The organism is Parafilimonas sp., assembly GCF_051953455.1.
Lineage (GTDB): Bacteria > Bacteroidota > Bacteroidia > Chitinophagales > Chitinophagaceae > Parafilimonas.
In genome coordinates this window covers 1-57,671 of record NZ_JBQCIT010000022.1, presented here as the reverse complement: position 1 = coordinate 57,671, position 57,671 = coordinate 1, and the positions used below count along the sequence as shown (strand labels likewise).

Genomic DNA, 57,671 nt, shown 5'->3' with positions numbered 1-57,671 from the left:
AGGACTTCTGCATAGCAGTATTAAGCAAAACACAAACAAGTGAAAGAAAAGATAGGATTTATCGGGCTGGGAATTATGGGCAAGCCGATGGCCAAAAACCTGGTGCATGCAGGTTATACATTGTATGTTTTTAGTTCAGGTGCTGCATCCATGCAGGAGCTTGAAAAAAAAGGTGCGATAGGTGCATCATCACCCAAAGAAATTGCTGAACTGTCGGATATTATTATCACCATGCTGCCCGATTCACCGCAGGTAAAAGAAGTGGCTTTTGGCAACGGTGGTTTGATGGAAGGCTTAAGCAGAGACAAGCTTTTTATAGATATGTCAACCATTGATGCAGCCACCGAAATAGAAATACATGAAAGGTTTGCAGCCGTTGGTGTCGAAACAATGGATGCACCTGTTTCAGGTGGTGATGTTGGTGCTAAAAGCGGCAGTCTTTCCATCATGGCCGGCGGCAGCGAAACTGCCTTTAAGCGTGCGTTGCCTTTGTTTCAGATATTAGGTAAGAAGATTAATCATATTGGTTCAACAGGCGCCGGACAGATTGCAAAATCATGCAACCAGATTGCTACGGCATTGGCTACGCAGGGCGTTATTGAAGCATTTTCGCTTGCAGCCAGCGCAGGCATTGATCTTGCCAAATTAAAAGAAGTTTTATCAGGCGGTTTTGCAGACAGCAGAACGCTTGCTGTTTCCGGCGAAAGAATGATTAAACGGGATTTTTCTCCTGGCTTCAAATTAAAATTATATACCAAAGACCTGCGTATTGCCAAACAGGCTGCTGCTGAAAGATCGGTTAATCTGCCCGGCACACAACTGCTGCACAATGAAATGCAGCAGCTTGTATCTGAAGGAAAAGGTGAGCTTGATTTCAGTGCATTGATACATCTTTTTGAAAACAATTAAAAGTTTAAAACATATATGAGCAAACTCCCGAAAGTATTTATTTCAGAACCGATAAACTCCAAAGGCATAGAAATATTAGAAGGGAAAGTGGATATGGTGCTGGCACCTGATACAACAAAAGAAACGGCGATGGCTTTGATTGCAGATGCGGACGCCGCTATTTTAAGGGCCACAACAATTTTTGATAAAGATGTAATTGCGAAGGGCGCTAATTTAAAAATTATTGCGAGAACGGGTGTAGGGATGGATAATGTTGATATGAAGTTTGCAGGCGAGCATGGCATATATGTATGCAACACACCGGGCACTAATGATACAACGGTTGCAGAACATGCGGTGGCTATGATACTGGCGCTTTCAAAGCAGGTTATATTCATGGATAAGGCAGTGCGCAAACAAAGATGGCATGAACGCTTTTCACTCAACCAGATTGATATAAAAGGAAAGAAGATAGGTATAATAGGTTATGGCAAAACCGGCCGGGCTACTGCAAAATTTTGTAAGTGCCTGGGTATGATCGTTACTGCCTACGATCCATTTATTGCACATGAAGGTTTGGATGTAAATTTTTCGGATGATCTTGAGACCATATTTAAGGATTCTGATTTTGTAAGCGTTCATTGCCCGGCAACCCCACTCACACATAAATTTATCAGCGATCCATATTTGAATATGATGAAACCAAAAGCTTATCTCATCAATACTTCAAGAGGCGACCTCGTTGATGAGCAGGCACTGGTAGATGCTTTGTCTGAAAATAAAATTGCCGGCGCTGCATTGGATGTGTTTAAAGAAGAGCCAATGAATGCAGGTAATCCACTACTTAAATTCTCTAACGTTGTTTTATCACCACATGTTGCAGGTTCTACAAAAGAATCTAATGAACGGATTGCCATTGCTGCAGCACAGGCGGTTATTGATGCTTTGAATGGCAGGCAACCTCCCAATATCTGTAACCTCCAATACTTTCCCGCAACAGAAAATATGTTGAATGAAAAAAATATTCACCGTTGATAGTTATAATGTACCTGTAAGGTATGAACCTGATGTTTGTGTAATAGGTGCAGGCCCGGCAGGTGTTGCTGCTGCTATTGCTGCGGCACGGCTAAAGTTGTCTGTTCTGCTGATTGAAAAATATGGTTTTTGCGGCGGTGCTACTGTTGCCGGCCTCAGCGGTACTATTTGTGGTTTGTTCAGCAGTGGCAATAAGCCTGAACAGATTGTGTTTGGCTTTGCTGATGAATTTTATTCCATGCTGCAAAACAAACATGCTGTTGTTAAGCCTGTAAAATTTGGGAAGACATTACTGGTACCGCATGACAGTTTAAAATGGAAAGAAACAGCGGATGAATTGTTAACCACACACAACTGCAGCATACTTTATCATACTAATTTTTTAAAAGCTTATACAGATGATAGTAGCCGCATCAGTTACCTGTTAGTAAAAGGCTATGAAGGCCAGTATGCCGTTAAGCCTAAAATGGTTATTGATGCATCCGGCGATGCGGAAGTTGTTCATAGCATTAGCCTTAAAACAACATTCGGCAATAACGGTCAGGTGCAAACGCCAACCATGATATTTAAAATGGCTAACGTTGATATGGATGCGTTCCTTCAACTTGATCCTCATGATTTGAATGCTGAAATTGAAACAGCGCATTTAACCGGCCGGTATCATTTGCCCAGGCATCATGTGTATATATTCCCTTTGCCAAATTCCGGCGAGGTGCTTTGCAATATGACAAGGATAACGTATCCTGATGGGTCTGTGCCCACGGGTATCGATTCAACTGATCTCACTTTTGCTGAAACAGAAGGCCGTAAACAGGCGCGTGAATACGCAAAGTTTCTTATGGAAAATATTGATGCTTTTAGTGATGCTTATATGTCTGATACAGGCGCACAGGTAGGCATCAGGCAAACGCGTTCCATCGCAGGGGTGGCAAGGCTTATGAATGATGATGTAATACATGCCGTAAAAAATAAAAATGCCATAGCTCATTCTGCCTGGCCGATAGAATTGCATGGAGCCGGTGGTCTAAAAATACATTACCCCGAAGATGATTTTTATGATATACCGTTTGAAACATTAATCCCCAAAAATGCTGTGAACATATTGGTGGCGGGCCGGTGCCTGTCAGCAGAACATGAAGCGCTGGCATCGGCACGTGTTACCGCACAATGCTTTGGAATGGGCTACGCCGCTGGTGCGGCGGGTGGGTTGATATTAAAAGAAAATATTACAGCAACAGCGCTTAACGGTGTAATGGTAAAGGAATGGATGAAGGAAAATAATTTAAAAAATGCCGATGAAACACCCATATAAAATGTTTTTCACATACAGGGAATGTATGTAAGGGGGTTCTGTTAGGACATTGAAAAAACAAACTTGCACGAATGAAAAATAATCTCAGGAGCAATTTTGAAGAAGGCAGCACAAGATGGGCTGTGAGAAGGGCTCAGTGGATCGCTATGGGCATAGATGAAGCAGATTTTCATAAGCCTAAGATAGCCATTATCAATTCATCATCAGGCCTGTCAGTTTGTTACCAGCACCTGGATGAGCTTTCAAAGCTGGCGCAACAGGCTGTTCGTGCAGCCGGTGGTTTGGCCTTTGAAGTAAACACCATTGCGCCTTCAGATTTCGTAACATCTGCGGGCAAAAAGGCACGTTATCTTATGCCAACGCGGGACCTTATGGTAAACGATATTGAAGTAATGATTGAAGGCGCAGTATTGGATGGGATGATACTGTTATCATCATGCGACAAAACAACACCGGCACATCTTATGGCGGCAGCACGATTGAATATTCCTTCAATCGTTGTGCCCTGCGGTTACCAGCTTGGCGGTGCCTGTAACGGCAGAAATGTTGATATTGAAGAAGTGTATAAAGGCGTCGGTACTTTGCTTACCGGAAAGATGACGCTGGATGATATGAAAGACTGGACGCGCTGCGCCATCAAAGGCCCCGGTGTTTGTGCAGGCCTTGCCACGGCTAATTCCATGCATTGTATGGCGGAAGCATTGGGTATGGCTTTATCTCAAACAACGCCGGTAAGGGCTGGCAGTGAGCGTCTAAAAGAGATTGTAAAAAGGGCGGGCTTTAAAATACTCGAGCTTATAGAAAAGAATGTTCGTCCAAGGGATATATTAATTAAAGAAGCTTTTGAGAACGCTGTGCGGGTTGCTGTCTCCATTGGTTGTTCTGTCAATACAGTGCGGCATCTTACTGCAATTTCTGTTGAAGCCGCCCTTGATATTGATATGATAAAAATGTTTGAGGACGAATCTGCAAAGTTTTCACAGATCACGCAGATAAGGCCCAATGGTCCGGATCGTATTGAGGATTTTGATAAAGCAGGTGGTACCAATGCGGTTTTGCATCAGCTTAAAACATTACTCAACATAGAAGTATTAACGGTCGAAAATAAAACGCTGGCTGTTGTGCTGGAGCGGACTATTGAAATGGATGAAACCATCATTCATACAATAAACAATCCTTTTCGAAAAGAACCGGGTCTCGCCATTATCAGAGGCAGTGTAGCTCCATCGGGCGCAATTGTTAAACTTTCAGGTATTGATGGGTCGAACCGTATTTTTAGCGGCCCTGCAAAAGTGTATGAAGATGAAGACCTGGCGATGCAGGAGCTTGCAAAAGGGAACATCGTTGATGGAGATATTGTTGTCTTGAGGATGATGGGGCCGGTTGGCGGGCCGGGCACTGTATTCGCCTGCAGTTTTATGGCTGCCTTAAGCGGGGCGGGCCTTGCAGATACTGTGGCTGTTGTTACGGATGGTGAGCTTTCAGGTTTAAACAAAGGAATTACAATAGGGCAGGTAATGCCGGAAGCTGCCTGCGGCGGCCCGCTTGCCATTATTGAAAATGGTGATACAATTTTAATTGATCTTGATAAAAGAAAAATTGATCTCTTAATTGAAGATGAAGAGTTCGAAAAACGCATGAATAATTGGAAACCAAAAGAAAGAAAGCTTGAAAATAACTGGTTGAAATTTTATGCAGATAATGTTATGCCGATTGAAAGAGGAGCGGTGTTTGGAAGAAGAGACTAAGGTTAAGAAGATTGAATTGCTTTTTGGAGCGGTGCTACTCACAACTTACTTTATAGCTTTGAATGAAGCATTATAAACGATCATGAATAAACCGGAAAGAGTAATTGTTTTTTTTATTGACGGGCTTCACTGGAAAGCGCCTGCAAGACTGAATATGCCTGTTTTTAACAGCCTGATAAAAGAAGGCACTTATATTGAACAGTCGCACATGATCATGCCGCATCATCCAACGGTTGGTGAATATGGCCGCATACACAGTTCATCATTTCCCAATCCTGTTTTGCAGGAAGGAACATTGTTTATTAAACAGGGGAATAAAATGCTGCAGGATGCATTTCCTCAAACAACTGCATTTGTAGTAAATACAAAAGCCTACATATCTGTGAGCAACGGCTTTACCATCAATATCCATAATCCTGGTATGACGGATGAACAGGTGGTAAAGCAAAGCATTGAACTGCTGCATGAATATGACGTGCGTTATTGCAGGATACATTTACAAACACCGGGTAATGAAGGCCGCTTCTTATCTTATACAACACCGGATAAATCTTATTACAGAAATATTTGGGGTGAAGGTTCGCCCTATGTTGATGCTGTTGAAAACGCAGACAGGTTATTAGGCGTATTGATCGATGATTTAAAACAAACCGGTAAGTGGGAATCTACCTTACTGATCGTTACTTCCGATCATGGACAGAGCGAGAAGGGCTGGCACCCGATGATTGATAAAGACAGTGTGATAACGCCGATGTTATTTACCGGCCCGTCCATCGCTAAAAACAGGCAATTATCCTATTTTGAACACACGGATCTTACGCCAACAATTACCGGCTTAATGGAACTGGAACAACCTAATAAAGATGGAGGTGCCGGCATGTTTGTAAAAGAAGTAATGCAAACAGCTGAGGCTTCTTCTTTCCGGCATCCAGCTTATATTAAAACGATTAATCAGCAGTTGAATGATTTTAATGCTTTGCGTGCAAGAATTATGATTGCCGGTGAAACTGATTCTTATTATTCCAGCCTTATCAGTTATCTCGAAAACGAATTGCTTACACCGGAACCTTTTTATCACCAGGACAGGTTTTTGGAATGGTATAAGGCCGGCAATACAACGCATCTTATCGAAGCGAATAATAAAATATTAAAGCAAATGCGCGATGAACTTTCGAAAGCTAAAAAATAATTAGCGGTATTAGTGGTTGCTTATTTAAAATATGCCAATGATTAAAAAGAATTCCGAAGCGATGGTTATTTCAATGGATAAAAAAAACAGCAACGTCCGCTGGATGGTTGTTGTATTGTTGTTCTTTGCAACAACCATCAACTATATCGACAGGCAGGTTATAGGCTTGCTCAAACCCGTGCTGGAAAAGGAATTCAACTGGACAGAAACGGATTACAGCCGTATTGTAATGGCCTTTTCTTTTACTTATGCGATAGGTTTATTGCTTTTTGGCCGGTTGATTGATAATATCGGAACAAAATTGGGATATACTATCTCCATCATTTTATGGAGTATTGCTGCCATGCTGCATGCTTTTGTAAAAAGCACCGGCGGTTTTATAATGGTAAGAAGTTTTTTGGGGATAGGGGAATCGGGGAATTTTCCTGCAGCCATAAAAGCCATTGCTGAATGGTTCCCCAAAAAAGAAAGGGCACTGGCAACAGGGCTTTTTAATTCAGGCGCCAGTATTGGCGCTGTCGTTGCACCTATAGTTGTTCCTTTAATTTTAAGCGCTTACGGATGGAAAGAGGCTTTTGTTATAACCGGCGCACTTGGTTTTATATGGCTGATATGCTGGCTGTTTTTTTATGAGGTGCCCGAAAAGAAAAAACATCTTTCACAAACAGAATACAATTATATCAACAGTGATGTTGATGAAGGGGAAGAAACGGAAAAAATAAGCTGGTTGAAATTGCTTGGCTTCCGGCAAACATGGGCGTTTATCACAGGTAAGTTTCTTACCGATCCTATCTGGTGGTTCTTTTTATTCTGGCTGCCATCTTATTTTTCATCAACCTTTTCTTTAGATTTATCAAAGCCCAGCCTCCAGCTGGGTGCGGTTTATCTTGCCACAACCATTGGCAGTGTGGGCGGTGGGTATTTATCGTCTTATTTAATAAAAAGCGGCTGGCCTGTTTTTCGGGCAAGAAAAGCCACATTGCTTATAGCTGCAGTTTGCGTATTGCCCATTATGTATGCAAAATATGCGGACAATATATGGACGGTTGTTGTTTTAATCAGTCTTGCCGCTGCAGCACACAATGCATGGAGCGCCAACATTTTTACAATTGCATCCGATATGTTTCCTAAAAAAGCATTAAGTTCTGTTATTGGAATAGGAGGGATGGCAGGTTCTTTAGGCGGTATTCTTTTTCCGGTTCTTGTAGGTTATCTTTTGGATTCCTATAAATCAAAGGGCGATATTGTTGCTGGTTATAATATGCTCTTCATCATATGCGGCTTAGCCTATCTGCTAGCATGGGTTATTATTCATTTTCTAACACCAAAGATGAAGGCTGTTAAAACAAATAACTCCTGATTTATAAAACAGGAGTTATCTGATAAATACAATTAAAGCCTAACTATTTAATGCTGCAATCATTGCTTTTACTTCAACTTCATCAGCTATATAAACATTGCCATAGTCGCTTACTTCTTTGTTAATATAAGTGACAGGATTCGGTGCGGCTTTCCTGGCAGATGAATGAAATTCTTTTGCACCACTTGCATCTCTCAGCTTTGCTATGTTGGATGATTTTACACCGGCGCCAGGCATAATAATAATTCTGTTACCGGCTTTATCAACCAGTTGTTTTAAAAGATCAGCAGCATCCGGCGCAGCGGTTTTTAATCCCGATGTAAGTATGCGTTCACAGCCGCAATTGATAATATCTTCCAGGGCGTTAAAAGGTTCCGGCGCGCAATCAAACACACGGTTACAGGTTACGCCCATTGGGCCAGCCCATTCAACAATGCGCTTCAGTCTTTCTGTATCCACTTCAGCATTGATCTTTGATATGCCAACAGAAATGCCATCACAACCTAATTGTTTGCACATGTTAATATCATCTTTCAAAATATCAAACTCCTCATCACTATAAAAATAATTGCCTGAACGTGGCCTTAAGATGGGATATAATTTGATCGAAATTTTTTCTCTTACCTGTTTTATGGTGCCATAGCTGGGCGTAGTGCCGCCCTCAATCGGGTTATCGCATAATTCAACCCGTACCGCGCCGCATTTTTCTGCAATTAAACAGGACTCAATATGAAAAGCGCAAACTTCCAATACTGCTTTATTACTCATAGATTTTATTTATAAAAACTTTTTGAAGGAAATATTTTATTGATTGTTTTACCGGTTACGGCATAAACAAAACCGGGTTGCAAACTATAGCCGCCATATTCACCTCTCTTGTTCAACGCAACAAAACCTACCTGTATATCTTTTGATTTTTCAGGATTTCTCTTTACAATTCTTTCAACGGCTTCCCTGCACGCATCTTCGGGACTTTTACCCTGCCGCATCAATTCAACCACTAAATGTGAACCAACAATGCGAATTACTTCTTCACCCACACCGGTTGATGTGGCAGCGCCAACTTCATTATCAACATACAAACCAGCGCCAATGATGGGAGAATCGCCAACACGGCCATGAATTTTATAAGCAAGCCCGCTTGTTGTGCAGGCGCCGCTTAAATTACCGTTTGCATCCATCGCCATCATGCCAATAGTATCATGGTTGGATGGCCCGCCCGGCATAGGGTCTTTGTTTTTATCATACAACCTGTTCTCCACATTTATCTCAGGATGATAGTTGGATGTCTTCAGCCATTCTTTCCATGCTTTTTCACTTTCAGGCGTTAAAAGGTTTTCTTTTTTAAAACCATTGGCTAATGCAAATTGTAATGCGCCATCACCGGCTAAAACAATATGCGGTGTTTTTTCCATTACCAATCTTGCTACAGAAATAGCATGAACAATATGTTCAAGGCACATTACAGAACCGCAGTTATAATTTTCATCCATGATGCAGGCATCGAGCGTAACATACCCGTCACGATCGGGCAATCCACCTAATCCAATAGTTTGATTGGTAGGATCGGCTTCAGGAATTTTTACACCGGCTTCCACAGCATCCAAAGCCCTGCCGCCTTTGCTTAATATTTCCCATGCACCGGCATTTGCCTTTTGCCCGAAACCCCATGTAGATACAACAACCGGGTTATCTTTTATGGCATATATTTTTTTATCCCGGGCGATAATATTGGTACCACTTAAAGCAGCAGCAGAGCCCAATGCAGCAGTTTGTAAAAATTTTCTTCTTGAAGCCATTGTTATTGATTTATTAATGAATAATGATGATTTTTTAATGCGGCGCCACAAAAGCTGTATCCATTTCTTCCAGCGTTTTGCCTTTGGTTTCTTTTACAACCGTTAAACTGAATAGGAGATTGATTAAACTAAAAATTGCGAATGCCCAGAATGTAAATGCAGGCCCTGCTTTTTCCAGCAGCCAAGGAAAGAACTGACCAACGAGCCATACGGCGATCCATAAAGCCATGGTGCAGACCGTAACAGCTTTTACACGTACATGTGTTGGGAAAATTTCGTTGATGATGATCCATGTTACCGGGCCGATAGAAAATGCAAAGCAGATGATATAGAGCATCATTAGTACCAATAAGAGATAGCCCTGCGTATGATTGGTGTAAAAAAGAATACCGCATAATATTAATGAAATGATGATACCTGTTAAACCTGTTTTCAATAAAAACTTTCTGCCGTATTTATCAGCATAAGCAATAGCAATAATGGTTGATAAAAAGTTCACGGTGCCAATGATAACCTGGAACATTAATGCGTTGCTGCTATCTAAACCTGCTGACTGAAAGATGTTGGGGCCATAATAAATGATGGCATTAATACCGGAGAACTGTTGTAATACCGCCAGTACAATCCCTATAATCAATGGAATCCGGACAGATGGATGCAACAGTGAAACTGACGTTGTTTTTGCCCTTGATTTTGCATGTAGAATATCGTTGAATTCCTTATCTGCCGCAGCTTTGGGCCTTACAGTATATAAAATCTTTTGAGCTTCCTGCTGCCGGTTTATTTCAACCAGCCAACGCGGGCTTTCAGGCACTTTTACCAGCATCAATAAAAACAGTAAAGACGGAATGCACATCACCACAAACATGCCGCGCCAGGGCTGCTGCAGTAACTCACTTGTACCATTATCTGATATTGATAAAATATAGGCGTTTGAAAGATACGCCAGCAAAATGCCTAAGGTAATGGCAAGCTGGTAATACGCAACCATTCTGCCTCTTTTATCCGCCGGCGCAAACTCTGAAATGTACATGGGCGATATAACGGAGGCCATCCCCACGCCAATGCCGCCAATCATTCTTGCTATAACCAGTAAGGTGAACGATGAAGCAAAACCACAACCAAAACCTGACAATAAAAACATAATAGCTGCTACAATGATGGTCTTTTTTCTACCAATCTTGTCACTTATAATACCCGTTGCAAACACACCAATGATAGAACCGAGCAGGCCACTGCTTACCATCCAGCCTTCGGCGACCGTATCTAAAGAAAATTGTGTTTTTACAAAACTGATAGCACCTGAAATAACGGCTGTATCAAAGCCAAACAGTAAACCACCCAGTGCTACTGCAAAGCATATATAATTTATTCTTTTATTAAAATTCATAAAGCAATCGTTATTGTTTATTCTCCCTTTTCGGAACGTCTATAATCGTCTTCATACCGTTGAATATCGGCCTGCTGCCAGTTGCCAAATGCTACTTCCAGCACACGTACAGGCTTATCGCCTTTGCATGACAAGCGATGCTTTTCGTTGGCCGGGATCCAGATTTCATCACCCCTATCATATTCTTTTATTTCATCACCCACCTGCACGGTTGCACCATCATCAATCACGATCCAAAGTTCTGCGCGCCCTGTATGTGATTGAAGGCTTAAACGCTGTCCCGGCAATACGCTCATTAAACTCACAGTGCAATCCTGGTTGAATGCATATTGTTTAAACGTGCCCCATGGTCTTGATACAAAAGCAACATCCGGCTTTGCATCAGGAATTGGTTTGGTTACAAATTCACTCATATAATTGGATTTTTCTTTTATTGTTTGAATTATGTTGTACGTCATTTCGACGATAGGAGAAATCTCCCGAGTACTATACCCTTTGATTTTAAGGAGATGTCTCGTTACCTCGACATGACGTTCAAAGAACTTTATTGAATCAATCAGGTTTATCTTACAATAAGCAAAACTTTAGGCTTTAAATCTCACAAATGCTTTTAATGTGGCGCATTCTTTCCCTTCGCTTTCACCATAAGGACGAATTGTGTACGCTCTTACTGATGCAGGAATAATGAACGTTTCTGCATAGTGCACAATAAAAGGATCAAATGCATTAACCGGGCTTTCAACAATAACCTCACGTCCTTCAATCAAATTCAAAACATTTACACTGTTGTTTGTTGAATGATGAACCTTTTTGGTAAACCAATGCCTTCTTGTTTCTATAAACTCAGTTTCATGCAAGCCGGTATATTCTTCATGCCAGCCGTCACCACGATTTATTTCTTTGATTGTATTAACTAAATTCTGTTTTGTCCATTCTGTTGTGCGAGTCCAGTCAATAACTTTTTCACCGTGCTTTATGTTGATGGGGCGAGGCTTTCCATCTAAACCCAATCTTCCCCAATCCCATAATTTGAATGTGAAAATGTAAGGTGTTGCACTTATTTCAAGCACCATACTTCCCCGGCCGGAACAATGAACTGTACCCGATGGAATTAAAACATGGTCATGTTTTTTTATAGGAATTTTATTCACGAATTTATCTGCATCAAAAGGTTGTTTGCCTTTCTGCGCCTCCGTTAATTCCGCGATCATTTCTGTTGGTTCGATACCATCTTTCAAACCAAGGTAAACATGGGCACCTTCATCTGCATCAAGCATATAATAACTTTCATCCTGCGTATAAAACATGCCGAATTTTTCGCGGATATATTCATTTGTTGGATGCACCTGCAGGCTTAGGTTACCGCCTTCAATGGTATCTAAAAAATCAAAACGGATTGGAAATTCTGCACCGAATCTTGCCTCAACAACATCGCCCAGCAAAGGTTTTGCCTGTGCAAAAACCACGTTGATGGACGGCGTTTCAAAAACAATATCGCCGAATTGCAGCAGCAGGCTGTTTTCTTCCGGTACGCCATCAAAACACCAGGCAAAGTTTTTTTCATTCTTATCCAGGTCACAATATTTTTTCATCCATTGCCCGCCCCATGGCCCGGGATCAAAAAAAGGAACAACGCGGAATGGCTGATGTGCTGTTTGTTCAAGCGCTTTATTCAATGCTTTGCCTTCAACAATTTTGGGGTTGTTTTTTTTAACGGTATCAACTACCAGGTCCCATTTGTGCATTAAGGTTCGCTTGTGCCGGTTTGCCACACGCCAGTCAACAAAATAAGCCTGTTTATATTGTAGGGATGCTTTAAGCTGTTTATTGTTAACGCCAAGATTGCTCACCTCATTTCTTCTTTGACGAAGCTGTCCTTCCCAGCGTGTCATATCGAAGTAAACCAACAGGTCGTATTGTTGTGCAAGCAGGGTTGCACCAATACCATAAATAATTACGGTGTCTTGTTTCTTTTCTAATTCTTTTTTAAAAAGCTCAATCTTATCCGCATCAAAAAAATCGTTTATTGCAAGACGGGTGATATAACCAAACACGGCATCATCCGTTACATCCGGATAAACCATTTTGCTAATTGTATCTTCCGGCAGCATATAATTTTTGGTGAGAATAAATTCACCTTTGATGCAGGATTGCAGGTTAGTTAAAACTTCTTCATCGAGTATTTCAGTATAACATTCTATTGCAATAATTTTTTTTGCATTAGATACAGATTGAATGCACTCATTAATAATGCTGCATGTTTGTTCCCAGCCTTCACCGCATAAAACATTTTGCTGCTTTACCTGAACAATGGGAAACTTATCATAGTTCGGAATATATCCTTCCATTGAAACTAAATATTTTGATAAATAATAAAATTTTTATATCCTGTTTTGTAAACAATATACCGCACCGTAAATACCAGCATCGCTTAACAATTGAGATGGTTCTATTTCAACCTTTCCCCATGGTGTCCAGGCATGCTGGTGAACCAGCTCTTTGATGCGTGGTATTAGTTCTTCATGCCGGTGCATAACGCCGCCGCCAATAACCACCACTTCAGGGTCGTAGGCATGGATGAGATTTACGATGGCTGCAGCCCAAAGCTGAATACAATCATTTTTGAATTCAATGGCCAGCGCATCCTGCTTATCCGCTTCATTAAACATGGCTTCAAAATCTATAACATCAACTGTTGATAACGAGCTTTTGCTGAATGCCTCATGTTCCCGTATCCTTTCCTTTAAGCTCCATGTGGCTGCATAAGCTTCCACGCAGCCTTTGTTGCCGCAGGTGCATTGCCTGCCATTATACACAACCGAAATATGGCCGCCAAGGCAGCCGGCTTCAAAATGTTTGCCACGCATTAGTTGCCCGTTCATAATAACAGAAGTGCCAATGCCGGTGCCTATTGTCATTACCACGAGGTCATCGGTATCGCTGCCGGCGCCATATTTCCATTCTCCCACGGCAGCCAAACGGGCATCGTTATCCATAAAAAAATCAACGTTCCAGTTTGCATGCACCCATTCATCTAACTTTATATGTAAAGCATCATCGTATTTGGCATTGGTACTTAATATTTGATTTGACTGCGGGTTTACGAGACCGGGGAATCCGAGACCTATGCCCTTGAGTATATTTATATCAACATTGTTTGAGTTAAGTAAATTATTGATATGATCTTTTATGATGGGCAGGCTTGTGGCTAAACCTTTTGCCGATTGGGCGGGGATAATCTTTTTATCAAGTAACCTATTATTACCTTCATCATTGCTTATTAATCCAAGTTTAATTCTTGTTCCGCCTAAATCGATACCAATAAAAAAATTGTTCATCGCAATCGTTTAAATTATTTCCCGGCTAATACAGGTTTTCCGTTTTCGCATATCAGGATTTTTGAAAAGCCTTCTTCACTTATTGTTGCATAATCATGGCCCGCATCAGCAGGCCAGAATGCACTGAAAGAAAGTATAGAATTCCCTGTATTTGCTGTGCGGTGCGCTGTGTTGCCTTTTATATAATGAATACTTCCCGGGTACATTTTTTCGGCCCATGTGTTTCTGTTTTCATCCATCAGCAGCAGCATACCTTCTCCATGAAGTGTGCAATAAAATTCACTGCGGTTTCTTATCTTGTGAAAATGGCCCTTTGTCATGAAATATTCATTGCCCACCATACCGGGATGTATGTAAGTGATACCATAAAATAATCCGCCTTCCGTGTCCGGCGTCACCGGGAAATAAGATTCAACTTCATATACCACCGTTTCAGGATTCATCTTCTTCAAGGCAGCTTTATCAAAAAAAATATCTTTTAAGTCTTTTAACCTTCGGTCTATGCGATCAATATTTTTCCCTTTTAATTTTCCGTTTATGAATGTTATTTCCGGTTCAAGAATAGAACTCATACTGTTGTAATTATTTAAAATGATTGCCTGTCTATCATGATAAATGGATTTTCGATAACATGGTGATCCCCGTTTATTACCATTTCGGCCATTGAACGGCCCATGGCTTTAAAGTCGGTGGTGATGGTCGTAATGCCATTGCCAATTACACTTTTTAAATTTGTTTCATTGTAAGAAATGATCCCAATGTCTTTACCTGGCTGCCAGCCTTTTAATTTGGCAAATTTTACAATCTGTACAAGATCGTTATCTTCGATAACAATAAAAGCATCCAGCTTTTTAATATCGTCTTCATTAATCTTATTAATAATAGCCGTATTAACAGTTTTTGTTTTGCCGAATTTGTTGAAACCGGTTATAATATCTTTTGTGCGAACAGATTCAGGAAAAACAAGGAATAATCTTTTATATTTCGCAATGAGATTTTTATTCGACAGGAGAATAGAGTAAATATCTTTTTCAAAGTTTTGATATACGCCGGGATACTGCTTCTTATATTCTTTAAAGCCGACATCCAAAAGAAAAGTATTGCGTTGATCAAGCTTTGAAAGTATAGAAGATGTTGCGTCGTGCACTTCAGGCATTATAATAAACGTATTATAATAGCCACCTTGTTCGCGGATAAGCGATTCAAACATCTTGATACTGTGATGATGAAAATAAATATCGAGTGTGCAGTCCTTTGGCAAAGCATTCAGTAACACATTAAACAAAGTTTCTTTATAGGGCGTAAAAGTGCTGAATAACAGAAAAATGCGCTTGATTTGTTTGGTGTCTGTGCTTTTAACAAAATAACCTTTTCCAGGAATAGAATCGATAATGCCGGATGCGCGCAGATCATTATAGGCACTAAAAACAGAACCCCTTGCCAACGAAAAAACTTCCGATATTTTATTTACAGAAGGGAGGATATCATCCTTTACCAGCACACCATTATCAATGTTCCTGTAAATGGATTGCACGATTTGTTTATAAACAGGCGTGGCAAGTGAGGAGTCAATTTGAATCAGTTCAGTTATCGTTTTTTTCATGTGTTAAACAATGAAGCAGGCAAATATAAACAAACAGGTATATACTGGTACATAATTTTTTACTTTGTGTGTTAAGTTAAAACATCACAATAAATGTCGTTCAATTAATCTTTTTTAGAAACCCGTGACCAATTACCCGAATGCCCGGCCCAGCTATTGGCACCAATGTTAGCGGTTCGTTGTTGTTCCTGACGTCGGTTCATAGTAGAGTACGGCTGCACCTGAGTTCAGGGATTTTGTCTTAGCAAGTTTGAAAACAGTCCTATTCTTTATTTGGTTAAACAACGGCAGCCCTTTTCCTTCAATGATAGGATGAATACAAAGTTGAAATTCATCAATAAGTTTACTGTTTAAAAGCTGAATAATTAAGCTCCGGCTCCCAACTAAAATGTCTTTTCCCGGTTGTTGTTTGAGTTTTAAAATTTCTTCGTTAAGCGGTCTGTTCGCCAGATTTGCACTGTCCCATCCTGTGTCCTTCAGGGTGTTGGAGAAAACAAGTTTTTGAATTCTGTCTATTGAAATGGCAAAGTCATCCATTGATTTTTCACCAGAAGGATTCTTCAATAATGCTTGCCAAAATTGCATGAGCTGATAGGTTGTCCGGCCATATAAAATAACGCCTGCATTATTTATAAGTTTAGAATAATGTTGATGCAGTTCCTCATCAACAACTCCGACCGTATGGTCGCAAACCCCGTCAAGTGTCATGTTTATTGCTGCAATTACTTTTCTCATATGTGTCTGGATTTTTCAAAATATCTTTCGCTGCCTGGCCACCACAATGCTCTGATCCATTTGTTGTCTGCCGATAACAGGCCAAATTGAAATAAGAAAATTGAAGATAAAGTAAATGCTTATAGCGTTATGCCGCGTTGAATATATTTGTTAATTAGAATTTTATCGGATCTGGATTTTTTGACTTTTATTACTTGATTTTTGGTGGCACAATTATGATAGGCATCTTTCTGAAATTTCTTATACACTTGATTTTACCAATCCTTCGCATTTTATAAAGTATTTTAAAAAATCGGTTGGAACTACGCCTCAATCATTCCAAAAACAAAATGCCTGATACCATAAACGGAACTTATGGAACGACCTTTGAGGTTATTTATCCATAAACGAACAATATGGAAATCCATAATTCAACCGGACGCAGAACATTTGTAAAACAAAGCTTGATAGCAACACTATCAGGTATTGCCGGTGTCGGTTTATTAAACGGTTGTCAAGATAAAGAAGGTGAAGAAAAAGAAGTATCGCCGCCGGAAGATCTGATGCAGGAGCATGGCGTGCTGAAACGTATATTATTGATTTATGATAATTGCAGAATGCATTTAATGAATAAAGAAAATTTTCCCGTTGATGCGATCACAAAATCAGCAAATATCATCAGGGCATTTGTAGAGGATTATCATGAAAAGCAGGAGGAAGATTATTTATTCCCGCGATTCAAAAAGGCAAACCAGCTGACTGATCTGGTAGATGTGTTATACCAGCAACACCAGGCAGGCCGAAGCGTTACAGATGAAATAATACAGGTAACCAGCCATACAAACAGGACAGCACAGGAAAACCAAAGATTGATTGAACTGCTGCTTACTTTCAACACCATGTATGCACCGCATGAGGCAAGAGAAGATACCGTGCTTTTTCCTGCATTTAGAAAGCTGGTATCCAAACATGAGTATGACAGCTTAGGTGAAGAATTTGAGAACAATGAACACAAAAAATTTGGTGAGGATGGTTTTGAAACAATGGTAAATCGTGTGGCAGCTATTGAAAAGAGTTTAGGAATTTATGACTTATCTCAATTTACTCCGAAAATATAATTACATCATAATTTTTAACTTATAAAACTTTTATTATGCAAAACGAAAATACAAGCAATCCTGCGCAGCACACTGCCCATGTAAAGAAAGAACTCAGGTCATTAATCAATCATCTAAGAAGTGATATTGAAAAATTAAAAGATCCGTCAGCTAAAGCATTATTCGAAACATCTGCAGAAGTATTAACAGGTTTGGAAAAAGCTTTTACGGATTACGAGGAAAAGAAAGAAATCGCCTGGAGAAATTAAATCGGTATTAAATGAACGGGCTATTGTTTTGATTGGTAAATTGCCTTTTGCATTTAAATTATTTATAGTAAGCAATCATTTATGAAGTGTTTTATTGCTTGTATTTGTTTTTTATTCAGTTTAATTTTTTCTTATTCACAGCCATCCTCAACACTCGTAAAATTAATTGAGCAATCAAACAAAAACTATGCAGCTAATAAAGCAACTGCATTTCGCACACTGGCTGCCCAAAGCCAAACAAACGTAATTAAAAACCAGTTTAAACCGCAGTTGCAGGCAGCATACCAAATTAATTATGCTACTTACAATAATATCACAGGCATGGTGTTTCCTTCTTTTGTTACACCCATTAGCGGCCCTCCGGCAATGGCAAATTCATACAATGGAGTTTTTGGAAGTGCTGCTGCATTGATTGCAAAATGGGATGTTGTAACATTCGGTTATGAAAAATCTTTATTGCAACAGGCAAATACGCAAATCAATGCTGCCAAAGCAAAAGAACAATTACGCAAATCAATGCTGCCAAAGCAAAAGAACAATTACAGTTATTCAGGCAAAATGTTCAATTAATCAATACTTATCTTGACTGGCTGCTTGCCAATAAACTGGTAACAGTTTACCAGAATAATTTAAATCGTGTTGCGACAGCCTTACAATTGTCACAAACACTTACGCAAAAGGGATTAAGGCCCGGCACAGACAGTGCATCATGGAATGCAGAATATGCTAAAGCAAATATTTTATTACAGCAACAGCAAAAGTCAACCGGCACGTTGTTTATTCAATTGCAGGAATTAATTGGTATTGATACAAACTTTGCTGCTATTGATACCGTGCTGCTTAATAAACAGCCCGTATTTTTTCAAATGAATGACACATTATTGCACCCTGAATTACAGGCGTTGCAAACAGAAATTGATAATCAAAAGAACAATGAAACTGTACTGCACCAATTAAAAAAACCCACGCTTTCTTTATCCGGAACAGGTTATGCAAGAGGCTCCGGTATTGATGAAAGCAATGATGTAAAAACGTCACAAGGCTTGTATTTTCAACGCTATAATTATGGTGTGGCTGCACAACTTTCTGTTCCATTATTTGAGGGCATATATATCAAACCAAAAATTCAGCAGCAACAACAGTTATTAGATGCGGCAACCGAAGATTATGCAGCTATGCAATGGCATTTAAAAAAACAAAATGAAGAAGCAGATACGGTTTTGCATAATGCTGTCAGTGTTGCATCGCTTGTTCAATCGCAGCAACAATCTTCCAGTTTTTTATTTAATGCCGTTATGGCAAGATATAAAGCAGGTTTGATTAGTTACGCGGATGTTGTGCTGGCGCAGCAGCAACTGATACAGGCAGATGCCGATACGGAAAATGCAAAGTGGGAAGTATGGAAATCTTTTTTGTATAAAGCAAGTGTGACGGGAGATTTAAAATTATTTCTGCAACAATTCAATGATTAAAATAATTCATCATCAGTAAATAATAATATTGCTTAAGTTAATGAAGTTAATTAACATCATATATGCTTCTTTGCGCAAACCTGTTTCGGTGATAGTTGCCTTAATTGCCATTATTGTGTTCGCTGTATTATCCATCACCAAAATGCCCGTTGATATTTTTCCAAAAATGGGTACGCCAACCATTTACGTGGCGCAAACATATGGCGGTTTAAGCCCCGAACAAATGGAAGGCTTTGTCAGCTCTTATTATGAATATCACTTTTTGTATGTAACCGGCATTAAATCGGTGGAGAGCAAAAATATTCAGGGGATTGCTTTATTGAAATTGATTTTTTATGAGGGCACCGATATGAGCCAGGCGATGAGCGAAGTGATTGCTATGGTGAACCGGGCCCGTGCCTTTATGCCACCCGGAACTGTTGCGCCATTCGTTACACGATTTGATGCAGGCAGCGTGCCCGTTGGTCAATTGGTATTTAGCAGCAGCACACGTTCATTAAGTGAGATACAGGATTTGGCATTATTTAAGGTACGGCCTATGTTTTCAACGCTGCCGGGGGTTTCTGCGCCGCCACCTTTTGGTGGCAACCAGCGTACTGTAGTAATTCATGCTGATCCCAATAAATTACGCAGCTATAATATTTCTCCTGATGATTTGGTTACAGCTATCGCAAAAGGCAACACCATCACACCTGCAGGCAATTTGCGTGTTGGCGACCAAACACTCATTACACCGCAAAACACCGTTGTTCAAAATATTAAAGAACTGGAAGCCATTCCCATTTATGCACAAAACGGTGCAACGGTATATGTGAAAGATATCGCTACCGTTGATAATGGCGCTGATATTACCAGCAGCTATGCATTGATTAATGGCAAGCGAAGCGTATATATTCCTGTAACCAAAAGAGCCGATGCAGCAACGTGGGATGTAGTAAAAAAGGTGAAAGCTGCTTTGCCCGATATGCAGGCTGCTATACCATCGGATATTAAAGTAAGTTATGAATTTGACCAGAGCGGTTATGTAATTAATTCGCTGAAAAGTTTAGCAATAGAAGGTTTACTGGGAGCAATATTAACAGGCTTGATGGTATTGCTTTTTTTGAGGGATACAAGAAGTGCATTGATTGTGGTGATGACGATTCCGCTGGCATTATTATCTGCGGTTATCTGTTTGAACTTGTTTGGGCAAACCATTAATATTATGACACTTGGTGGTTTGGCTTTAGCAATAGGAATACTGGTGGATGAAGCAACTGTTACTATAGAAAATATTCACCGGCACTTGGAAACCGGTCAGCCAAAATCAACCGCAATTTTAGAAGCCTGTAAAGAAATTGCCGTTCCGAAGTTTTTAATACTCCTTTGCATTCTTGCCGTGTTTGTCCCTGCGTTTTTTATGTCGGGCATCCCCAAAGCTATGTTTCTTCCACTTACGCTGGCTGTGGGTTTTGCAATGATTGCATCTTTTCTTTTGTCGCAAACTTTTGTTCCGGTTATCAGCAGCTGGATATTGAAAGATAATTACATTAAACCCGCATCTGAGCAATGGAAGCGCTTTCAGCATCGCTTTACAAAACGCACAGAAAAAAATATATACAACCGGCGTTGGTTAGTGCCATTGTATATCATCGCTTCTCTCGCCATTGCAATTGTTATATATCAATTTATCGGCAAAGAAATTTTTCCTAAAGTTGATGCAGGGCAGTTCCAGGTGCGCTTGCGCTTGCCCGCGGGCACAAGATTAGAGCGCACAGAAGAAGCAACTAAAAATGTGTTAAGTATGATCGACACATTGGCTGATAAAAAAAATATTGCCATCACATCAGCCTTTATTGGCGTGCAGGGAAGCAGCTATCCTGTTAATGTAATTCACTTATGGACAAGCGGGCCGAACGAAGCAGTAATTAAAGTACGCTTTACAAATAACGCTTCTATTCATCTTGAAGATTTCAAAGAAAGGTTGCGTAAAAAACTAAGTGATGAAATGCCCCAGGCGAAGTTTTTGTTTGAACCTGCAGATCTGGTTGACCAGGTTATGAGCCAGGGTTCATCAACGCCAATCGAAGTAGTAGTACAGGGGAAAAATTTACAACAGGGAAAGCAATATGCGGATAAGCTGGTAACAAAACTGCAATCCATTTCTTATATGCGTGATGTGCAGATAAGCGCTCCTGTAAACTATCCCGGATTGGAAATAGATTATGACCGCATCCGGACCGGCCAATTAGGTTTAACGATTGACCAGGTGAGTAAATCAACGGTTGCTGCCACGGCAAGCAGCCGTTTTACACAACCTAATTATTGGTTAGATAAATCTGCAGGAAATGCATACCAGGTGCAGGTTGAAATTCCGCAATATGAGATGACTCAGCCGGAAGATGTTGAAAATATTCCGATTGATACAAAACAAAACAAGCCAATTTATTTGCATGATATTGCTTCTTTAAAAAATGTGAACACGGTCGGCGAGTATGACCGGATTAACCAACAGCGTTATGTTGCAGTAACAGCAAATCTTTATAACAAAGACATTGGCGCAGCTATAAAAGATGTTGATAAAGCAATTAAAAGCTTAGACAGTTTACCAACAGGAATAAAAATTTATCAGCGTGGTGAAGCAGATGTTTTTAAGGCAACCTTCAGCGAATTACAGAATGGAATTTTAATGGCGGTGGTTGTTATACTATTATTGTTGGCAGCAAATTTCCAGTCGTTTCCATTATCGTTCACCGTTGTTTCAACGGTGCCTGCAGTAATTGCAGGTTCATTTTTATTGTTATTCATCACCGGCAGAACGTTAAACATACAATCGTTCATGGGTTGTATAATGGCAATTGGTGTGTCAGTGGCCAATGCCATTTTATTTGTCACAAATGCTGAAAGCTACAGGAAGCAATCAAAACATGGTGCTGCTGTTCACGGCATCAGTAACAGGCTACGCCCAATTTTAATGACGAGTTGTGCAATGATTGCAGGTATGATACCAATGGCATTAGGCTTTGGTGAAGGTGGTGACCAAACATCACCGCTTGGTATTGCAGTAATTGGCGGGTTATTTTTTTCCACCATTGGCAGCCTGTTTGTTTTACCGGCAGTTTATCAGTCAGTAATTGGTAGAAAAAGTTTTAAAAGTGTTTCTTTATTATCAGAAAATGATCAATAGTATTTCATGAGAATATCTTTTTTGCAAATAGTTGTTTTTTATATGGCGGCAACTATATGGTCAGGCTGCGGAAATGATGCAGCTACTTCATCTGCAACAAGCGATGAAGTAAAAACGTATGATACTATAACAGCCCGTTTGCAAACCATAATAGATACTTTACAATTGAACGGAGAATTAATTTCACTTGAAAAAGCAAGTATAATTTCAAAAGTTAATGGCTATGTAAAAAGGATATCGGCGGATATTGGTCAAAAAGTAGCTAAGGGTGAAACGCTTGCCATAATTGATGCACCGGAAATGAATTATCAAATTGCAGAAGCGGAAAGCAAAGCAAAAACTGCATTATCAAAATCTGAAGCATCTAAATCTAATTACGAAAGATTGGTTGCCGCCTCAGCAACGCCCGGTGCTGTTGCTGCCAACGAATTAGATGGAGCTAAAAGCCAGATGGATGCGGATATGCAATCATACAATGCTGCAATCGACGCAAAAAACAGTATAGGCGCTATCGGCGGTTACCTTATAATCAAAGCCCCATTCAGCGGTATTGTAACGAAAAGGATGGTAAGCAACGGTGATTATGTAAATAATTCAGGCAGCAATCTTTTATTTGAAGTGGAAGATGTAAAAACTCTGCGCCTGCAGGTTCCGGTGCCCGAAGCCTTCACTGCTTCAGTGCTTGCAAACAATAGGGCAAGCTTTGCCGTATCATCTTATCCCGGCTTATCATTTAATGCAAAACTGGTGCGAAAATCAGGTGCACTTGCCAGCAACACCCGCAGTGAAATATGGGAGTTCGAGGTGGATAATGCCGATAAAAAATTAAAGTCGGGTATGTTCGCAGAAATGCAATTACCATTACAAAGACCACAACAAGGTATCTTATTGCCTAATAGTGCTTTTGTTACAACGCAGGAAAGGCAATTTGTAATTCGTGTAATTAACGGTAAAGCTGAATGGATTGATGTAAAAAAAGGGTTTGCGTTAACAAATAAAACTGAAGTATTGGGTTCAATTAAAGCCGGCGATGTATTTATAAAAAATGCTAATGAAGAAATAAAAGATGGAAGCGGCGTAAAAATAAAATGAGGTAATAGGATAATACCTCATTTATAGTACTATTTTATAAAGAACCTCTTGTTATACGCTGTTTCAGTTTTCTATATTCTTCAACAATTTCCTGTAAAGCTGGTCGCCTGAATATGTTAATGCCACGCCTTGGATTTTATTGCCTGACCGCGTAAGGCTTATCCAGTTAAACGATGCCATGTTTTCATACAAAAATATTTTTTATAAGACATTCACAAGAAAGGAATTCAGCGAAGAGTAATTAAAAATAATAAGAATATAAACGTTACTGCCTGGTATATGGATGCAGGTAAAATATACTCCAATAAATTCATAGGTTGGATTTATCTAAACAGCCGGCTTATTAACTTCACCGGTAATATTACGGCAGTGTTGCGGTATGAGAAGAATTAATTTATCTATGAAGACGAGCGCTTGCCGGGTTCTCATACCTGTTGATCAAATTAAACAGGGCTTCGCCGTTTGAACAAAATCCGGGGTATAATTTTGTTTGTATTTAAAAATGATAAACCGTTTCAGAAATACATCATACATGACATACAAAAACTATCTCGTTGTTTTTTTATTTACTATAGTTAATGCCAAGAATGTATGGGCAAAAGATACATTGCAGGTTTGCTCGCCATCCGGTAAAATTTGTGTGAAGGTTTGGATGGATAAAAGACTTTCTTACAGCGTATCGAATAATAACCTGCTGATAGTTGCGCCTTCATTTATTGATATGATGTTGCAGGATGGAAAAGCATTGTCGCTGAACAATTCAATAAGATTGTCATCCGTAAAAAAAATAACTGGTACCATTACTTCACCTGTGCCTGAAAAAAGAAAAGTTATACCAGATGTTTATAATGAACTTTCGATAGAATTTAAACAGCCCTTCAAGCTGCAATTCCGGGCATATGATGACGGCATTGCATACAGGATAACAACCAGGTTTAAAGATTCCATTATTATAAAAGATGAAGTAGCTGATTTTAATTTCCCTGGTAATCCTTCCGGTTATTTCCAGGAAATTCCTTTTAATGATAGCACCGATATGTTTCAGACTTCTTTTGAAAATGTATATAGTTTCAAAAAGCTGTCTGAATTTCCTGCAAACTCTATTGCGTATTCACCAATATTAATCATACCAAAATCAAATCCAAAAATTGCCATTACAGAATCTGACCTGGAGGATTATCCCGGTATGTTTGTTGCCGGCACTGGCACTGCTTCTTTGAAAGCGGTGTTTGCACATTATCCATTGCAGGAAAAAATTAATTGGGCTTTATATTCTCAAAGTGTTGTTGCCAAACGTGCAGATTATATAGCGAGGACAAAAGGCACAAGGGCTTTTCCATGGCGTATATTAATGATTGCTGAAGAAGATAAAGCTTTACCAGCTAACGATATGGTGTACAGGCTGGCTTCACCATCCCGTGTTGCTGATGTTTCCTGGATAAAGCCAGGCAATATTACAGATGAATGGATCATTGATCTCAACTTATACAACATTCCATTTAAAGCCGGGCGCAACACAGCTTCTTACAAATATTATATTGATTTTGCAAAGCGGTTTGGCTTTGACCGTATTATGATGGATGCAGGCTGGAGCGATAACAATGATTTGTTGAAAGTGGTGCCGGAAATCAACATGGATACACTGGTTGCTTATGCAAAAAAACAAGGTGTAAAAATCGCTGTGTGGACGCAGGCGCTTACATTAAACAGGCAGCTTGATAGTGCACTTGATCAATTTAATAAATGGGGTATTGATTTTATTATGACGGATTTTATAGACCGCGATGACCAGGTTGCAGTTGGCTTTCATCAGCGCGTTGCAGCAGCATGTGCAAAACATAAAATCATGATTATGTTTCATGGCACCTATCCGCCAAAAGGGTTTAACCGCACTTATCCCAATGCTGTTACACGAGAGGCGGTTCTTGGTTCAGAATATAATATATGGAGCGATAAGCCTTCGCCAGATCATGATTTGCTTTTGCCTTTTACACGCATGTTAGCGGGGTCAATGGATTATGAACCGGGTATGTTGATTAACATGACAAAAGAAAATTTCAGGAATATAAATGGCTATATAATGAGCCAGGGCACACGCTGCCACCAGCTTGCAATGTTAGCTGTGTATGATAATCCTATGCAGTTTTTTGCCGGTAATCCATCGCAGGGTTTTACCGAACCTGCTTACATGAAACTATGGGGAAGCATACCAACAACCTGGGATCAAACAATAATCCTTGATGCTAAAATTGGAGAATACATTATTACTGCACGGGAAAAAAACGGCGACTGGTATATAGGTGGCATGACCAATTGGTCAGGAAGAGACTTGCCGGCTAGCTTTGATTTTCTGGGTGAAGCAAATAAATATAAAGCAACAATTTGTAAAGATGGGATGAATGCAGAACGCTATGCATCAGATTATACAATAGATAGTTTAACTGTTACAAAAAAGAATAACATACAAATGCATTTGGCGCCGGGCGGAGGCTTCCTTATAAAACTCGAGAAGCAATAACTCTGTCAGGCAAGTTGATTGAAGATAACTTTAGAAGATAATCGTTGATCCTCCTTTTATAAAAAAAGAATGGTTCACTTAACAACCCGCTCTTCATATTTTTAATGCAAGTCCAAAATTTAAAGAAATAGATTTGGCTAAGATGCAGGTAGCATTTGGTTCGAAGGGAAGCTCGTTGTGAGACCTTTGCTATAAACCCGGTTACAGATGTCTTCCTCAATAATTGCTCAACAAAGTTTAATGATCATACCATGCTGTTGTTCGTCTTTTATTCCTTAATTCACATGTCAACACATTCTTCCATAACACTTCTTTTGATGGAAGGTTTATGCCTGTTTTAATTTCTCTTTATATAAATGCCTGAACTTTTCCAGTTTGGGACAATAACAACCTGGCAATATCCTCCAGCCGCTTTAAATCTGCTTTTAGTAAATAAAATTCCTGCTTCGGTTTTTAAGCATATACAGGCATCAAGCTAAAAATGTCAACTGCTTGTCATTACCAGTATTCGCCTATATACATTCATTTTCTAACTGCTATTCATTAGCTGATAGCATATTAAAAATTCATTATGAGATTACTATATACAACACTCTTTACGTTATTGTATGCAGGGCTTTTTGGGCAGAGCCGTGTAATCACCGGCACCGTTGCAGACCAGAATGCAGCGCCTGTATCCAATGCTACCGTTATGGCAAAAGGCACTAAAATAGGAGTTGCCACCGGTGTTAACGGCGCTTTTTCAATTACGGTTCCTGCGAGTGTTACCAGCCTTGAAGTATCATCAGTAAACTATACTACGCAAAGTATAGACATAAGCACAAGCAGTAATGTTACTGTTGTATTGCAACCTGCTTCCGGCAATCTTTCTGAAGTGGTAGTGGTTGCTTATGGCACACAGCGAAAGTTAGATGCCACCGGGGCTGTATCTACCATTAAAGGAAGCGATATAGCTGAAAAGCCTTTTACGTCAATTGACAAAGCGTTGCAGGGACTGGCGCCGGGCGTGCAGTCAACATCAGCTTCGGGCGCCCCGGGTTCTGCTACCAATATACGCATTCGCGGTATTGGCAGCATCAATGCCAGTGCAGCGCCGTTATGGGTAATTGATGGAGTGGTTGCAACCATCGGAGATCTTACTTCCCAAACCACAACGGCCAATGCTTTAAGTGGCTTAAACCCCGATGATATTGAAAGTATAAGCGTTTTAAAAGATGCATCCGCCACATCTATTTATGGTTCCAGGGCAGCTAACGGGGTAATAATTGTTACCACAAAAAAAGGAAAAGCAGGCCAAACACGGTTTAATATATCTGCAGAAGCAGGCGCTAATTCTCCAGCTTATTTTAACGATAAAAATAAAAGCCTCAACAGCGTGCAAAGCCAAACATTGTTGCGGGAATCACTTATTAATGCAGGCTATGCTTCCAATAATGAAGAAGCGGATGACCTTATTGTAAATGCGCTGGGCATCCCGGAGGATTACACCAAAACCAATACAGACTGGTATGATGTGGTAACGCAATCGGGCAAGCAGTCTCAATACAATTTCAGCCTTACCGGTGGCAATGAAAAAACACAGTTTTATACTTCTGCCGGTTTATTTAACCAGGAAGGAACAATCATAGCGTCCAGCTTTAAAAGATATAACGGCAGCTTTTCCCTTACGCATAAACCTAATGACAAGCTCACTTTTACAACAGGTTTAAACGGAAGCTACAGCAAGCAGATAACACCTACTAACAGCGGCGCTTTCAGCAACCCGGTAATATCTTCTTATTTCCTGCTTCCATGGTACACGCCATATAATACAGATGGTTCTTTGCGTTATGGCGATAACGATCCTGACGGTCAGTTCAGGCCAAGCAGCGGCCCGTATAACCCCGTGGCTATTGCCAGGCTTGATGATAATTCAGCTAAGCAAATTAATTTCAGGGGATATGTTTCAGGAGAATATTACATTCTGCCGGAGCTGCGGTTTACCAGCCGGTACAGTGCAGAATTCTTAACCATACAGGAAGATGCTTATCAGAATCCTTTTTATGGCGATGGTTATTCGGTGGGCGGTGCCGGTTATGCATCCAACCGCCGCGTGTTTGACTGGACATGGAGTAACCTTTTAAACTTTAAGCACAGTCTGAATGCTGATGGAGATTTTTATTTTGAAGTAATGGGGGGTTATGAATCGCAGTATTACAATAATTATCTTATGCAGGCAAACGGCCAGGTGTTTCCTTATAACCTGAAGTTGAGATACCTGGCGTCCGCGGCCACGCCCACAGTAGCCACATCGTTGCCTAACGAAAATTCTACCGTTTCTTACCTCTCAAATGCAACTGTAAATTATAAAGACAGGTATGTTCTAACAGGAAGCTTCAGGAGGGATGGTTCTTCAGTATTTGGGGTGAATAACAGGTGGGGTAATTTTTATTCTGTAGGTGGTAGCTGGAATGTGAGTGAGGAACAATTTATGCAGCAGGTAAATTTTATAAACCTGCTTAAAGTACGCGCCTCTTATGGCCAGAACGGCAATGCGCTGGGCTTTGGTGATTACCAGGCACTGGCAACGTATGGCCTTGGATATAACTATGGCGGCCAGCCGGGCAGTGCACCCAACAATGTGGGCGACAGCAACCTTACCTGGGAGAAGAATAAAATTTTTGATGTGGGCCTTGATGTATCATTCTTTAAAGGCAGGTTATACGGCAGCTTTGATTATTATAGCCGCACCACTTCTGACCTGCTGAGTGAAGTACCGCTTTCAGGAACATCAGGGTTTACCAAGCAATTACTAAATATAGGCAGTGTTCAGAATAAAGGCTATGAAATTGCCTTAGGCGGTAAACCTGTAGTATTAAAAGATTTTACATGGGATGTTCAGTTCAATCTTGCACATAATGTAAATAAGGTGCTTGAGTTATATAACGGCTCGCCTATCGGCAACGGTTTATTCAACATAACAGAGGGGCATGATATACAGGAATTTTACCTGCCCCTCTGGGCAGGCGTTGACCCGGAAAACGGTGACCCATTGTGGTACACCTCAGACGGCAAAACAACCACCAGCGATGTAAACCAGGCGCCTTATACGTTAACGGGCAAATCGGCATCGCCAAAATATTTTGGCTCGCTTACCAACACATTTACCTATAAGGGCATTTCGCTTTCTGCGCAATTCTATTACAGCTTTGGCAATTACATTTATGATATATGGGATTCATACGCCATGAGCGAAGGCGCTTATCTCGGTGGCTTAAACCAGTTTACCAACCAGCTTAACAGGTGGCAAAAGCCCGGCGACGTTACCAATATTCCTAAAATCATATTTGGCGGTAATCTTAGTTCGAATAATTCCTCTTCACGCTATCTGTATAATGGCAATTATGTAAGGCTGCGGGATATACAGCTATCCTATGCATTCCCCAAAACGGTCGTTCAGCGCTGGCATTTAAATAATCTCTCGCTGTATGTGCGCGGCACTAACCTGGTAACGTTTGTAAAAGATGATCTTTTGCCAATTGATCCTGAAACGGGTATTCAAAGCACCAACGACTTTGATGTTTTTATTCCGAAAACCATTGTTGGGGGAATCAGGATAGGGCTTTAAATAGGAAAAGAAAAGTACATGCAATAATTAAGAATGTACATAAGTAAAAATAAACACATGAAAAATATAATAAAAAGATCGGTACAGTTGCTAAGCGGTATTATTTTGTTTGCATCCTGTTCCAAGAACTTTATTGAAAAGCAACCGTTTGACAGTCTTCCTGATGAGGAAGCCATCGTGGATGAATCATCAATGGAAAATGCCGTAAGCGGAATGTATGCCAATTTGCGAGCTGTGGGCGCTTATGGGCGCGATATGCCTGTAATTGGCGATGTGCAATCGGATAATGCTTTTATAGAAGCAAGTAATTCCGGCAGGTACATTGCAAATTACCAGTTCAACTTTACTTCAGCCAATGATGAATACACAGATATCTGGAATAAATCTTATACCACAATTCTTCGCGCCAACAGGATAATAGATGCAGATATTTCAGGTGGTGATGTGCCTTTGTTAAAAGCCCAGGCTTATGCGGTAAGAGGATTGATGTATTTTAAGCTGGTGAACATATATGCCAGGCCTTATACAGATAACCCTGATGGCGCAGGCGTGCCTGTTATATTGCATTATGATCCATACACGCAGCCGGAACGTAATACGGTTAAAGAAGTATATGCGCAAATAATAAGCGACCTTGAACAGGGTTTTGCCACAGCTGACGGTTACTCCAATTCTATAACGTTAAGCAAATATGCCATTGAAGGGTTGCTGGCAAGGGCTTATTTGTATATGGGCGATAAGGCAAAGGCAAAAGCCGCCGCGGTTGATGTAATTAACAACAGTGAATTTTCCCTCGTTGGAGCTGATAGTTATAATGATTTTTGGAAAGATGCGGGCGTTCATACAGATGGTGTGGAAACCATGTTTGAAGTGGATGTTGATCTCATCAACAATAATGGTTCCGATGATTTTAGCGGAATATATGCAGATAACTACCAGGATATTTACTGCACACAGGAGTTATATAATTTGTATAGCCCTACCGATGTGCGGGCATCTGTATTAATTCCCGATTATACAAAAGCCGGCGTACCCGCGGTTATTGTATATAAATTTCCCAATGCGATAAGCACGAAAGACAGGGATAATATTAAAGTGATACGCCTTTCAGAAGTGTATCTTATTGCGGCCGAAGCATCGTTGCCGGGCAATGAAACCGATGCCCGCAATTATTTGAATGCAGTGGCTGTAACAAGAGACCCCGATTTTACCGGTTACACATCATCGGGCAATGAATTGCTGGAAGATATTATTACGGAAAGAAGAAAGGAGCTTGCTTTTGAAGGCGACCGCTTTTATGATCTTAACCGCTTGAAACGTGCCATTACAAGAGAAGCTGATCCGGCATCAATACCCGGCCCGTTGCAAATTAATTATGATAATTATCACAGGGTGGCGCCAATTCCTTTATCAGAACTGCAGGCCAATCCGAATATTGATCAAAACCCGGGGTATCAATAGGTAGAATTATACGTATTTATAAATGAACTTATTAATGAATGTCAGCCTTATGATGTTGACTACTTCAACCGCCCGGCAGCAATTGCTGCCGGGTTTATTATTTTATTTCAGGAAGGAAAATGTTACAGATCAATGGTTTTCCTGGCCGGGAGCTGTTGTAACGCCGGTATGTTTTTTTACAGGAAATATCCGGTAAAAGAGCACACCTATTGCGTAAGAGATAATATAGATAACGCCTGCATCTTTAAAATGCGGCAGCATTGAACTGGCGGTCCATTCAAAAGAAAAAGGGCCGAGGTCAAAATAGAATACGCAAAAAACTATATAGCCTGCTATAAGGGTAATAATGTGGCTTTGTGTTCCGTAAAGCAGGAATAAAACGAGTACTACTACGCCAAAATATATAAGCAATGTATCAAATGTTGTCATTATGTTTGGTTTGCCTGCGGGCAAATTTAAAAGATATTTGACAACCTGTCATTTTTCATTATCTGGTATTTTCTTTGTTTTGCAGGCTTGAATTTAAAACCGAAGCTGCGTTTTGTACAACCGTACAAGGGAGTGACACAACGAAGTTGAATAGCATTCCGCAGCTGATAACATAAAAATAATTATGCAAAAAGGACAAATAAGAGTTCACACGGAGAACATCTTCCCGATCATTAAAAAATTTCTCTACAGCGATCATGACATTTTTTTACGCGAACTGATAAGCAACGCAGTTGATGCTACGCAGAAAGTGAAAACGCTTGCTTCTATTGGCGAATTTAAAGGTGAGCTTGGCGACCTGCGCATTGATATTGTGATTAACAAAGAAGATAAAACGTTAAGCATTATCGATCGCGGCGTTGGTATGACAGAAGCTGAAGTTGATAAATATATTAACCAGGTGGCTTTTAGCAGCGCTGAAGATTTTTTACAGAAATATAAAGACGCGAATATCATTGGCCATTTTGGTTTGGGCTTTTACAGCGCTTTTATGGTGAGTGATAAGGTTGAAATATTCACCAAAAGCTTTAAAGACGAACCCGCCGTTTACTGGAGTTGCGATGGCAGCCCGGAATATGAATTATACCAGGTGGAAAAAGAGGAGAGGGGCACCCGCATTGTGCTGCATGTAAATGAAGAAAGCAAAGAGTTTTTGGAAGCTGACCGCATTAAAGGGATTCTTGAAAAATTCTGCCGCTTTTTACCGGTGCCTGTTTATTTTGAAGACAAGCAGGTTAATAATACAAACCCTATCTGGACGAAGAAACCATCTGAATTAACCACGCAGGATTACCAGAATTTTTATAAAGAATTGTATCCTTTTGGCGAAACGCCTTTGTTCTGGATTCACTTGAATGTGGATTACCCGTTTAACCTTACCGGCGTTTTATATTTTCCAAAAATTAAACAGAGCTACGAGATTCAGAAAGATAAGATTCAATTATACAGCAACCAGGTTTTTGTAACCGATGAAGTGAAAGATATTGTACCCGAATTTTTAATGTTGCTGCATGGTGTTATTGACAGTCCTGATATTCCGCTGAATGTAAGCCGCAGCTATTTGCAGGGCGATCCGAATGTGAAGAAGATAAATACATACATTACCAAGAAAGTTGCTGATAAGTTAGAAGAGATATTTAATAAGGAACGCAGTGAGTTTGAGGAAAAATGGGAAAGCCTTGGCTTGTTTGTAAAGTATGGAATGATGACAGATGATAAGTTTCTTGAAAAGGCAAACAAGTTCTTTATTATGGAAGATACATCAGCCAAAAAATTCTATACGCTGGATGAATACAGGACGGCAACAGAAGCATCCCAGAAAAATAAAGACGGCAAGCTGGTGATTCTTTATACAACTGATCCTGTTCAGCAGGATAGTTATATAAAGGCTGCTGCCAATAAAGGTTATAAAGTAGTGAAGATGGAAACGCTTGTTGATGCGGCGTTCATCAATACGATGGAAATGAAATGGGAGAATGTAACTTTTAAGCGTGTGGATGCTGATATAGTTGATAATTTGATTGATGCACAGGAAACCAATGAAAGTATTTTAAATAAAGATGAAGAAGCAAAACTGAAAGAATGGTTTGGTTTGCAAATTGGTGAAACGCATATTACGGTTGATGTAAAAGGTTTAAGTACCGATGCGCCGCCGGTTGTTGCCACACGTCCTGAGTTTATGCGCCGTATGAAAGATATGGCGGGCGTTGGCGGCGGCATGGCTTCTTTTTACGCTCAAATGCCTGATGAAGTAACTTTAACGGTTAATGGTAACCATCCTATTTACCAGCAGTTATTAAAAGAAGATAATTCAGATAAATTAAATAAGCAGGTGCGTAATCTTGCAGACCTGGCTTTGCTTTCCCAGGGTTTATTGAAAGGCGAAGAACTTACCGGTTTTATTAACCGCAGTGTTGAACTGATGGAAGGCAAAACAAAGAGTAATATTATACTGGAAGCATAGAATTTGGACGTATTAGATGTCTTCATGAAAGCCCTGAAAGATTTACATTTCGGGGCTTTTGAATTTGTAAATTGTTCTGTATAATAGCAATAATAAAAATTAAAAAAAGCCCTGCGGGTTTTAAACCGCAGGGCTTTTTTAATACGTTTAACGATGAATACCGGAAAATACTTTAAAATCTTCTCCTGTTAAAATCACCTCTGTCCCTGTCATTATCCCTGTCGCGGCTACCCCTGTAATTATCCCGGCCGCCACCGCCACCACTTCTGAAATTATCGCGGCCGCTGCTTCTGTAATTATCCCTGCCGCCACCGCCTTCAGCGCTTCTTTCTTCGGCTTTCTTTATAGAGAGCTTTTTACCTTTAATGCCGGCGCCGTCAAGCGCTTCAATAGTTTGCAATGCTTCAAGGCTATCGGGCATTTCTACAAAGCCAAAGCTCTTTCGCCGGCCGGTGTTGCGGTCCATAACAAATCTTGCCGACGTTACAGTGCCGTACAATTCAAACATTTCTTTTAAATCGGTATCATCAAAATCATTGGGGAATCCCGTAACGAAGAGCTTCATGTAAATAATTGTTTCGGCAAATGTAATCTTTAGCTTTTCAAAACAGGCATTTATACCATAATTTAATCGTTTAAATTACATGATAGGAGAAATTTAACAATAAACGTGTTTTCCTGCCTGGAATAGGGTTTCACCAGTTCACAAAATTCACAGGTTTATTCCTGATCCCGCGCTACATTTCAACCTGTCAACTATTCAACCAGGCCACCTCTCTTTACCTGTCATATTTTCAACCGGGTGTTTTTCTTTTCCAGCATAGCTGTTATAAAAATTACAATAAATGCAACGGCAAATGAGCGCAGTAAACCGCCCATACCTTCGGAAAGAAATGCGGGGTAATTTATATGGAACAAGACCATAAAAGAATATAAAAAATAGGGGATAAGGTAACAGGTTAACGTGCTGGTGCCTGCCGGTTTTATTATATCAAACCAATTTCCTTTTTTCTCTATATCGATTAAATAGATCAATAAGCTGAAAACAAGAATACTGATACCGGTGCAAATGCCAACCCATGATGGCGTGCCGTGTATTTTTGAAATGCCGCCAAATGGCCTTAATATAAAGCCAAGTGCTATCATACCAACACCTGCTAAAAACATTATTGTAAAAAATTTCGTTGTGCTGATGCTATTGCCTTGCCTGTAAATAACAGAAACAATAATGCCGCTCATGATAAATGATACTTCAGAACCACCGTTTAAAAACCAGCAATATCTTAATATACCTGAAACAGGGTTTAGCAGCGCTGTTTGACTAAGCGTTGTATAAATAAGAAAGAAAATAAATGCGGCAAGCAACAATTTTAACCTGCCATTGCTGAAAAGATAAATTAATGCACAGGTTAAATAGGCCCATCCTATTAATCCTAAAATGCCCCACCAATGCGGTTGCATCCATACTATGCCGTGTGGTGATTCACCTTTATATAAAACCGCCATTACTATTAAAATTATAATACCGGCCGACTGTAAAATATACTGTTTGATTTTGCTGGTGGTTTTATAATCAAGCCATATAAGAAAAAAGGCAAGCGTTATTAATATTTCCCAAACAGCTTTTGGTAATAAGGTAACTTCCTCATTATAACTTTCAAGGTTTACATGAAAGAAACCCATAATGATGAGGGCAAGGGAGCGAAGGATAATATGCCCTGCAATAGATAGTTTGCTTTCGCCGGATTGCATTCTTTTATGTAAGGCAAAAGGAACAGAAAGCCCCACGATAAAAAGAAAGGATGGAAAAATGGTATCGGCAAAACCTAAGCCATCGGCAGTAGCGCTAACATGCTTTATCCATTCGGGAATATTGCTTACGCCATCTACATCGTTTACGAAGATCATGAGAAACATGGTAATGGCCCTGAATACATCTATTGATTGCAGGCGGCGTGGCAGTTGTTGCATAACCTGTAACTGGTTTGATACAATGCAATAAAGCAAAGTTTCGGCTTCAATAAAAATTTACTTCTTTAAACAGCAGTCAATAATGTTATGAAAAATTATTTTTCAAATATTATATCCTGATTAATATTCAATTTTTGCTTTAACCATTGTGGTATCTGTAGCTAATGTAGGCACAATATAACCGCCGCTGTCAAGCTGTGTTTTGGGAAATGCCTGCTGCAAACGCGGCCAATCCTGCTTTGCAATTAATGTTTTATAAAGATAGATTGATTGTAATTTGGGCAGGGCCTTTAATTCACTTACACCTTGTGCCGAAACCTTTGTATGTACAAGATTTAAATAGCGGAGATTAGTAAGCGCCGTTAAACTTTTTAAGCCGTTATCAGAAATATGTGTACCATCTAAAAATAATTTGATAAGGTTATTGCATTGTGCAATTATTTTTAAACCTTCATCATTCATATTTGTGCCACTCAGTTTTAAAGAAACCAATTGTTTGCTGAGTTTTGCTATTAACTGTAAATCATTATTATCAATAATTGTATCGTTGATAAAACTTACTGTAACATAATTACTGTTTAATGCAACCGGCAATACGAAGATTTTTTTTGCTTTCAGTTGTGTAACCACGCTTGCATCGGCTGGCTCAACCGGTGACGTGGGAAGATCGGATGTTACTTTTATTTCAGGACTGACATTTTGTAAAGCAATCAACAATGGTTTTATTTTATCATCCTGCGGAAGCTGGCTTACTTTTTTATCAAATGATGCGCCGTTTGAAATCCACCAGTGTATTAATGCAAGTTGTTCTTTTGTTGGCTGTGGCTTTTCTTTGGGCGGCATGTGGTCATCATCGTAGTCCGGCAGCAGCATTCTTTTAATAAGTTCGCTTGCATCAGCATTACCGGCTTCAATCACAATTCCATCTTTACCACCTTTCATTAACCGCAAACTATCATCCATTCTTAGTTTGCCTTTTTGCTTGTTAGGTCCGTGGCAGGAGTAGCATTTTGTTTGAAAGATAGGCTGTATAACATCTGCATACACCTGTGCCTCCTGCACATTGGCAATAGGTTTTATAATCGTGGATTCAGCCGTATCATTATTAAAAATTTTTTTAAAAGGCCTGGACAAATAATCAGAGCCATGCGTAAGCGATCCACCCAGGTGCCCGGTTAATGCTATTAAAATTAAAAGCATAACAGACAACAGCGTTTTATTTATCTTAAACCGGTTATTTTTTTCTTTCGCATATAAAACAAAAGCCACGAGTGTAGTAGCAATGCCCATCCACATGTGCCAGCTCGCAATATCTTTATCATAATCATCCGTTATAGAAAGCAAATACCCGGTAATACAGGAAAACAAACCCATGATGGCACCGGTTAATAATATTACAGGAACAGCATGTTGGAATACTTCATATTTCTTTTTCCGGGAAAACCATTGCAGTAATAAAGCAACGAGTAAAATGCCAATGGGCAAATGAACAAGCAGTGGATGAAAGTGGCCAAGGAATTCGATCATAAAAAAGCTACAAGCTGTTAGCTGCAAGCTACACGCTTTCAGGTATTGAGTTTATTTATAAATCCTATCAGCATTTTTTGTTCTTCAACAATATCAGATAAGATTTTGTTTGAAGAATTATTATTACCAGGCCCCGCAGCTTGTGAAATTAATAATTGGGTTTCTAATTCATATGTTGAACCAAGTGAAATCTCAAGAAACCGGTTATAATCTTTTTCGCTGCTTCGGCTGCTTCCTTCTGCAATATTTGAAGGGATTGAAACTGCTGCTCTTGTTATTTGTGAACCAATCCCAAATTTTTGTTCATTTGGAAAAGTAGCTGTTAGTTTAAAAGAATTTACGGCAATATCAAATCCTTTTTGCCATATTCTTAATTGTTTAAAATTTTTCATACTAATTGTGGTTTAGTTTCTTTCTTGTAGCGTGCAGCTAACAGCTTGTAGCTTATCATTCATAGCTCACAGCTATTTCCCATATCTCTCCCTCAACACCTTCATCATGTAAACATTAATCGCCCATTGATCGGCTAAAGGTTGCTGTGTATATGGAATGGTGGGCAAATAATTCGGCGGGCCAAATTCTGTGAGAATGGTAAGTGTATCACCCTGTTGCTTTTTCATCTCAACAATTTTATCCCACCATGCAAAATGTGCTTTAACGGCATCACTCCACTCCGGTGCACGCGGATCATTTACCTGCGGCCCTTCCTGGTGGCCAATGCGCGCATGCACATGATCCACCCTTGGCAAAACAAGGTCAACTGTTTCCTGCTGGTCTTCAAGTAAAGTTTCGTGCACATTGCACCAGTGCGATATATCCAGTGTAAAACGTAAATCAGGAATATTTTCAAGATAATGCCTCGCAACCGGCGCTGCATACATCAATCTCGAACGATGTGTTTCATGGCAGATTTTTATTCCGGTTGACTGATGCAGCGCGGTTGTATGATCAATAAAAGCTTTGCCCTGTTCAAAGGAAAAATAATCCCTGCCCGAATGGCAATTTATATACAATGGTTTTTGAATGGTATTATTAATGGCAGCATCAATCATGCTGGTGAAACTTTGCAGATGCTGTTTAAAATCTTTCTCATGGCCTGCCGTTAAAAAACCAACTTCCAGCTTATGCTTTTTTAAAGCTGCAAATAGTTCATCCTGGTCTTTTTTTTCAGTTGGCCACCATATTTCAATGCCATCATATCCTTCTTTTTTTACTTTGGTGCAATACTCATCTATCGTTCCGTTAAAGCCCCAGTTGGTGGCTAAGATTTTTAATTGAAAATTTTTATTCATGTTATTTATTGAAAGCGGTGTTGCAAAAGTTTTCAGCGATGAAAGCATGAGTGCTGTCGTTGCAGATATAGTGGTTTGAATGAAATTTCTTCTTTTCAATTTGTTGTTTATATGGTTGTATCAGATAAATTATTAAGCAATTATTTCCTGGATTACCTTCCCTTTTGTATCCGTTAGCCTGAAAGGCCTTCCCTGGAAGTCGTATGTAAATTGTTCGTGGTCAAAACCAAGCTGGTTGAGAATGGTCGCCTGTACATCAAACGTGTCAACCTTACCGCTAACAGCACTGTAACCAATTTCATCCGTTTCACCATAACTGCCGCCTTTTTTAATGCCGGCGCCGGCCATCCATATGGTAAATGCTTCAGTATGATGGTCCCTTCCCTTAAACGGGTTTTGTTTCCCTTCGCGGTTTTCCATCATAGGCGTTCTGCCAAATTCACCGCCCCACACCACCAATGTTTCTTCCAGTAAACCGCGTTGTTTTAAATCGAGTATCAATGCGGTGATGCTTTTATCCACCTGCCTGCATTTATTGATGAAGCCTACATCTATGGCGAGGTTGGCATCAGTGCCATGACTGTCCCATCCCCAATCGAATAACTGCACAAAACGAACGCCCTTTTCAACCAGCTTTCTTGCCAGTAACACATTGTTGGCAAAACAAGCCTCCCCCGGGTTTGTGCCATACATATCATGAATGTATTGCGGCTCATCATTTATATTCATTACTTCCGGCACAGATATCTGCATCTTATAGGCCATCTCGTATTGTGAAATGCGGGAGAGGATTTCAGGGTCTTTATATTGTTTATATTCTTCAGTGTTCACCTGGTTAATGGCATCAATGCTTGCCTTGCGTAAATCGCGGCTCATGCCATCGGGATCATTTAAAAACAATACCGGCGCCCCTTCGCTGCGGCACTGCACCCCCTGGTAAACACTTGGCAGAAAGCCGCTGCCCCATACGCTTTTACCGGCATCGGGATTTCTGCCGCCGCTTGTTAATACAACAAATCCAGGCAGGTTTTCATTTTCTGTACCCAGGCCGTAAGTAACCCAACTGCCAATGCTTGGCCTGCCCAAACGCGGAGACCCTGTGTGTACCAGCAACTGTGCAGGTGCGTGGTTGAATTGATCTGTAGATACGGCTTTTAAAAAACTTACTTCATCCACGATAGATGCAAGATGCGGCATGTTTTCACTTACCCAGGCGCCGCTCTGGCCATGCTGTGCAAATTTTGCCTGCGGGCCTAACATCTTCGGTACGCCGCGTATGAATGCAAATCTTTTTCCTTCCAATAAAGATTGCGGGCAAAGCTGCCCATCCATTTTCATTAACTCGGGTTTATAATCAAACAGCTCAAGCTGAGATGGTGCGCCGGCCATATGCAGGTAAATAACACTTTTTGCCTTGCCGGGGAATGGTGGAAGTTTCGGCGCCAGCGGGTGTGCCGGATCAAATGCAATTTGTGATGATGCAGTATTCTTCCCGCATCCAAACAATGCAGCCAATGCAAGACCACCCAGCCCCATAGCGCTTTCTTTAATAAAGTGGCGGCGCGTATGCATTTGCAGTACCGATTTCTCTGCTTCACGCAAGAGGCGCTGGTTATGTAGTTCTTTTTGAGTCATGTTGTAAGCTTTTAGCTGCAGGCTACAAGCTGCAAGCCGGCAAATCAATTATTATCCTCATCAGGTTTAAAGCCAATTCTTATTCTCTTTTCTGCAGGGGGTTTTAATAATTGTTTTAATGCTTCAAATATGTTTGCGATATCCTGTTTGTTGGTTGTTACATCTTTTTCAAGTCTTTCTAACTTTAGTAAAATATCCTTATTCGTTAAGAGCATTTCCCGCATTTTGGTAAAAATGCGGATGATTTGAATATTTACCTGTATAGCAACAGTGCTGTTTAAAATACTTGAAAGCATGGCCACACCTTGTTCGGTGAATGCAAAGGGCTGGTATCTTGTACCTCCTCTGTTTGAGGTCACAATTTGTGACCTCAAACTTTCCATTTCTTCTTTTGTAAGCTCAAACATGAAATCTTCAGGAAAGCGATCGATATTTCTCCTGATTGCCTGCTTAAGCGCTTTTGTCTCAACACCGTACATTTCGGCCAAATCCTTGTCAAGCATTACCTTTTGTCCGCGTATTAAATATATTTTGTTCATTACCACTTCATCCGGCAAAACCAATTGTACTTTCTTAGTTTCTTTACTCATTTTTTATGAGTTTAGTTTGACATCACAAAATAGGATTTCAAGTTTGTTTTTATTTTGAAGTTGCAAACTGCCACTTCAAGCTTATTCAATTGGAAATCACAATCTGTGATCTTCAATTGTAGCCCGCCCGCCAATAGCTCAAGCTTCCTCCTTAATTCTTTGTTACCACTTCATCCAAATTTAATATAGCATTTGCAACAACGATGAGCGCTGCGGTTGCCGCATTTGTATGTTCATTCATACCTCCAGTCATCTCACAAATTTCTTTTTTATTATTGTTGAATTGATGAAGCGCTTTATTGTACAGGTTTAATAAAGCATTCAAACTTTTATCATTTATTGATTGATAAGTTGCAAGCTGGAACCCTTTGCTGATCTGTGTTTTAACATCGCCGCCATATTGCTGCAGGCGGTATGCAAAATGGCGGGCAGCATCAATATAAGCCGAATCATTCAGCGTTGTAAGCGCCTGCAATGGTGTATTGGTGCGTATGCGGCGTGCCGAACAAAGCTCCCGCGAAACGCCATCAAATGCCAGCATAGACGGATAGGCTGAAGACCGTTTCCAGTAAGTATAAACGGCCCTGCGGTACTGGTCTTCGCCCTCGCTTTGCACCCAGTCTGCACCATTCCACGGCGACAACCATATACCTTTTGGCTGATAAGGCATTACACCGGGTCCATACATTTTAGCACTCATCAGGCCGCTGATGCAAAGCGACTGGTCTCTTAACTGTTCTGCTGATAAACGGATGCGTGGCGCACGGGCATAAAATTTATTCTGCGGGTCTTTTTGTTCAAGCTCCGGCGTAAGCCTGGAATCCTGTTTATAGGTTGCGCTTGTTACAATTTTTTTGATGAGCGCTTTCATACTCCAATTATCATCATGCATAAACTGGTAGCTTAAAAAATCCAGCAGTTCTGCATGTGTTGGCGGACTACCCTGCGTACCAAGATCTTCCAGTGTTTCAGCCAGCCCGGTGCCAAACAACTGCTCCCATACCCGGTTAGCCATTGTGCGGGCCGTTAAAGGGTTTTGTTTTGATGTAATCCACAAGGCAAGCCCCAGGCGGTTTTGCGGCGCATTCTTTGGGAGAGTGTTTAAAGAGGCTGGCACGCCGGGCGCTACTTTATCGCCTTTTGTTAACCAGTTACCCCGTTCAAAAACATAAGTTGCCCGGTGCATATCTTTCGGGTTATCCATCATAATGGGCGTGGTGGGAACATTTGCCTTCAGCAATTTCCAGTAGTCGTCTTTTATAACTGCATAGCCCTGTTTATCCTTGCCGGGAAATTCCTGCGTGAAGTATAGCCAGTCGAGCAGGGCGCCTGCATCAGCAGGCTTTTTAAGATTATTGTTTGTGTATGTAAAAATAAGATTGTGCGCACCGGCTGAAGGCTTCAGTGTTGTTTCTGCTATTTGCCAGCCATTTGTCTGGAATAGCGGAATAGTTGCAATGGTTTCGCCATTTGCACTGTCGAGATGTATCTGCCAAACACCGCCTGCCACCCAACCCTGGTAGCGGAATATTAAACGGTCTCTATTATTTAAATCAACATTTTTTAAGCGGCATACGGCATGGTTACGGAATGATGTCCATTTAGTGTCATTCAATTCGCTGTTGGTAAAACTATCGCAGGTAAGCGAGTTATAGGCAGGCTGCCATGTTTTTAAAAATGTATATACTTCCTTCGATTTTTGCTCAGATACATTTTGTTTTATCCAGTTAACAACAGTTGAAAGTTCCTGCTGCAAAGTATCGTTATTATAGGTGCGCAGCAACGGATAATCGGCTTCTGTGTCTTCATCACGGGTATCGTTAAAAAAAGCCATGAACTTATAATAATCTTCATGTTTAAAGGGATCGTAAGGATGGCTGTGGCACTGCACGCAGGAAAACGTTGTGCCCATTACCGCATACCAGGTTGTGTTTACACGGTCAAGCACGGCGGCCGTTCTGAATTCTTCATTATCGGTACCGCCTTCATCATTTGTCATCGTATTGCGGTTAAATGCAGTGGCAATATAATCAGCATCCGTAGCACCTTTTAAGAGATCGCCTGCAATTTGTTTTATAAGAAATGAATCATAAGGCATGTCATTATTGAATGCGTCTATCAGCCAGTCGCGATAGCGCCATATATTGCGGCCGGCATCGCGTTCATAGCCTTTGGTATCGGCATACCTTGCCAGGTCAAGCCACATACTGGCCCATTTTTCACCAAAATGTTTTGAAGCCAGTAATGAATCAACCAGTTCGTTGTAAGCATTGTCATCATTGCTTTGTAAAAATTTATTGGCAATATTATCTGATGGCTGCATGCCAATAATATCAAGGCTTACACGTCTTAATAAGGTTGCCTTATCGGCCTGCGGAGAAGGTTTAAGATTTGCTTCGCTGAATTTATCTTCAATAAAGTTATCCACTTCATTCTGCGCCCATGCGCTTTTTGATTTGAATAAACCAAAAAACTTTTTGGGCTGTGGCACTTCAACAGGTTTTAAAGGAATATAAGCCCAATGATCACCCCATTGTGCGCCCTGGTCAATCCATTTGCGTAAAATTTCTATTTCTTCTTTTGGAAGCGGCGCATGCTGATAAGGCATTCTTTCTTCGGGATCTTTTGATGTAAGGCGGCGTATCATTTCACTGCCATCTGCATCGCCGGGAATGATGGCATAAATACTGTCTTTGGTTTTTGCCAGCGCTTCTTCCCGGAATAACAAGCTAAAACCGCCTTTGGCCTTTACGCCCCCGTGACAACTGATACAGCTTCTGTTAATAATAGGTTTTACCTGTGTGCTGAAATCAATTTTATTGGAAGATTTATGAATTATCCAACCACCTGTTATAACCAGGATAGCTATAACGGTAACAGCAATGAGCAATCGTTTATTAAAAAGAGTATGCATGCAACTATAAGAGATGTAAAGTTAAGAAAACACGCAAAGGCTTTCAAGTATCTTATCTTTCATGTTATGATTTTTGCATAGTTGTGAAATTTATCACGATAAGTATAATAATCAGCGTTTATATCTACACCTTTAAGAATATTTTCTTTTTATATAAAATAAGCATGGGAACCATTAATATCAGCACAAAAGTTACAGCGCCGGCAAGTGAAGCATTAATGGGAGAGAAGTTGGGAACAAAAATAGTTTGATATAAATATGCCTGCAGGTTTACTGTTTTGCCATCCAGGTCAAGATGAATCCAGCTCAAAACTGCTAACACTACATCGGCTGCAACGTAAGCTGTGATTGCATTTGCGCCATACGCCACAAATGGTGTAATATATTTTTTCCGGTGATGCACATCAATCAGCCAGTAAGAAACAGCCAGGCCGGCTGTGGCCAAACCACCGGTGTATAAAACAAAGGAACTCGTCCATAAAGATTTATTAATGGGAAACCAGTTGTTCCATATCAATGCCAGCATTACAGAAAAAACGGCAAAGGTTAAAAGCCAGGCAACTTTTTCGGCTTCGCTTTTATCGGTACGTTTTAATGTGGCGCCTACCATTATTCCATACAGGCATGTGCCGATGGAAGGCAATGTGCTTAAAATGCCTTCGGGGTCCCAGGTTTTGGTGCCGCTCCACATGTGCTCCGGTGTAAGAATATTGTAATCTATCCATGCTGCAAGGTTTTTGCCAGGTTCAAGAATAGCGTAACCATAACCCGGCACCGGTACCACCGTCATTAAAAAACAATAGGCAATAAGTATAATGGCAAATAGCCAAAGCCAGGTTTTGAAATTTGTTTTAAGATAAACAATGGTACAGATAAAAAACACAATAGCAATGCGTGGCAATACGCCCAATATCCTGAAATGATGAAAGTTGAATACAAATAAAAAATGTATGATTACATAGATGAGATAAATTTTTATGGAGCGCCACAAAGCTTTTAAGATGGCCGCTTTGTGCAGGCTTTTGTCGGCTTTCTTAGAACTCATGGCATATACAATGGAAACACCCACCATAAATATGAAGAAGGGAAATATAAGGTCGGTGGGCGTGCAGCCATTCCATTTTGAATGTTCCAGCGGCGCATATACATAGCTCCAGCTACCGGGGTTGTTTACCAAAATCATGGCGGCAATAGTTAAGCCGCGAAAAAAATCAAGAGAAAGCAAACGCTTTTTTTGCTGTGTAACAGTTGGTGAGGCCATTAATAATTTATTGAGTTGATGACATTCAACCGGTGAATAAGTGAGCCAAGATATTTAAATAACTTAAAAAATTGCATTGAATTATTTAGGTTCTGTGCAAAGAGATATACGGAAAAGGAAACCGATGTTAGCGGTTTAAGTTTTTGTCTGGCGGATTTTATTTTTTACCGTTATTTTTTTCGTCTATAATGTAATTGAGTTAGTCCTGTATCAAACGTTTTTGCACTCAAAAGCTCAAGCAGTTGTTCAGGCCTGTTATCTTTAAATAATCTTGTTCCGTTACCAACTAAAATTGGAATAACGGAAATTATAAACTCGTCTATCAGGTCGTGCTGCAAAAGTTCATTTATAATTTCTGCGCCGCCATCACAATAAATATTCTTACCATTTTCAGATTTTAGTTGTTTAACGAGCTTGGCCAATTCTCCTGTATAAAAAGTTGTTCTGCCTGTTTTCGGCTTTCCGGTTCTTGTAATTACAAATATGTCCCGTTGGCCGTTGTCGTAATATGAAGGGCCTATTTTTTCAAGCACGTAGTCATAGGTTTTTCTGCCAAGAATAATCGTATCAATATTTGCAATAAACGCTGAATAACCGTAGTCCTCTTTTTCTTTTTCAACTATTTTCAGAAAGCTGAGGTCGTCATTTGGTTTTGCAATGTAGCCGTCTAAACTTGTTGCTATAAAAAGTGATAATTTTCGCATAGTTTTTTATTTTCTTGTTGGGCAAAGCAAAGCTGCTTTGCTCTTTTGTTGTTGCCTGTTATTTTTTTATTTCGTAGCATAGTTCTATCATTCCGTTTTTATATGCTGTCGTGTCTTTCAGATACAGTATCTGTTCTTGCCCGATATTATCAAAAAGCAATAGCCCATCCCCTAAAATAATTGGCAAAATACTTATCCTTATTTCGTCTGCTAATTTTTGCCGGATAAGTTCTTTCGTAAGCATGGCACCGCCTGCTACCCACACATTTTCGTAATTTGGTTTCAGTTGTTCGTTTACAAGTTTGTTTAGGCCGCCTGAAAAAAATTCAACATTTGGCTTGTCGGTTGCCAGGTTTCGGTTTGTCAATACGATTGTCGGTTTTTCGCCATAAGCCCAACCATAAGATTTTGAAAGCTCCAAAGCATGTTCATAAGTATGTGAGCCCATTATATAGCAATCTATTGTTTTTAGAAACTCTTCCGGATCTTGCCCGTCAACGCCTTTGTCATACTTATGCGATGTATCAAACCACGAAATACTATTGTCGCTTTTGGCAATAATACCGTCAAGGCTTGAAACCATATGGATTGTTATTTTAAATTTGCCTGTTGACATTTTTGAGTTGTTGTTTTACAATGCTGCTTACTCCCAAATATACGTTACCCGCAAACCTTTGAAAATAATTGCAGCTACTTTTATCCTAAATGGTTTCAACCATTCCACCAGTTATCTTTGCGCGGTTTTCAAATAACATGTATGAAGGTATTTAAGTTTGGCGGCGCCAGTGTAAATTCTGTTGAGCGTATTCAACATATAAAAGATATTTTGTCGGCTTATAAAAATGAAAAGCTTATTGTTATTATTTCTGCAATGGGCAAAACAACCAACGCTTTGGAAAAAGTTACAGAAGCTTTTTATAATGGGAAAAAGGAAGAAGCGCTGCAGTTATTTAATGTTATTAAAAACAATCATCTTACTACCGCTAAATATTTATTGGTTACGCATTACAATGCCTGTTATGAGCAATTGAATAATTTTTTTACCGAAGTTGAATGGCTGCTGCATGATAAACCTGTGCAGGACTATGATTATTACTACGACCAGGTTGTTTGTTGCGGCGAACTGTTAAGCACCTGCATCATCAGTTATTACCTGAATGAAGCAGGTATTACCAATAAATGGGTTGATGTGAGAGATATCATCCGCACAGATGATAATTTCAGGGAAGCGAATATTGATTGGGATTATACCTCAAAAAAAATAATGCAACTTGTGGAAGAGAATGATAATAATATTATGCTTACGCAAGGGTTTATAGGCAGTACCGATGAGAACGAAAGCACAACCCTTGGCCGGGAAGGCAGCGATTATACAGCCGCCGTATTTGCTAATATATTGAATGCGGAAAGCCAGACAATATGGAAAGATGTGGAAGGTGTAATGAGTGCCGACCCCAAGCAGTTTCCCGACGCGCAGTTAATGCCTGAACTAAGTTTTGATGAAGTAATTGAAATGGCATATTACGGGGCGCAGGTCATTCATCCTAAAACCATAAAGCCCTTGCAGAACAAAGGCATCCCTTTGCATGTAAAATGTTTTCTGGATGCTTCATTACCCGGAACCATCATTTATAAAAAGCAAATAAAAAATCTCCCGCCTATTGTTATTATAAAAGAAAGGCAGGCTTTGATGCATCTGCATAGCCAGGATTTTTCTTTTGTAGGGGAGAAACCGATGAGTGAGCTGTATAAAATGCTTGGCGAATTAAATGTCAAACCTAATCTTATACAAACCGGCGCCATCAGCCTGCAGTTATGTTTGGATGACCGCGCCGAAAAAATTGAACAGCTTGCTGCCGCAGCCAGTTTGATATTTGATGTGCAGGTTGAAAAAGACCTGTCACTGTTAACCATCAGGCATTATAATAATGATTTGCTGTTGAAGATGACCAGTAATAAACAAATCATTCTAAAGCAGCAAACACCGGAAACAGTGCAGGTATTATACAGGTAAAGAGCGGAAGTTTATTTGGTATCAAACCAAACCGGCGTTGTATCATCCGGCGTCGCATTATAATTTATATAAAGTTCCTCGCCTTTTTTAATATCTTTTACAGCCCGTACGGTCATACGTTTTTTTCCGAATTCCATTTCATATTCGCAATTGGCATCGTAACTATGGTTATACATGGACACGTAACCCAATGCAACCGCGGCTTTCTTTTTATCATCACCCCATTCAAAAACATAATGGAATAATAAGGTTTTTTCAATGGCTTTGCGTTCTTCAGGGCTTAATACAATTACCGGGGATATTTCTATAACGGTGCCTTTTTTAATATTTTTCACTGCAAATACGCCCCTGCCGCGTTTTGGCGATTTGCCAATGGTTACTGCTGCTATCATGAAAAGTTTATGATTAGGCCACAATATAATATGCGGCTTTTAATTGGACACATTTAATATTGATTTTTCTTTGCAGCTACTTTTGTTTACCTAATTTGCGTGCATGAGCTTTGAATTAGAACAGCCTTCACTTTCAGAACAGTTTGACCAACTGATGCAGGCCAACGATCTTCAGGCTATACGCAGGTTTCTCGACGACCAGAATATTAGCGACGTTGCAGACCTTATTTACGACAACCCCGATTATGAGGCGCAGATAATTGCCAACATGGCTATTAACCGCGCCGCCGCTGTGTTTAAGATACTTGACCTTGCCAGGCAAAAACAAATTGTGCATGAACTGCCTTCGTTTAAAACAGCTGAATTATTGAACGAGCTTCCTGCCGATGACCGTACAGATTTCCTGGAAGAATTACCCAAAGAAGTTATACGCGATTTAATAAAACTGCTCAACCCCGAAGAAAGAAAAGTAACACTGTCCATGCTTGGCTACCCGGAAGACAGCGTGGGCCGTTTAATGACGCCTGATTACATTTATGTTTATCCCTTCAACACTATTGAACAGGTGTTAAACATCATTCGCAAGGTGGGCAAGAATTCAGAAACTATTGACGTTATTTATGTCATTAACCGCAGGGGCGAACTGATTGATGACTTAAGGATACGCGATATAATTCTTTCTTCGCCCGATAAAAAAATTGAAGACCTGATGGATGAACGTGTAATTGCATTACACGTGAAAGATGACCAGGAACATGCCAACGAAGTATTTAAAATGAATAATCGCGTTGCCCTGCCGGTAACCGATGATAACAATATACTGCTTGGTATTGTAACCATAGATGATATGCTTTGGGTGGCCAACGAAGAGTTTAGCGAAGACATACAAAAGATTGGTGGTACCGAAGCATTGGATGAACCTTACCTGGATACACCGTTATTCAAACTGGTGCGCAAACGTGCCGGCTGGCTTATTGTATTATTTCTCGGCGAATTATTAACGGCAACTGCCATGGCGCGCTATAACGATGAAATTGCCAAGGCCACCGTTCTGGCTATGTTTATTCCCCTTATTATGAGTAGCGGCGGCAACAGCGGTTCACAGGCTTCTACGCTTATTATTCAGGCTATGGCCGTGGGCGATGTAGGGCTGTCTGATTGGTGGCGTGTAATGCGCCGCGAAATTTTAAGCGGTCTTTTACTGGGCAGTATTTTAGGTGTTATTGGCTTTATAAGAATTTTCTTATGGCACATGCTTATGGCAAATGGTGTTATTGAAGATTTATATGGCGAACACTGGTTATTAATTGCCATAAGTGTAGGCATATCTTTAATTGGAGTCGTCTTGTGGGGCACATTAAGCGGCTCCATGCTGCCCATTGCCTTAAAGAAGTTTGGCGCCGATCCTGCTGTGTCATCCGCGCCGTTTGTAGCAACGCTGGTTGATGTTACCGGCATTGTTATTTATTTTTCCATTGCTTATATGTTCCTGCAGGGGATATTATTGTAAAAGGAAATTTATATCTGTCAACAGTTGATACTTCATGGCAGCAAATTGCTGAACCGCGATTTGCAGGATTAATGGATTTACCTGGTTTATCATCTGACGCTTTAAATGCGGCTGCCGATGCGGTCAGACGCTTAAAAGCGCCAGACCATAATAAAGTTCTGCGCCTTGTTAATCTTGTTACTAACAAGAGGTTCTATAAACGCCCACATTATCATTCCTGATTGAATTCGTTGGTTGCAAGGTCAATACAGCCCTGGTTGGATCATCCTAACACAATTGCTTTTGAATATCTGGTTTTTGAATGGTTTTATTATATTGGTAGCCAAATTTTAAAATTATAAACAGAAAAACATCATGACCAGTATCAAAATTCTCTTATTAAGTTTAGTATTTATGGTATTTATAAGTTGCAAAACGAGTCAAATGAAACAATCATCTATGCCAATAACCGGAATGTTTAAAGTGTCAATACTTTATCCAAATGGAGAAGATAAAAAATTTGATATGGATTATTATGAAAAGAATCATATGCCAATGGTAGCGGGGTTTTTAGGGAAGAATTTAAGATTTTACGAAATTGATAGAGGGGTGGCCGGCAGAGCATCAAATGATAAAGCACCTTTTGTGGCTGTAGGTTATTTTTTCATTGATGATGTTGCTGAATATAATAAGGCAATTGCACAAAACTTAGATACTATACGTACGGATATTCAAAAATATACAAACATCCAGCCTGTCATTCAAATAAGTGAAATAAAATATGTAGGATACAATAAGGCAAGTAAAGAATAGAAATAAGATTTTGATTAACCGGAACTTCTTTATTTAATATTATTGCAACATGCAAATAGTATTGACAGGTTACGGTAGAACGGGCAGGCTATTTAATAAGCAATAGCAAAAGAAAATAGCGATGAAATTGTTTTAAAAATTAAACAGTCCGCAATCAAATTTTTTTCATGCATTCTGTCTTATTGCTTCAATTTCACCCGCTTCTTTTATAAGATGCTTTCCAAGCTTCTGAGCGCCCGCATCAGTAATAAGGTAATTATCTTCTATGCGAATGCCGGTAAAATTCCTGTATTGTTCAACCACATCGTAATTAATAAAATCGCGCAGTTTATTTTCAGCCTTCCAGCGATCAATTAACTCCGGTATAAAATAAAGGCCGGGCTCAACGGTTAATACAAAACCGGGCTTTAATTGTTTTGCAAGCCGCAGCGATTTCCAGCCAAACTCCGTGCTTTTTTTAAGTGTGTCTGTATAGCCAACATATTGCTCGCCGAGGTCTTCCATATCATGCACATCCAAACCCATCATGTGCCCAACACCGCATTGAAAAAATAAAGTGTGCACGCCTGCATGCACGGCTTCTTCAGCATCTCCTTTCACAAGGCCTAACTGTTTTAAACCTTCCAGTAATTTAATACTTGCCTGCCTGTGAATTTCCCTGTACTCAATGCCAGGCTTCAATAAAGTACTTGCATGGTTTAGAGAAGCCAATACCACGTTGTATAAATCTTTTTGCCTTGTTGTAAAAATTTTGCCGGCAGGAAAAGTGCGGGTAAGATCGCCGGCATAATGCATTATATTTTCGGCGCCTGCATCAATTAAAACCATATCGCCATCTTTCAACTGGTTGCCGTGATAATGATTGTGCAATGTTTGGCCATTAATAGTCAGGATGATGGGATAAGACAATCGTCCGTTATTTGCTAACGCTATTTCTTCCACTTTTGCAGCCACTTCATATTCCATCATGCCCGGCTTTGCAAGTTGCATAGCAGCGAGATGCATATCTGCACTGATGGATACTGCATGGTTTAATTGTTCCACTTCGCAGGCTTCCTTGCGCTCCCTTTGTGCAATAACAGATTTAATAAGTTTTAATGAAGCTGATTGAGATACTGCATGCACATTTACGCCAAGCCATTGAGACAATTTTATTTTATTCTCTGCACGATAGGGTGGAAGTATATGTATGGTTTGATGTTTGGATTTGGCGTTTTGTATAACGGTTTCAATATTGTGATAACGTTGTGTTGATGCAATGCCAACTGCTGCTGCAAGCGCTGTTATTGAAGGCAAAGTTCCGGTCCAGATGATGTCATCCATGCTTACATCATTACCGAATATAATTTCGTTGCCGTTGTCAATATCAATAACAGCAGCCAGCATAGGAATATCCAAACCAAAATAATAAAGGAACGTACTATCCTGCCTGAAGGGAAAACAATTATCCGCATAATTCATCGGGCTGTCTTCATTGCCCAATAAAACGATAAGGCCGCCGCCCACATTTTCTGCAAGGCGTTTTCTCCTGTTGATATAAACCTCTTTCGGAAAAAGATTGTTGTTCATGCCTGCAAGTTACCATCATTTCATAACTCATTCCACTATCCATTCATGCACGCCGCTGGCATCGTTTTTTGGCAATTGAATTATCAGCTTTAATGCTGTTGTGGTTACAGGTTTAAATTCAACTGTATTGTATTTGTCTTTTGCAATTTCATACGCACTTGTGTTTTCAACCGGCAGCCATTCATTTCCCTGTTTATATAATAATTTCCAGGATGCCGGAAGGTCGCAGCCGCCCCAGGGTTTATCATCGTACCAATACACCCGGCTTTTTGAAATAGTATAAGCTGAATCGAAATCATACTGTATCCATTCCGTAGTATCTTTTGCAGGCCAGAAATGCAGGTAGCTCATGCTTTGATCGTGGCTGTCTGCCGGTTCATACTGATCGTGCACAGCTTTCAGCATGAGCTTTTTATTAACAGAAGAAGTTACGGTGGATTTTGATGCGATCGTTGGTTCCGCCTTTGGCTTTGCAATGCCTGGCTGGTATGGTATCCATACTTCCATTTCACCACTGCCGCGATTATTCCAGCTATAATAAGGAATAGCCGTTATGGTTTGCGTTGATGAAGTTGTGTTATTATTTTTTGTTGCTTCATAACCTTTAAAATTAATTTGGGTAATGCCGTTTAAAACATCAGGTTTATAAACAGCCTTAAACACTGTATTGGAATCAGCCACAAGGCTCATTACCGAACTGTCTTTCTGGTCAACGCCTTCAATGCAATACATTACAGGGCCACGCTGTAAAGCAAAACGGCCGGCATCAGCTTTTACATTTGGATTGGCTGTTACTTTCTGTACATCCATTGGAAAATCCACGGTTATCTTATCGCCTTTTTTCCAGGTGCGGTTAATAACCGCATATCCTTTCTGCATGCTATAATTTACTTTCTCACCATTCACATATATCGGAATATTTTCAGCATCATTATTCATAAAAGCATACAAATCACTGCCTGTTACTGGCTCATTCCTGGCCCATCCGGGAATGCGTATATGCATAGTAAAATCACTTGCTTTTGCAGGTTCAACAACCACTTCCACTTTGCCCTGCCATGGGTATGCTGTTTGCTGAACAAGCTTTACTGCCGTTGATTTTAAATTGATGGTTGCATTATTGCTCACAAATAAGTTTATATATAAATCGTTTGCATTATGCGCATAAATATAACCGGGCATAGATGGTAAAAATCTTGTCATGTTGGTAATACAGCAGGCGCAATCGAACCATGCACTGCGCTGATGCTGGCCTACCGAAGCCAATGGATTTGGATAAAAGAAACGGTTGCCGCTTAAAGATATACCACTCAGCAAACCGTTGTACAGTGTGCGTTCCAGCACATCCATGTATTTAGCATCCCCATGCAATAAAAACATGCGCTGGTTCCAGTAAACATTGCCGATGGCAGCACATGTTTCGGCATAAGCGCTCATGTTGGGCAGGTCGTAATCATCACCAAAAGCTTCACCATTATTGGTAGCGCCAATGCCGCCGGTAATGTATAATTTATGCAACGTTACATCATCCCAGATAGTGTTGATGGCATTAAGGTAACCTTCATCGCTGGTAAGTGCAGCCACATCAGCCATGCCGGTGTACATATAAGCGGCGCGTACAGCATGCCCTTCCGCTTTTGTTTGATCAACCACTTTTTTATCAGCCTGGTTGTAGGCTTCACCGCCAGGCCCTCGTACATCCAAAAAGAATTTGGCCAGCTTTAAGTAATCTTCTTTGCCGGTGGCGCGGTACATCTTCACCAAACCCAGTTCTACAATCTGGTGGCCGGGATATTCATGAATGCCATGCGGCCCAAAAGTTTTAACCAGCAGGTCTGCATTTTTTATGGCAATATTTAATAATGATTTTTTACCGGTTGCTGCATAATGTGCAACAGCTGCTTCATACAGATGACCGCTGTTATATAACTCATGGCTTAAAATGGAATCTTTTTCCCAGCGCTTGCTGCCTATCCAATCCTGCGGTGTATTTGTTGTTTTTGTATCATCAATAATACCTGCGGTACGAAAGGTATATAAATATCCGTCCGGTTCCTGTGCAGCGCCAATAATGTTTATAAGTGTATCCAGTTGCCTGTCAAGCCTCGCATCATATTTTTCCTGCAGGCTGTATGATGCGCCTTCAATCAGTTTATATAAATCGGTATCATCAAAAGGATATACTGTAAGCTTGCCTTTTTTCTTATGTGCAGCAATCAAAAAATTGTCAATCCTTCCATGCACACGGCATTGATCTAAAATATACGGAATGGTAACCGTTGCATTTGTTTCCAAACGTGGTTTCCAGAAATCATCAGTTAAATGCACCTGTGTAAAAGCCACCGGCTGAATAGGGTAATCAGGCTTTTGAGCTATGGCTGTGTTTAGTAAAAAGTATGCAGCTGCACAACTGAAAATTTTTTTCATTGATTTAATTTTAATACTACCTAATCCGGCAACGAATGGCATTATCGTTATGCGCTTATACAGGTATGTTATTTGAAATTAAATGTCAATATTCAAATAACATTAATCTTTCGTGAAGTTCTCATCATCCCCGGGTGCCTCTTCAACCACATGCTTATGTTTCCAAACAAAATAATAAATGGGAATGCCTAATAGCACAATTCCCAAGCCGGGCCAGGTGTAATCAGGTTTATACCTTAATAAAGCAATGCAAATAATGCATGCTGCAATCACATATAATGCCGGCAATACAGGATAGCCAAAAGCTTTATAGGAGCGTGGAATATCAGGCCTTTTTTTGCGCAAAATAAATATGCCGATTATGGTAAGAATATAAAAGATAAGCACTGTAAAAATAATATAGTTCAGCAGGTCGCCATACTTACCGCTTAAGCATAAAACGCTTGCCCACAGGCATTGAATCCATAAGCCACGGGCGGGCACTGCGTTCTTATTTAATTTTCCTGCCTGCTGAAAAAACAGGCCATCTTTCGCCATGGTATAGTACACCCTTGCGCCAGATAATATGAGGCCGTTGTTGCATCCAAACGTTGATACCATGAGCATTACAGCAATAATGATTGTACCGCCGCTGCCGAAGATAAGTTTGGCAGCATCAACACCTACACGATCATTTTCTGCGTTTGCAATACCCTGTAAAGGCATAACAGCGAGGTACATTAAATTGGTGGCCGTATAGATTAATGTAACGATGAGCGTTCCGAGAAAAAGCGCCAGGCCGATATTGCGTTTTGGATTTTTAATTTCGTTGGCAATAAAGGTTACATTATTCCAGCTATCGCTGCTGAAGAGGCTGCCTACCATTGCGCCTGAAATAGCGCCAATGCCGGCAAAGCCAACATATGGAACCAGCATATCGCCATCCATCTTTCCAAAAGAAAAACCACTTGACCAGTTGGCATTCCATGTGGTTTTGCTGGCGGCCATAAAGCCAAATATAGTCAGGCCGAAAAGAGCGCCTATTTTCACAAGTGTAAAAAAGGTTTGAATAAGTTTACCTTCTTTTACACCCATTGTATTTACCGCTGTCAGAAAGACAATTAAAAGAATGGAAGTGATTTGAGCGGCTGATATTTTTATAAAACCAATGTCGGCAAGAATATTAGTTTCTCCCAGTGAAGGAAAAATATAAGAAGCAAACTTACTGAAAGCAACGCCAACGGCAGCGATGGTTCCTGTTTGTATAACGGCAAAAAAACTCCAGCCATACAGGAAACCGGTTAAAGGATTATAGGCTTCCTTAAGATAAACATATTGCCCGCCTGCTTTTGGAAACATGGCACTCAACTCACCGTAACTCAGCGCAGCGATTAATGTTAGCACACCGGTTAATACCCAGAGTAAGATAAGCCAGCCGGCAGAGCCGACAGTGCGTGTCATATCAGCGCTTACAATAAAAATACCGGAGCCAATCATGGAGCCTGCAACGATCATTGTTGCATCGAGCAGGCTGAATGACTGTTTGAATTTTTTTTGAGTGGGTTCCTGCATGTAAAAGTTTTGATTGCCAAATATAACCTCCAGCTTTATTCGTTTACTGCTTCTCTTGTATACACATTATTCACAAGCCGCAGAATGCCCAGCGGGTTATTATTCTTCAGTGCATCCGGCAGCATATTATCATTAAAGTTTTGCAGGCATATCGGCCGTACCCAACGTTTAATGGCCGTTGTGCCAACGGATGTAAATCTTGCATCGGTTGTAGCCGGGTAGGGGCCGCCGTGCACCATACTGGCGCAAACTTCAACGCCGGTTGGCGCATTATTTAATAAGATCCTTCCGGCAAGCGTGTGTTGCAGGTCTATCACATCAGCATATTCCTCAATATCTTTTTCTGTTGCCATTACAGATGATGTAAGCTGGCCTTTCAGTTTTTGCAGGCATTGCATTAGTTGATCTTTATCATCGCAAATCACCGCCAGCGAATAAGGCCCGAACACTTCTTCCAAGAAATGTGCATTACCAAGAAAATCATTGCCGGTTACTGTGGCCAGTATGGCACCTGCTTCCATATCATTAGCTGCCGCCGATGATTGTGCGATAACCTCTAAGCCTTGCTGCTGCTGCATTTGCGAAAGAGCTTTTTTGTAAGAAGAACAAATGCCGCTATGCAGCATTTTCTGCGGCTGAACCTTAGTAATTTCTTTTCCAAGTGCCTGTAAAAAATGATCAAAGCCATCGCTTTTTATACCTAAGAGCAAGCCGGGGTTGGTGCAAAACTGCCCGGCGCCTAAAGTAATGGAAGCGGCATATTGTGTTGCTAAAGCTTCAGCATTTTTAGACAGGGTGTCGGGATAAAAAACCACCGGGTTAATGCTGCTCATTTCCGCAAAAACAGGAATAGGTATTTCACGCTGGCTGGCATATTCCACCAACGCTTTACCGCCTGCAAAAGAACCCGTAAAACCCACGCCTTTTGTGTAAGGATGTGTAACCAAGGCTTTACCCGCTTCATTACTTGTATCTGTTACATGCTGAACGGTATATTGCGGCACACCCGAATTAATGATGGCTGTTTGCATGGCTGTAAAAACAAGTGCTGAAGTTTTTGGATGTGCAGGATGCGCTTTTATAACTACGCTTGAACCGGAAGCCAGTGCGCTGGCAGTATCGCCGCCGGCTGTAGAAAATGCAAAAGGAAAATTACTGGCGCCAAAAACAATTACCGGCCCAACGGGCACGAGCATTTTACGAATGCCGGGCCTGGGCGGTGTGCGGCCTGCATCGGCAGTGTCTATACTTGCTTCTACCCAACTGCCTTCTTTTATTAATGTGGCAAACATTTTTAGCTGGCCGGTAGTGCGTGATATTTCACCATTTAACCTTGCCGCGGGCAAATTTGTTTCTTCATTGGCAACAGGCACCAATTGATCACGCAATTTTTCAATTTCATCTGCCATCGTTTCTAAAAATGCAGCACGCTTATCTGGTGATAATTTTTTGTATTGATTGAATGCATCAAAAGCCTGCTGCATTACCACATCGATATTTGTTGCTGTTTCAGTGTTTGACATTTTCGGCATAATAATTTATTTTAAAAAAAATTGTTGCAGGTAAAGCTTATAGCGTCTAAGATAAGGGTATAGTTTTTAATTGTACTGAAGAATGATATATCGTTTGTATTATTTCCTTTTAAATAATAATGTAAGTATTCTTGGAACGGAAGATTTATCATTATCGTCAAAAAACTCATCAATCAATATAATCTGAAATCCATTTTTGTTTGCGGCTTTTGTAAAATCAGATATATGGTGCGTAAAGCAGGTTACCAACTGCGTGCCTTTATCGGTTTCAAATTTTGCTTTTGAGCCTGTGTATTGTTTAAAAGGATGCAGTTCGCCAATATATAAATAACCACCTGGTTTTATTTTTTCAGATACTTTATTAAAAATGTTGTCAATGTCTTTAATATGCTCAAGCACCAGGCTGAATACCACTACGTCAAACTGCCTGTTTGTAAAATCCCATGTTTCATTCATATCAAATTGAAGAAAGCTAACACT

Annotated in this window: 47 protein-coding genes (1 of these 47 running past the window's edge); 20 read left to right on the top strand and 27 right to left on the bottom strand. The window is 40.3% G+C overall.

The window, feature by feature from the left end:
* The 7 genes from ACTHN6_RS08875 to ACTHN6_RS08845 all read left to right on the top strand — a co-directional run.
* A protein-coding gene (locus ACTHN6_RS08875) for an HpcH/HpaI aldolase family protein (protein WP_440435394.1) crosses the window boundary here: on the top strand, positions 1–15 show its end. Its footprint begins 756 nt before the window's first position; the window shows 15 of its 771 coding nt (coding positions 757–771); its start codon lies off the left edge, out of view; its stop codon occupies positions 13–15.
* A gap of 24 nt (positions 16–39) precedes the next feature.
* A complete protein-coding gene (locus ACTHN6_RS08870; RefSeq protein WP_440435393.1) occupies positions 40–909 on the top strand; it encodes an NAD(P)-dependent oxidoreductase in 870 nt (289 codons plus the stop codon).
* A gap of 15 nt (positions 910–924) precedes the next feature.
* Entirely contained in the window at positions 925–1,923 is a 999-nt protein-coding gene (locus ACTHN6_RS08865) for an NAD(P)-dependent oxidoreductase (RefSeq protein ID WP_440435392.1), read from the top strand.
* Complete coding sequence (locus tag ACTHN6_RS08860; RefSeq protein ID WP_440435391.1) at positions 1,901–3,235, top strand: FAD-dependent oxidoreductase; 1,335 nt, start codon at positions 1,901–1,903, stop codon at positions 3,233–3,235. Before ACTHN6_RS08865 ends, ACTHN6_RS08860 begins: the two co-directional genes overlap by 23 nt.
* 71 nt (positions 3,236–3,306) lie before the next feature.
* Positions 3,307–4,983, top strand: coding sequence for a dihydroxy-acid dehydratase (gene ilvD, locus ACTHN6_RS08855; RefSeq protein ID WP_440435390.1), 1,677 nt, complete (start codon positions 3,307–3,309; stop codon positions 4,981–4,983).
* Between the two features lie 82 nt (positions 4,984–5,065).
* Positions 5,066–6,172 carry a sulfatase-like hydrolase/transferase gene (locus ACTHN6_RS08850; protein WP_440435389.1) on the top strand — a complete coding sequence of 369 codons (1,107 nt, stop codon included), beginning with the start codon at positions 5,066–5,068 and terminating at the stop codon, positions 6,170–6,172.
* Between the two features lie 37 nt (positions 6,173–6,209).
* Complete coding sequence (locus ACTHN6_RS08845) at positions 6,210–7,532, top strand: MFS transporter (protein WP_440435388.1); 1,323 nt, start codon at positions 6,210–6,212, stop codon at positions 7,530–7,532.
* Positions 7,533–7,571: 39 nt separating this feature from the next.
* Here the strand turns inward: ACTHN6_RS08845 and ACTHN6_RS08840 are convergent, their stop codons facing one another.
* From ACTHN6_RS08840 to ACTHN6_RS08800, 9 genes are all read right to left on the bottom strand, one after another.
* The gene (locus ACTHN6_RS08840; protein ID WP_440435387.1) at positions 7,572–8,300 is read right to left on the bottom strand and encodes a copper homeostasis protein CutC; all 729 of its coding nucleotides are present in this window, start codon (positions 8,298–8,300) and stop codon (positions 7,572–7,574) included.
* A 5-nt stretch (positions 8,301–8,305) separates the two neighbouring features.
* Positions 8,306–9,331 carry a N(4)-(beta-N-acetylglucosaminyl)-L-asparaginase gene (locus tag ACTHN6_RS08835; protein WP_440435386.1) on the bottom strand — a complete coding sequence of 342 codons (1,026 nt, stop codon included), beginning with the start codon at positions 9,329–9,331 and terminating at the stop codon, positions 8,306–8,308.
* 34 nt (positions 9,332–9,365) lie between these two features.
* Complete coding sequence (locus ACTHN6_RS08830; RefSeq protein ID WP_440435385.1) at positions 9,366–10,721, bottom strand: sugar porter family MFS transporter; 1,356 nt, start codon at positions 10,719–10,721, stop codon at positions 9,366–9,368.
* A 17-nt stretch (positions 10,722–10,738) separates the two neighbouring features.
* Positions 10,739–11,134 (bottom strand): phosphomannose isomerase type II C-terminal cupin domain, encoded by a 396-nt coding sequence (locus ACTHN6_RS08825; RefSeq protein WP_440435384.1) that lies wholly within the window; start codon positions 11,132–11,134, stop codon positions 10,739–10,741.
* Positions 11,135–11,305: 171 nt separating this feature from the next.
* Complete coding sequence (locus ACTHN6_RS08820) at positions 11,306–13,069, bottom strand: class I mannose-6-phosphate isomerase (RefSeq protein WP_440435383.1); 1,764 nt, start codon at positions 13,067–13,069, stop codon at positions 11,306–11,308.
* A gap of 33 nt (positions 13,070–13,102) precedes the next feature.
* Entirely contained in the window at positions 13,103–14,059 is a 957-nt protein-coding gene (locus ACTHN6_RS08815; RefSeq protein WP_440435382.1) for an ROK family protein, read from the bottom strand.
* A 14-nt stretch (positions 14,060–14,073) separates the two neighbouring features.
* A complete protein-coding gene (locus tag ACTHN6_RS08810) occupies positions 14,074–14,631 on the bottom strand; it encodes a glucose-6-phosphate isomerase family protein (protein ID WP_440435381.1) in 558 nt (185 codons plus the stop codon).
* Positions 14,632–14,645: 14 nt separating this feature from the next.
* Entirely contained in the window at positions 14,646–15,662 is a 1,017-nt protein-coding gene (locus ACTHN6_RS08805; RefSeq protein WP_440435380.1) for a GntR family transcriptional regulator, read from the bottom strand.
* A gap of 168 nt (positions 15,663–15,830) precedes the next feature.
* On the bottom strand, positions 15,831–16,397 hold the full coding sequence (locus ACTHN6_RS08800) for a dihydrofolate reductase family protein (RefSeq protein WP_440435379.1): 567 nt from the start codon (positions 16,395–16,397) through the stop codon (positions 15,831–15,833).
* 395 nt (positions 16,398–16,792) lie between these two features.
* Here ACTHN6_RS08800 and ACTHN6_RS08795 point away from each other — a divergent pair, with 395 nt between their 5' ends.
* The 9 genes from ACTHN6_RS08795 to ACTHN6_RS08755 all read left to right on the top strand — a co-directional run bounded on the left by ACTHN6_RS08795 (position 16,793) and on the right by ACTHN6_RS08755 (position 31,058).
* Positions 16,793–17,494: a hemerythrin domain-containing protein gene (locus ACTHN6_RS08795; RefSeq protein WP_440435378.1), complete on the top strand. Its 702-nt coding sequence runs from the start codon at positions 16,793–16,795 to the stop codon at positions 17,492–17,494.
* 35 nt (positions 17,495–17,529) lie between these two features.
* Positions 17,530–17,742 carry a hypothetical protein gene (locus tag ACTHN6_RS08790; RefSeq protein WP_440435377.1) on the top strand — a complete coding sequence of 71 codons (213 nt, stop codon included), beginning with the start codon at positions 17,530–17,532 and terminating at the stop codon, positions 17,740–17,742.
* 81 nt (positions 17,743–17,823) lie between these two features.
* Positions 17,824–18,312, top strand: coding sequence for a hypothetical protein (locus ACTHN6_RS08785; protein ID WP_440435376.1), 489 nt, complete (start codon positions 17,824–17,826; stop codon positions 18,310–18,312).
* A gap of 86 nt (positions 18,313–18,398) precedes the next feature.
* Positions 18,399–19,214 carry a TolC family protein gene (locus tag ACTHN6_RS08780; protein WP_440435375.1) on the top strand — a complete coding sequence of 272 codons (816 nt, stop codon included), beginning with the start codon at positions 18,399–18,401 and terminating at the stop codon, positions 19,212–19,214.
* Positions 19,215–19,254: 40 nt separating this feature from the next.
* On the top strand, positions 19,255–22,380 hold the full coding sequence (locus ACTHN6_RS08775) for an efflux RND transporter permease subunit (RefSeq protein ID WP_440435374.1): 3,126 nt from the start codon (positions 19,255–19,257) through the stop codon (positions 22,378–22,380).
* A 6-nt stretch (positions 22,381–22,386) separates the two neighbouring features.
* Positions 22,387–23,472 (top strand): efflux RND transporter periplasmic adaptor subunit, encoded by a 1,086-nt coding sequence (locus tag ACTHN6_RS08770; RefSeq protein ID WP_440435373.1) that lies wholly within the window; start codon positions 22,387–22,389, stop codon positions 23,470–23,472.
* 532 nt (positions 23,473–24,004) lie between these two features.
* Positions 24,005–25,990: a glycoside hydrolase family 97 protein gene (locus ACTHN6_RS08765; protein ID WP_440435372.1), complete on the top strand. Its 1,986-nt coding sequence runs from the start codon at positions 24,005–24,007 to the stop codon at positions 25,988–25,990.
* Positions 25,991–26,561: 571 nt separating this feature from the next.
* The gene (locus ACTHN6_RS08760; protein ID WP_440435371.1) at positions 26,562–29,597 is read left to right on the top strand and encodes a SusC/RagA family TonB-linked outer membrane protein; all 3,036 of its coding nucleotides are present in this window, start codon (positions 26,562–26,564) and stop codon (positions 29,595–29,597) included.
* A gap of 57 nt (positions 29,598–29,654) precedes the next feature.
* Positions 29,655–31,058, top strand: a complete 1,404-nt coding sequence (locus ACTHN6_RS08755; protein ID WP_440435370.1) for a RagB/SusD family nutrient uptake outer membrane protein — start codon at positions 29,655–29,657, stop codon at positions 31,056–31,058.
* A gap of 129 nt (positions 31,059–31,187) precedes the next feature.
* On the opposite strand, the gene ACTHN6_RS08750 is transcribed toward ACTHN6_RS08755, so the two are convergent.
* A complete protein-coding gene (locus ACTHN6_RS08750) occupies positions 31,188–31,487 on the bottom strand; it encodes a hypothetical protein (protein ID WP_440435369.1) in 300 nt (99 codons plus the stop codon).
* 184 nt (positions 31,488–31,671) lie between these two features.
* Here ACTHN6_RS08750 and htpG point away from each other — a divergent pair, with 184 nt between their 5' ends.
* Positions 31,672–33,510, top strand: coding sequence for a molecular chaperone HtpG (htpG, locus tag ACTHN6_RS08745; RefSeq protein ID WP_440435368.1), 1,839 nt, complete (start codon positions 31,672–31,674; stop codon positions 33,508–33,510).
* Positions 33,511–33,682: 172 nt separating this feature from the next.
* On the opposite strand, the gene ACTHN6_RS08740 is transcribed toward htpG, so the two are convergent.
* The 11 genes from ACTHN6_RS08740 to ACTHN6_RS08690 all read right to left on the bottom strand — a co-directional run bounded on the left by ACTHN6_RS08740 (position 33,683) and on the right by ACTHN6_RS08690 (position 46,020).
* Positions 33,683–34,075, bottom strand: a complete 393-nt coding sequence (locus ACTHN6_RS08740; RefSeq protein WP_440435367.1) for an RNA recognition motif domain-containing protein — start codon at positions 34,073–34,075, stop codon at positions 33,683–33,685.
* A 221-nt stretch (positions 34,076–34,296) separates the two neighbouring features.
* Positions 34,297–35,481: a DUF5009 domain-containing protein gene (locus tag ACTHN6_RS08735; protein ID WP_440435366.1), complete on the bottom strand. Its 1,185-nt coding sequence runs from the start codon at positions 35,479–35,481 to the stop codon at positions 34,297–34,299.
* A gap of 120 nt (positions 35,482–35,601) precedes the next feature.
* Complete coding sequence (locus tag ACTHN6_RS08730; protein WP_440435365.1) at positions 35,602–37,008, bottom strand: c-type cytochrome domain-containing protein; 1,407 nt, start codon at positions 37,006–37,008, stop codon at positions 35,602–35,604.
* A gap of 38 nt (positions 37,009–37,046) precedes the next feature.
* On the bottom strand, positions 37,047–37,400 hold the full coding sequence (locus ACTHN6_RS08725; RefSeq protein ID WP_440435364.1) for a four helix bundle protein: 354 nt from the start codon (positions 37,398–37,400) through the stop codon (positions 37,047–37,049).
* Between the two features lie 72 nt (positions 37,401–37,472).
* Complete coding sequence (locus tag ACTHN6_RS08720; protein ID WP_440435363.1) at positions 37,473–38,399, bottom strand: sugar phosphate isomerase/epimerase family protein; 927 nt, start codon at positions 38,397–38,399, stop codon at positions 37,473–37,475.
* A gap of 33 nt (positions 38,400–38,432) precedes the next feature.
* Positions 38,433–39,935 (bottom strand): DUF1501 domain-containing protein, encoded by a 1,503-nt coding sequence (locus tag ACTHN6_RS08715; RefSeq protein WP_440435362.1) that lies wholly within the window; start codon positions 39,933–39,935, stop codon positions 38,433–38,435.
* Between the two features lie 44 nt (positions 39,936–39,979).
* Positions 39,980–40,525 (bottom strand): ORF6N domain-containing protein, encoded by a 546-nt coding sequence (locus ACTHN6_RS08710; RefSeq protein WP_440435361.1) that lies wholly within the window; start codon positions 40,523–40,525, stop codon positions 39,980–39,982.
* 151 nt (positions 40,526–40,676) lie between these two features.
* Positions 40,677–43,439 carry a DUF1553 domain-containing protein gene (locus ACTHN6_RS08705; RefSeq protein ID WP_440435360.1) on the bottom strand — a complete coding sequence of 921 codons (2,763 nt, stop codon included), beginning with the start codon at positions 43,437–43,439 and terminating at the stop codon, positions 40,677–40,679.
* Between the two features lie 124 nt (positions 43,440–43,563).
* On the bottom strand, positions 43,564–44,700 hold the full coding sequence (locus tag ACTHN6_RS08700; RefSeq protein ID WP_440435359.1) for an acyltransferase family protein: 1,137 nt from the start codon (positions 44,698–44,700) through the stop codon (positions 43,564–43,566).
* 170 nt (positions 44,701–44,870) lie between these two features.
* Entirely contained in the window at positions 44,871–45,404 is a 534-nt protein-coding gene (locus tag ACTHN6_RS08695) for a dihydrofolate reductase family protein (RefSeq protein WP_440435358.1), read from the bottom strand.
* 58 nt (positions 45,405–45,462) lie between these two features.
* Positions 45,463–46,020 (bottom strand): dihydrofolate reductase family protein, encoded by a 558-nt coding sequence (locus ACTHN6_RS08690; protein WP_440435357.1) that lies wholly within the window; start codon positions 46,018–46,020, stop codon positions 45,463–45,465.
* A gap of 141 nt (positions 46,021–46,161) precedes the next feature.
* Here ACTHN6_RS08690 and ACTHN6_RS08685 point away from each other — a divergent pair, with 141 nt between their 5' ends.
* A complete protein-coding gene (locus ACTHN6_RS08685; protein WP_440435356.1) occupies positions 46,162–47,418 on the top strand; it encodes an aspartate kinase in 1,257 nt (418 codons plus the stop codon).
* An 11-nt stretch (positions 47,419–47,429) separates the two neighbouring features.
* Here the strand turns inward: ACTHN6_RS08685 and ACTHN6_RS08680 are convergent, their stop codons facing one another.
* Positions 47,430–47,810 carry an SET domain-containing protein gene (locus ACTHN6_RS08680; protein WP_440435355.1) on the bottom strand — a complete coding sequence of 127 codons (381 nt, stop codon included), beginning with the start codon at positions 47,808–47,810 and terminating at the stop codon, positions 47,430–47,432.
* Positions 47,811–47,913: 103 nt separating this feature from the next.
* On the opposite strand from ACTHN6_RS08680, the gene mgtE reads away from it, so the two are divergent.
* Together mgtE and ACTHN6_RS08670 are read left to right on the top strand one after the other, a co-directional pair.
* Positions 47,914–49,320 (top strand): magnesium transporter, encoded by a 1,407-nt coding sequence (mgtE, locus tag ACTHN6_RS08675; RefSeq protein ID WP_440435354.1) that lies wholly within the window; start codon positions 47,914–47,916, stop codon positions 49,318–49,320.
* 423 nt (positions 49,321–49,743) lie between these two features.
* Positions 49,744–50,112, top strand: a complete 369-nt coding sequence (locus ACTHN6_RS08670) for an EthD family reductase (protein WP_440435353.1) — start codon at positions 49,744–49,746, stop codon at positions 50,110–50,112.
* A gap of 165 nt (positions 50,113–50,277) precedes the next feature.
* On the opposite strand, the gene ACTHN6_RS08665 is transcribed toward ACTHN6_RS08670, so the two are convergent.
* From ACTHN6_RS08665 to ACTHN6_RS08645, 5 genes are all read right to left on the bottom strand, one after another.
* Positions 50,278–51,681: an aminopeptidase P family protein gene (locus tag ACTHN6_RS08665; RefSeq protein ID WP_440435352.1), complete on the bottom strand. Its 1,404-nt coding sequence runs from the start codon at positions 51,679–51,681 to the stop codon at positions 50,278–50,280.
* Between the two features lie 27 nt (positions 51,682–51,708).
* Positions 51,709–54,108 carry a glycoside hydrolase family 127 protein gene (locus tag ACTHN6_RS08660; protein ID WP_440435351.1) on the bottom strand — a complete coding sequence of 800 codons (2,400 nt, stop codon included), beginning with the start codon at positions 54,106–54,108 and terminating at the stop codon, positions 51,709–51,711.
* A gap of 102 nt (positions 54,109–54,210) precedes the next feature.
* Complete coding sequence (locus ACTHN6_RS08655) at positions 54,211–55,659, bottom strand: APC family permease (protein WP_440435350.1); 1,449 nt, start codon at positions 55,657–55,659, stop codon at positions 54,211–54,213.
* 35 nt (positions 55,660–55,694) lie between these two features.
* Entirely contained in the window at positions 55,695–57,182 is a 1,488-nt protein-coding gene (locus tag ACTHN6_RS08650) for an aldehyde dehydrogenase (NADP(+)) (RefSeq protein ID WP_440435349.1), read from the bottom strand.
* Positions 57,183–57,290: 108 nt separating this feature from the next.
* Positions 57,291–57,671 (bottom strand): class I SAM-dependent methyltransferase (locus ACTHN6_RS08645; protein ID WP_440435348.1); only part of this gene is annotated, 381 nt, incomplete at its 5' end.

What these genes read in the sequence shown, in the direction of transcription:
- ACTHN6_RS08775 (WP_440435374.1), top strand. Translation starts at nt 19,255, where the DNA reads ATGAAGTTAATTAACATCATATATGCTTCTTTGCGCAAACCTGTTTCG.
- ACTHN6_RS08705 (WP_440435360.1), bottom strand. Translation starts at nt 43,439, where the DNA reads ATGCATACTCTTTTTAATAAACGATTGCTCATTGCTGTTACCGTTATA.
- ACTHN6_RS08860 (WP_440435391.1), top strand. Translation starts at nt 1,901, where the DNA reads ATGAAAAAAATATTCACCGTTGATAGTTATAATGTACCTGTAAGGTAT.
- ACTHN6_RS08810 (WP_440435381.1), bottom strand. Translation starts at nt 14,631, where the DNA reads ATGAGTTCTATTCTTGAACCGGAAATAACATTCATAAACGGAAAATTA.
- ACTHN6_RS08770 (WP_440435373.1), top strand. Translation starts at nt 22,387, where the DNA reads ATGAGAATATCTTTTTTGCAAATAGTTGTTTTTTATATGGCGGCAACT.
- mgtE (WP_440435354.1), top strand. Translation starts at nt 47,914, where the DNA reads ATGAGCTTTGAATTAGAACAGCCTTCACTTTCAGAACAGTTTGACCAA.
- ACTHN6_RS08680 (WP_440435355.1), bottom strand. Translation starts at nt 47,810, where the DNA reads ATGATAGCAGCAGTAACCATTGGCAAATCGCCAAAACGCGGCAGGGGC.
- ACTHN6_RS08830 (WP_440435385.1), bottom strand. Translation starts at nt 10,721, where the DNA reads ATGAATTTTAATAAAAGAATAAATTATATATGCTTTGCAGTAGCACTG.
- ACTHN6_RS08785 (WP_440435376.1), top strand. Translation starts at nt 17,824, where the DNA reads ATGAAGTGTTTTATTGCTTGTATTTGTTTTTTATTCAGTTTAATTTTT.
- ACTHN6_RS08795 (WP_440435378.1), top strand. Translation starts at nt 16,793, where the DNA reads ATGGAAATCCATAATTCAACCGGACGCAGAACATTTGTAAAACAAAGC.
- ACTHN6_RS08735 (WP_440435366.1), bottom strand. Translation starts at nt 35,481, where the DNA reads ATGCAACAACTGCCACGCCGCCTGCAATCAATAGATGTATTCAGGGCC.
- ACTHN6_RS08685 (WP_440435356.1), top strand. Translation starts at nt 46,162, where the DNA reads ATGAAGGTATTTAAGTTTGGCGGCGCCAGTGTAAATTCTGTTGAGCGT.
- ACTHN6_RS08790 (WP_440435377.1), top strand. Translation starts at nt 17,530, where the DNA reads ATGCAAAACGAAAATACAAGCAATCCTGCGCAGCACACTGCCCATGTA.
- ACTHN6_RS08715 (WP_440435362.1), bottom strand. Translation starts at nt 39,935, where the DNA reads ATGACTCAAAAAGAACTACATAACCAGCGCCTCTTGCGTGAAGCAGAG.
- ACTHN6_RS08805 (WP_440435380.1), bottom strand. Translation starts at nt 15,662, where the DNA reads ATGAAAAAAACGATAACTGAACTGATTCAAATTGACTCCTCACTTGCC.
- ACTHN6_RS08800 (WP_440435379.1), bottom strand. Translation starts at nt 16,397, where the DNA reads ATGAGAAAAGTAATTGCAGCAATAAACATGACACTTGACGGGGTTTGC.
- ACTHN6_RS08740 (WP_440435367.1), bottom strand. Translation starts at nt 34,075, where the DNA reads ATGAAGCTCTTCGTTACGGGATTCCCCAATGATTTTGATGATACCGAT.
- ACTHN6_RS08850 (WP_440435389.1), top strand. Translation starts at nt 5,066, where the DNA reads ATGAATAAACCGGAAAGAGTAATTGTTTTTTTTATTGACGGGCTTCAC.
- ACTHN6_RS08695 (WP_440435358.1), bottom strand. Translation starts at nt 45,404, where the DNA reads ATGCGAAAATTATCACTTTTTATAGCAACAAGTTTAGACGGCTACATT.
- ACTHN6_RS08750 (WP_440435369.1), bottom strand. Translation starts at nt 31,487, where the DNA reads ATGACAACATTTGATACATTGCTTATATATTTTGGCGTAGTAGTACTC.
- ACTHN6_RS08840 (WP_440435387.1), bottom strand. Translation starts at nt 8,300, where the DNA reads ATGAGTAATAAAGCAGTATTGGAAGTTTGCGCTTTTCATATTGAGTCC.
- ACTHN6_RS08825 (WP_440435384.1), bottom strand. Translation starts at nt 11,134, where the DNA reads ATGAGTGAATTTGTAACCAAACCAATTCCTGATGCAAAGCCGGATGTT.
- ACTHN6_RS08700 (WP_440435359.1), bottom strand. Translation starts at nt 44,700, where the DNA reads ATGGCCTCACCAACTGTTACACAGCAAAAAAAGCGTTTGCTTTCTCTT.
- ACTHN6_RS08710 (WP_440435361.1), bottom strand. Translation starts at nt 40,525, where the DNA reads ATGAGTAAAGAAACTAAGAAAGTACAATTGGTTTTGCCGGATGAAGTG.
- htpG (WP_440435368.1), top strand. Translation starts at nt 31,672, where the DNA reads ATGCAAAAAGGACAAATAAGAGTTCACACGGAGAACATCTTCCCGATC.
- ACTHN6_RS08755 (WP_440435370.1), top strand. Translation starts at nt 29,655, where the DNA reads ATGAAAAATATAATAAAAAGATCGGTACAGTTGCTAAGCGGTATTATT.
- ACTHN6_RS08815 (WP_440435382.1), bottom strand. Translation starts at nt 14,059, where the DNA reads ATGAACAATTTTTTTATTGGTATCGATTTAGGCGGAACAAGAATTAAA.
- ACTHN6_RS08665 (WP_440435352.1), bottom strand. Translation starts at nt 51,681, where the DNA reads ATGAACAACAATCTTTTTCCGAAAGAGGTTTATATCAACAGGAGAAAA.
- ACTHN6_RS08760 (WP_440435371.1), top strand. Translation starts at nt 26,562, where the DNA reads ATGAGATTACTATATACAACACTCTTTACGTTATTGTATGCAGGGCTT.
- ACTHN6_RS08650 (WP_440435349.1), bottom strand. Translation starts at nt 57,182, where the DNA reads ATGTCAAACACTGAAACAGCAACAAATATCGATGTGGTAATGCAGCAG.
- ACTHN6_RS08655 (WP_440435350.1), bottom strand. Translation starts at nt 55,659, where the DNA reads ATGCAGGAACCCACTCAAAAAAAATTCAAACAGTCATTCAGCCTGCTC.
- ACTHN6_RS08820 (WP_440435383.1), bottom strand. Translation starts at nt 13,069, where the DNA reads ATGGAAGGATATATTCCGAACTATGATAAGTTTCCCATTGTTCAGGTA.
- ACTHN6_RS08730 (WP_440435365.1), bottom strand. Translation starts at nt 37,008, where the DNA reads ATGATCGAATTCCTTGGCCACTTTCATCCACTGCTTGTTCATTTGCCC.
- ACTHN6_RS08835 (WP_440435386.1), bottom strand. Translation starts at nt 9,331, where the DNA reads ATGGCTTCAAGAAGAAAATTTTTACAAACTGCTGCATTGGGCTCTGCT.
- ACTHN6_RS08845 (WP_440435388.1), top strand. Translation starts at nt 6,210, where the DNA reads ATGATTAAAAAGAATTCCGAAGCGATGGTTATTTCAATGGATAAAAAA.
- ACTHN6_RS08670 (WP_440435353.1), top strand. Translation starts at nt 49,744, where the DNA reads ATGAAACAATCATCTATGCCAATAACCGGAATGTTTAAAGTGTCAATA.
- ACTHN6_RS08765 (WP_440435372.1), top strand. Translation starts at nt 24,005, where the DNA reads ATGACATACAAAAACTATCTCGTTGTTTTTTTATTTACTATAGTTAAT.
- ACTHN6_RS08690 (WP_440435357.1), bottom strand. Translation starts at nt 46,020, where the DNA reads ATGTCAACAGGCAAATTTAAAATAACAATCCATATGGTTTCAAGCCTT.
- ACTHN6_RS08865 (WP_440435392.1), top strand. Translation starts at nt 925, where the DNA reads ATGAGCAAACTCCCGAAAGTATTTATTTCAGAACCGATAAACTCCAAA.
- ACTHN6_RS08660 (WP_440435351.1), bottom strand. Translation starts at nt 54,108, where the DNA reads ATGAAAAAAATTTTCAGTTGTGCAGCTGCATACTTTTTACTAAACACA.
- ACTHN6_RS08725 (WP_440435364.1), bottom strand. Translation starts at nt 37,400, where the DNA reads ATGAAAAATTTTAAACAATTAAGAATATGGCAAAAAGGATTTGATATT.
- ilvD (WP_440435390.1), top strand. Translation starts at nt 3,307, where the DNA reads ATGAAAAATAATCTCAGGAGCAATTTTGAAGAAGGCAGCACAAGATGG.